The sequence below is a fragment of the Agrococcus sp. ARC_14 genome (assembly GCF_022436485.1).
GTDB lineage: Bacteria > Actinomycetota > Actinomycetes > Actinomycetales > Microbacteriaceae > Agrococcus.
Genome location: NZ_JAKUDO010000001.1, coordinates 2,016,325 through 2,070,358, shown reverse-complemented (window position 1 = coordinate 2,070,358; position 54,034 = coordinate 2,016,325). Strand labels below are relative to the sequence as shown.

Annotated in this window: 61 protein-coding genes, 3 pseudogenes and 1 other annotated feature (2 of these 65 running past the window's edge); of the genes and pseudogenes, 28 read left to right on the top strand and 36 right to left on the bottom strand. The window is 70.2% G+C overall.

Annotation, left to right across the window (positions count from 1 at the left end; all coding sequences use genetic code 11):
• The 5 genes from MKD51_RS10265 to MKD51_RS10245 all read right to left on the bottom strand — a co-directional run.
• Positions 1–399 carry the start of an LLM class flavin-dependent oxidoreductase gene (locus tag MKD51_RS10265; RefSeq protein WP_240240202.1) on the bottom strand. The gene continues 687 nt to the left of window position 1, outside the view, so the window shows 399 of its 1,086 coding nt (coding positions 1–399); the start codon lies at positions 397–399; its stop codon lies beyond the left edge, outside the window.
• A gap of 104 nt (positions 400–503) precedes the next feature.
• A complete protein-coding gene (locus MKD51_RS10260) occupies positions 504–2,093 on the bottom strand; it encodes a ubiquinol-cytochrome c reductase cytochrome b subunit (RefSeq protein ID WP_240240201.1) in 1,590 nt (529 codons plus the stop codon).
• Positions 2,090–3,205, bottom strand: a complete 1,116-nt coding sequence (locus tag MKD51_RS10255) for a Rieske 2Fe-2S domain-containing protein (protein WP_240240200.1) — start codon at positions 3,203–3,205, stop codon at positions 2,090–2,092. The genes MKD51_RS10260 and MKD51_RS10255 overlap by 4 nt, the downstream gene beginning before the upstream one ends.
• A 30-nt stretch (positions 3,206–3,235) precedes the next feature.
• On the bottom strand, positions 3,236–3,994 hold the full coding sequence (locus MKD51_RS10250; RefSeq protein ID WP_240240199.1) for a c-type cytochrome: 759 nt from the start codon (positions 3,992–3,994) through the stop codon (positions 3,236–3,238).
• 69 nt (positions 3,995–4,063) lie between these two features.
• The gene (locus tag MKD51_RS10245; RefSeq protein ID WP_240240198.1) at positions 4,064–4,711 is read right to left on the bottom strand and encodes a heme-copper oxidase subunit III; all 648 of its coding nucleotides are present in this window, start codon (positions 4,709–4,711) and stop codon (positions 4,064–4,066) included.
• A 68-nt stretch (positions 4,712–4,779) separates the two neighbouring features.
• Between MKD51_RS10245 and trpD the strand changes: the two genes are divergently transcribed.
• Together trpD and MKD51_RS10235 are read left to right on the top strand one after the other, a co-directional pair.
• The gene (trpD, locus tag MKD51_RS10240; RefSeq protein ID WP_240240197.1) at positions 4,780–5,832 is read left to right on the top strand and encodes an anthranilate phosphoribosyltransferase; all 1,053 of its coding nucleotides are present in this window, start codon (positions 4,780–4,782) and stop codon (positions 5,830–5,832) included.
• Positions 5,833–5,839: 7 nt separating this feature from the next.
• Positions 5,840–6,784 carry a hypothetical protein gene (locus MKD51_RS10235; RefSeq protein WP_240240196.1) on the top strand — a complete coding sequence of 315 codons (945 nt, stop codon included), beginning with the start codon at positions 5,840–5,842 and terminating at the stop codon, positions 6,782–6,784.
• 42 nt (positions 6,785–6,826) lie between these two features.
• Here the strand turns inward: MKD51_RS10235 and glpK are convergent, their stop codons facing one another.
• Together glpK and MKD51_RS10225 are read right to left on the bottom strand one after the other, a co-directional pair.
• Positions 6,827–8,338 (bottom strand): glycerol kinase GlpK, encoded by a 1,512-nt coding sequence (glpK, locus tag MKD51_RS10230; RefSeq protein ID WP_240240195.1) that lies wholly within the window; start codon positions 8,336–8,338, stop codon positions 6,827–6,829.
• Positions 8,339–8,425: 87 nt separating this feature from the next.
• Positions 8,426–9,208, bottom strand: a complete 783-nt coding sequence (locus MKD51_RS10225; protein ID WP_346986709.1) for an MIP/aquaporin family protein — start codon at positions 9,206–9,208, stop codon at positions 8,426–8,428.
• 213 nt (positions 9,209–9,421) lie between these two features.
• Here MKD51_RS10225 and dhaK point away from each other — a divergent pair, with 213 nt between their 5' ends.
• Genes dhaK through dhaM form a run of 3 tightly spaced genes read left to right on the top strand, consistent with a single transcriptional unit; the run spans position 9,422 to position 11,726 of the window.
• Complete coding sequence (gene dhaK / locus MKD51_RS10220) at positions 9,422–10,426, top strand: dihydroxyacetone kinase subunit DhaK (protein WP_240240194.1); 1,005 nt, start codon at positions 9,422–9,424, stop codon at positions 10,424–10,426.
• On the top strand, positions 10,423–11,046 hold the full coding sequence (gene dhaL, locus MKD51_RS10215) for a dihydroxyacetone kinase subunit DhaL (protein ID WP_240240193.1): 624 nt from the start codon (positions 10,423–10,425) through the stop codon (positions 11,044–11,046). Before dhaK ends, dhaL begins: the two co-directional genes overlap by 4 nt.
• Complete coding sequence (gene dhaM, locus MKD51_RS10210; protein WP_240240192.1) at positions 11,043–11,726, top strand: dihydroxyacetone kinase phosphoryl donor subunit DhaM; 684 nt, start codon at positions 11,043–11,045, stop codon at positions 11,724–11,726. The genes dhaL and dhaM overlap by 4 nt, the downstream gene beginning before the upstream one ends.
• Positions 11,727–11,774: 48 nt before the next feature.
• Here dhaM and MKD51_RS10205 read toward each other — a convergent pair whose 3' ends face one another.
• On the bottom strand, positions 11,775–12,071 hold the full coding sequence (locus tag MKD51_RS10205; RefSeq protein ID WP_240240191.1) for a GNAT family N-acetyltransferase: 297 nt from the start codon (positions 12,069–12,071) through the stop codon (positions 11,775–11,777).
• Positions 12,072–12,102: 31 nt separating this feature from the next.
• On the opposite strand from MKD51_RS10205, the gene MKD51_RS10200 reads away from it, so the two are divergent.
• Together MKD51_RS10200 and MKD51_RS10195 are read left to right on the top strand one after the other, a co-directional pair.
• Positions 12,103–13,026, top strand: a complete 924-nt coding sequence (locus MKD51_RS10200) for a DMT family transporter (protein WP_240240190.1) — start codon at positions 12,103–12,105, stop codon at positions 13,024–13,026.
• A gap of 48 nt (positions 13,027–13,074) precedes the next feature.
• The gene (locus MKD51_RS10195) at positions 13,075–13,971 is read left to right on the top strand and encodes a LysR family transcriptional regulator (RefSeq protein WP_240240188.1); all 897 of its coding nucleotides are present in this window, start codon (positions 13,075–13,077) and stop codon (positions 13,969–13,971) included.
• A 22-nt stretch (positions 13,972–13,993) separates the two neighbouring features.
• On the opposite strand, the gene MKD51_RS10190 is transcribed toward MKD51_RS10195, so the two are convergent.
• Positions 13,994–14,761 carry an amino acid racemase gene (locus MKD51_RS10190; RefSeq protein WP_240240186.1) on the bottom strand — a complete coding sequence of 256 codons (768 nt, stop codon included), beginning with the start codon at positions 14,759–14,761 and terminating at the stop codon, positions 13,994–13,996.
• 56 nt (positions 14,762–14,817) lie between these two features.
• Complete coding sequence (locus MKD51_RS10185) at positions 14,818–15,564, bottom strand: lysoplasmalogenase family protein (protein WP_240240185.1); 747 nt, start codon at positions 15,562–15,564, stop codon at positions 14,818–14,820.
• Between the two features lie 90 nt (positions 15,565–15,654).
• Between MKD51_RS10185 and MKD51_RS10180 the strand changes: the two genes are divergently transcribed.
• The 3 genes from MKD51_RS10180 (at position 15,655) to MKD51_RS10170 (ending at position 19,896) form a co-directional block, all read left to right on the top strand.
• A complete protein-coding gene (locus MKD51_RS10180; protein WP_240240184.1) occupies positions 15,655–16,809 on the top strand; it encodes an ATP-binding protein in 1,155 nt (384 codons plus the stop codon).
• Between the two features lie 209 nt (positions 16,810–17,018).
• A complete protein-coding gene (locus tag MKD51_RS10175; protein ID WP_240240183.1) occupies positions 17,019–18,731 on the top strand; it encodes a thiamine pyrophosphate-binding protein in 1,713 nt (570 codons plus the stop codon).
• Between the two features lie 214 nt (positions 18,732–18,945).
• Positions 18,946–19,896, top strand: a complete 951-nt coding sequence (locus MKD51_RS10170; RefSeq protein ID WP_240240181.1) for a hypothetical protein — start codon at positions 18,946–18,948, stop codon at positions 19,894–19,896.
• A gap of 278 nt (positions 19,897–20,174) precedes the next feature.
• Here the strand turns inward: MKD51_RS10170 and MKD51_RS16360 are convergent, their stop codons facing one another.
• Together MKD51_RS16360 and MKD51_RS10155 are read right to left on the bottom strand one after the other, a co-directional pair.
• Positions 20,175–22,412, bottom strand: a complete 2,238-nt coding sequence (locus MKD51_RS16360) for a protealysin inhibitor emfourin (RefSeq protein ID WP_346986708.1) — start codon at positions 22,410–22,412, stop codon at positions 20,175–20,177.
• A 103-nt stretch (positions 22,413–22,515) separates the two neighbouring features.
• The gene (locus tag MKD51_RS10155; protein ID WP_240240179.1) at positions 22,516–22,803 is read right to left on the bottom strand and encodes a DUF1905 domain-containing protein; all 288 of its coding nucleotides are present in this window, start codon (positions 22,801–22,803) and stop codon (positions 22,516–22,518) included.
• A gap of 106 nt (positions 22,804–22,909) precedes the next feature.
• Between MKD51_RS10155 and MKD51_RS10150 the strand changes: the two genes are divergently transcribed.
• The gene (locus tag MKD51_RS10150; RefSeq protein ID WP_240240178.1) at positions 22,910–23,557 is read left to right on the top strand and encodes a thioredoxin domain-containing protein; all 648 of its coding nucleotides are present in this window, start codon (positions 22,910–22,912) and stop codon (positions 23,555–23,557) included.
• 154 nt (positions 23,558–23,711) lie between these two features.
• Positions 23,712–24,173, top strand: coding sequence for an ASCH domain-containing protein (locus tag MKD51_RS10145; RefSeq protein ID WP_240240930.1), 462 nt, complete (start codon positions 23,712–23,714; stop codon positions 24,171–24,173).
• 9 nt (positions 24,174–24,182) lie between these two features.
• On the opposite strand, the gene MKD51_RS10140 is transcribed toward MKD51_RS10145, so the two are convergent.
• Genes MKD51_RS10140 through MKD51_RS10125 form a run of 4 tightly spaced genes read right to left on the bottom strand, consistent with a single transcriptional unit; the run spans position 24,183 to position 26,347 of the window.
• Positions 24,183–24,983 (bottom strand): thioesterase family protein, encoded by an 801-nt coding sequence (locus MKD51_RS10140; RefSeq protein WP_240240177.1) that lies wholly within the window; start codon positions 24,981–24,983, stop codon positions 24,183–24,185.
• Between the two features lie 43 nt (positions 24,984–25,026).
• Positions 25,027–25,548, bottom strand: coding sequence for a hypothetical protein (locus MKD51_RS10135; protein ID WP_240240176.1), 522 nt, complete (start codon positions 25,546–25,548; stop codon positions 25,027–25,029).
• On the bottom strand, positions 25,535–26,122 hold the full coding sequence (locus MKD51_RS10130; RefSeq protein ID WP_240240175.1) for an RES domain-containing protein: 588 nt from the start codon (positions 26,120–26,122) through the stop codon (positions 25,535–25,537). Before MKD51_RS10130 ends, MKD51_RS10135 begins: the two co-directional genes overlap by 14 nt.
• A 24-nt stretch (positions 26,123–26,146) precedes the next feature.
• The gene (locus MKD51_RS10125) at positions 26,147–26,347 is read right to left on the bottom strand and encodes a hypothetical protein (protein WP_240240174.1); all 201 of its coding nucleotides are present in this window, start codon (positions 26,345–26,347) and stop codon (positions 26,147–26,149) included.
• Between the two features lie 99 nt (positions 26,348–26,446).
• Here MKD51_RS10125 and MKD51_RS10120 point away from each other — a divergent pair, with 99 nt between their 5' ends.
• The 5 genes from MKD51_RS10120 to MKD51_RS10100 all read left to right on the top strand — a co-directional run bounded on the left by MKD51_RS10120 (position 26,447) and on the right by MKD51_RS10100 (position 30,685).
• A complete protein-coding gene (locus MKD51_RS10120; RefSeq protein ID WP_240240173.1) occupies positions 26,447–26,806 on the top strand; it encodes a VOC family protein in 360 nt (119 codons plus the stop codon).
• Between the two features lie 31 nt (positions 26,807–26,837).
• Positions 26,838–28,172, top strand: coding sequence for an alpha-amylase family glycosyl hydrolase (locus MKD51_RS10115; RefSeq protein WP_240240172.1), 1,335 nt, complete (start codon positions 26,838–26,840; stop codon positions 28,170–28,172).
• A gap of 80 nt (positions 28,173–28,252) precedes the next feature.
• A complete protein-coding gene (locus tag MKD51_RS10110; protein WP_240240171.1) occupies positions 28,253–28,597 on the top strand; it encodes a cupin domain-containing protein in 345 nt (114 codons plus the stop codon).
• Positions 28,594–29,391: a DNA/RNA non-specific endonuclease gene (locus MKD51_RS10105; RefSeq protein ID WP_240240169.1), complete on the top strand. Its 798-nt coding sequence runs from the start codon at positions 28,594–28,596 to the stop codon at positions 29,389–29,391. Before MKD51_RS10110 ends, MKD51_RS10105 begins: the two co-directional genes overlap by 4 nt.
• 97 nt (positions 29,392–29,488) lie before the next feature.
• Positions 29,489–30,685: an MFS transporter gene (locus tag MKD51_RS10100; RefSeq protein WP_240240168.1), complete on the top strand. Its 1,197-nt coding sequence runs from the start codon at positions 29,489–29,491 to the stop codon at positions 30,683–30,685.
• 40 nt (positions 30,686–30,725) lie between these two features.
• On the opposite strand, the gene MKD51_RS10095 is transcribed toward MKD51_RS10100, so the two are convergent.
• From MKD51_RS10095 to MKD51_RS10085, 3 genes are read right to left on the bottom strand one after another with little or no spacing between them, the layout of a single operon-like run.
• Positions 30,726–31,400: a cation transporter gene (locus tag MKD51_RS10095; protein WP_240240167.1), complete on the bottom strand. Its 675-nt coding sequence runs from the start codon at positions 31,398–31,400 to the stop codon at positions 30,726–30,728.
• Positions 31,397–31,732 (bottom strand): metalloregulator ArsR/SmtB family transcription factor, encoded by a 336-nt coding sequence (locus tag MKD51_RS10090; protein WP_240240166.1) that lies wholly within the window; start codon positions 31,730–31,732, stop codon positions 31,397–31,399. Before MKD51_RS10090 ends, MKD51_RS10095 begins: the two co-directional genes overlap by 4 nt.
• A 53-nt stretch (positions 31,733–31,785) precedes the next feature.
• Entirely contained in the window at positions 31,786–32,271 is a 486-nt protein-coding gene (locus MKD51_RS10085; RefSeq protein WP_240240165.1) for a plastocyanin/azurin family copper-binding protein, read from the bottom strand.
• A gap of 94 nt (positions 32,272–32,365) precedes the next feature.
• Here MKD51_RS10085 and MKD51_RS10080 point away from each other — a divergent pair, with 94 nt between their 5' ends.
• The gene (locus tag MKD51_RS10080) at positions 32,366–32,965 is read left to right on the top strand and encodes a dihydrofolate reductase family protein (RefSeq protein WP_240240164.1); all 600 of its coding nucleotides are present in this window, start codon (positions 32,366–32,368) and stop codon (positions 32,963–32,965) included.
• Here MKD51_RS10080 and MKD51_RS10075 read toward each other — a convergent pair.
• Positions 32,958–33,431 carry a DUF5946 family protein gene (locus tag MKD51_RS10075; RefSeq protein ID WP_240240163.1) on the bottom strand — a complete coding sequence of 158 codons (474 nt, stop codon included), beginning with the start codon at positions 33,429–33,431 and terminating at the stop codon, positions 32,958–32,960. The two genes, MKD51_RS10080 and MKD51_RS10075, sit on opposite strands and share 8 nt — an antisense overlap.
• Before the next feature lie 91 nt (positions 33,432–33,522).
• On the opposite strand from MKD51_RS10075, the gene MKD51_RS10070 reads away from it, so the two are divergent.
• On the top strand, positions 33,523–34,383 hold the full coding sequence (locus tag MKD51_RS10070) for an SDR family NAD(P)-dependent oxidoreductase (protein WP_240240162.1): 861 nt from the start codon (positions 33,523–33,525) through the stop codon (positions 34,381–34,383).
• Positions 34,384–34,404: 21 nt separating this feature from the next.
• On the opposite strand, the gene MKD51_RS10065 is transcribed toward MKD51_RS10070, so the two are convergent.
• Positions 34,405–35,280 carry an AraC family transcriptional regulator gene (locus MKD51_RS10065; RefSeq protein WP_240240161.1) on the bottom strand — a complete coding sequence of 292 codons (876 nt, stop codon included), beginning with the start codon at positions 35,278–35,280 and terminating at the stop codon, positions 34,405–34,407.
• Between the two features lie 148 nt (positions 35,281–35,428).
• A complete protein-coding gene (locus MKD51_RS10060; protein ID WP_240240160.1) occupies positions 35,429–37,177 on the bottom strand; it encodes an FAD-binding protein in 1,749 nt (582 codons plus the stop codon).
• Positions 37,178–37,247: 70 nt separating this feature from the next.
• Here MKD51_RS10060 and MKD51_RS10055 point away from each other — a divergent pair, with 70 nt between their 5' ends.
• The 5 genes from MKD51_RS10055 to MKD51_RS10035 all read left to right on the top strand — a co-directional run bounded on the left by MKD51_RS10055 (position 37,248) and on the right by MKD51_RS10035 (position 41,051).
• The gene (locus tag MKD51_RS10055) at positions 37,248–38,204 is read left to right on the top strand and encodes a LysR substrate-binding domain-containing protein (protein WP_240240159.1); all 957 of its coding nucleotides are present in this window, start codon (positions 37,248–37,250) and stop codon (positions 38,202–38,204) included.
• A 105-nt stretch (positions 38,205–38,309) separates the two neighbouring features.
• Positions 38,310–38,957 (top strand): hypothetical protein, encoded by a 648-nt coding sequence (locus tag MKD51_RS10050; protein WP_240240158.1) that lies wholly within the window; start codon positions 38,310–38,312, stop codon positions 38,955–38,957.
• Between the two features lie 33 nt (positions 38,958–38,990).
• Complete coding sequence (locus MKD51_RS10045; RefSeq protein ID WP_240240157.1) at positions 38,991–39,605, top strand: GNAT family N-acetyltransferase; 615 nt, start codon at positions 38,991–38,993, stop codon at positions 39,603–39,605.
• Positions 39,606–39,675: 70 nt separating this feature from the next.
• Positions 39,676–40,383, top strand: coding sequence for a 4a-hydroxytetrahydrobiopterin dehydratase (locus MKD51_RS10040; RefSeq protein ID WP_240240156.1), 708 nt, complete (start codon positions 39,676–39,678; stop codon positions 40,381–40,383).
• Between the two features lie 26 nt (positions 40,384–40,409).
• The gene (locus MKD51_RS10035) at positions 40,410–41,051 is read left to right on the top strand and encodes a hypothetical protein (protein WP_240240155.1); all 642 of its coding nucleotides are present in this window, start codon (positions 40,410–40,412) and stop codon (positions 41,049–41,051) included.
• 57 nt (positions 41,052–41,108) lie between these two features.
• Here the strand turns inward: MKD51_RS10035 and MKD51_RS10030 are convergent, their stop codons facing one another.
• Positions 41,109–41,678 carry a dihydrofolate reductase family protein gene (locus MKD51_RS10030; RefSeq protein WP_240240154.1) on the bottom strand — a complete coding sequence of 190 codons (570 nt, stop codon included), beginning with the start codon at positions 41,676–41,678 and terminating at the stop codon, positions 41,109–41,111.
• A 164-nt stretch (positions 41,679–41,842) separates the two neighbouring features.
• Here MKD51_RS10030 and MKD51_RS10025 point away from each other — a divergent pair, with 164 nt between their 5' ends.
• Entirely contained in the window at positions 41,843–42,154 is a 312-nt protein-coding gene (locus MKD51_RS10025; protein WP_240240153.1) for a DUF6506 family protein, read from the top strand.
• 135 nt (positions 42,155–42,289) lie between these two features.
• Here the strand turns inward: MKD51_RS10025 and MKD51_RS10020 are convergent, their stop codons facing one another.
• The 3 genes and pseudogenes from MKD51_RS10020 to MKD51_RS10010 all read right to left on the bottom strand — a co-directional run bounded on the left by MKD51_RS10020 (position 42,290) and on the right by MKD51_RS10010 (position 44,115).
• Positions 42,290–42,736 (bottom strand): AAA family ATPase, encoded by a 447-nt coding sequence (locus MKD51_RS10020; protein ID WP_240240152.1) that lies wholly within the window; start codon positions 42,734–42,736, stop codon positions 42,290–42,292.
• A gap of 76 nt (positions 42,737–42,812) precedes the next feature.
• Positions 42,813–43,289, bottom strand: a pseudogene (locus tag MKD51_RS10015) (aldo/keto reductase); the annotation flags it as partial.
• Positions 43,290–43,296: 7 nt separating this feature from the next.
• A complete protein-coding gene (locus MKD51_RS10010) occupies positions 43,297–44,115 on the bottom strand; it encodes a helix-turn-helix domain-containing protein (RefSeq protein ID WP_240240151.1) in 819 nt (272 codons plus the stop codon).
• A gap of 161 nt (positions 44,116–44,276) precedes the next feature.
• Here MKD51_RS10010 and MKD51_RS10005 point away from each other — a divergent pair, with 161 nt between their 5' ends.
• Entirely contained in the window at positions 44,277–45,092 is an 816-nt protein-coding gene (locus tag MKD51_RS10005; RefSeq protein ID WP_240240150.1) for an alpha/beta fold hydrolase, read from the top strand.
• 255 nt (positions 45,093–45,347) lie between these two features.
• Here the strand turns inward: MKD51_RS10005 and MKD51_RS10000 are convergent, their stop codons facing one another.
• The 8 genes and pseudogenes from MKD51_RS10000 to MKD51_RS09965 all read right to left on the bottom strand — a co-directional run bounded on the left by MKD51_RS10000 (position 45,348) and on the right by MKD51_RS09965 (position 50,296).
• A complete protein-coding gene (locus MKD51_RS10000; protein WP_240240149.1) occupies positions 45,348–45,839 on the bottom strand; it encodes a GNAT family N-acetyltransferase in 492 nt (163 codons plus the stop codon).
• 67 nt (positions 45,840–45,906) lie between these two features.
• Positions 45,907–46,440, bottom strand: a complete 534-nt coding sequence (locus tag MKD51_RS09995; RefSeq protein ID WP_240240148.1) for a hypothetical protein — start codon at positions 46,438–46,440, stop codon at positions 45,907–45,909.
• 191 nt (positions 46,441–46,631) lie between these two features.
• Complete coding sequence (locus MKD51_RS09990) at positions 46,632–47,879, bottom strand: IS256 family transposase (protein WP_240240147.1); 1,248 nt, start codon at positions 47,877–47,879, stop codon at positions 46,632–46,634.
• A 120-nt stretch (positions 47,880–47,999) separates the two neighbouring features.
• Positions 48,000–48,170: pseudogene (locus MKD51_RS16355) on the bottom strand (ISL3 family transposase); the annotation flags it as partial.
• A 655-nt stretch (positions 48,171–48,825) separates the two neighbouring features.
• On the bottom strand, positions 48,826–49,173 hold the full coding sequence (locus MKD51_RS09980; protein ID WP_240240146.1) for a hypothetical protein: 348 nt from the start codon (positions 49,171–49,173) through the stop codon (positions 48,826–48,828).
• A gap of 42 nt (positions 49,174–49,215) precedes the next feature.
• A complete protein-coding gene (locus MKD51_RS09975) occupies positions 49,216–49,617 on the bottom strand; it encodes a heme-binding protein (protein ID WP_240240145.1) in 402 nt (133 codons plus the stop codon).
• Between the two features lie 42 nt (positions 49,618–49,659).
• A pseudogene (locus MKD51_RS09970) lies at positions 49,660–49,818 on the bottom strand (formaldehyde dehydrogenase, glutathione-independent); the annotation flags it as partial.
• A 166-nt stretch (positions 49,819–49,984) separates the two neighbouring features.
• Positions 49,985–50,296: an antibiotic biosynthesis monooxygenase gene (locus tag MKD51_RS09965; protein WP_240240144.1), complete on the bottom strand. Its 312-nt coding sequence runs from the start codon at positions 50,294–50,296 to the stop codon at positions 49,985–49,987.
• Between the two features lie 107 nt (positions 50,297–50,403).
• Between MKD51_RS09965 and MKD51_RS09960 the strand changes: the two genes are divergently transcribed.
• Complete coding sequence (locus MKD51_RS09960; RefSeq protein WP_087136509.1) at positions 50,404–51,345, top strand: helix-turn-helix domain-containing protein; 942 nt, start codon at positions 50,404–50,406, stop codon at positions 51,343–51,345.
• Between the two features lie 396 nt (positions 51,346–51,741).
• Entirely contained in the window at positions 51,742–52,143 is a 402-nt protein-coding gene (locus tag MKD51_RS09955; protein WP_240240143.1) for a transposase, read from the top strand.
• Here the strand turns inward: MKD51_RS09955 and MKD51_RS09950 are convergent.
• Both MKD51_RS09950 and uvrA read right to left on the bottom strand, forming a co-directional pair.
• A protein-coding gene (locus MKD51_RS09950; RefSeq protein ID WP_240240142.1) for an IS3 family transposase occupies positions 52,110–53,380 on the bottom strand; the annotation gives its coding sequence in 2 pieces (ribosomal slippage) (positions 52,110–53,089 and positions 53,089–53,380; 1,272 coding nt in all). The genes MKD51_RS09955 and MKD51_RS09950 overlap by 34 nt on opposite strands.
• Positions 52,962–53,089 (bottom strand) — a sequence feature (AL1L pseudoknot). (Overlaps the previous gene by 128 nt.)
• Before the next feature lie 164 nt (positions 53,381–53,544).
• On the bottom strand, positions 53,545–54,034 hold the final stretch of the coding sequence (gene uvrA, locus MKD51_RS09945) for an excinuclease ABC subunit UvrA (RefSeq protein WP_240240141.1). 1,976 nt of this gene lie beyond the right edge of the window; the window shows 490 of its 2,466 coding nt (coding positions 1,977–2,466); the start codon falls outside the window, past its right edge; its stop codon occupies positions 53,545–53,547.

Sequence of the window (54,034 nt, the reverse complement as noted above, 5' to 3'; positions counted from 1 at the left end):
GAAGAGGTCCTGGTAGTCCTCGAGCCGGTAGCCGAAGAGCGGGAACGACTCGACGAACGAGCCACGCCCCACGATCAGCTCTGCGCGACCGCCTGAGACGCCGTCGAGCGTCGAGAACTGCTCGAACACCCGCACGGGGTCATTCGAGGAGAGCACCGTGACGGCGGTGCCGAGGCGGATGCGCTCGGTCACCGACGCGAGCGCGCCCAGCACGATCTCCGGCGCGCTGGCCGCGAAGTCTGCCCGGTGGTGCTCGCCGATGCCGAAGAACGCCATGCCGGCCCGCTCGGCCGCGACGCCCTCGGCGACGACATCGCGCAGCACCTGCGCGTGGCTCACCGGACGGCCGTCGACGACGGGGACTGCTGCGAAGGTGTGTGCGCCGAACTCGATGCTCATGGGTGGTGTCCTCTCCACCCGGGTCAACGCATCCGGGGTGCGGCTATTCCTTCAGAATCGAACGACGAAGGGGCCCGGGTGAACCGGGCCCCTTCGTCTCCGACTCAGTGGTGGTCGTGGCGAGACGCCTCGATCTCGCCGCGCGTGACCGGCGCGATGCGGTCCTCGAAGAACCAGCGGGTGAGGGCGGCGCGCGCGTGCGTGAACGGCGTGATCTTGCCGTCGGCGTTGGGCCGCACCATCACGGGCTCGTAGCTCTCGAAGGACTTGAGCTTCCAGGACTGGTACTCGTCGAGCTGCTCGTGCACCTCGATGTACTCGCCACCGGGGAGCCTGCGGATGTTGCCCGACTCGTAGCCGTGCAGCAGGATCTCGCGATCCTTCTTCTGCAGGCCGAGCGCGATGCGCTTCGTGAGCCAGTACACCAGCACCGTGCCCAGGATGAGCGCCGCCTGCAGCGCCCAGGTGACCTGGAAGACGTTCAGGTGGAAGTGCGTCGCGATCAGGTCCGACGAGGCCGCGGCCCAGAGGATCGCGTAGAACCAGACGCCTGCAGCGCCGATCGCGGTGCGCGTCGGGTTGTTGCGGGGACGCTCGGCGATGTGGTGCTCGCGCTTGTCGCCCGTGATCCACGCCTCGATGAACGGATAGAACATCACCAGCACGATGAACCCGCCGAGCACGACCAGCGGTATCAGGATGTTCCACGAGAAGGTCAAGCCGAACAGCTCGGATTCGAGTCCTGGCGCCAATCGCAGCGCGCCGTCGGCGAAGCCGATGTACCAGTCTGGCTGGGTGCCCGCCGAGACGGGCGACGGATCGTACGGCCCGTACTCCCAGACCGGCAGGATGGTGAAGGTCGATGCGATCGCCACCAGCACGCCGAAGACGATGAAGAAGAACGAGCCTGCCTTCGCAGCGAACAGCGGCATGATCGGCGCGCCGACGACGACATCGTTGGTCTTGCCGGGGCCGGCGAAGTCGGTGTGCTTGTTGACGATCAGCAGCACCATGTGAATGCCGATGAACGCGATCACGAGCGCAGGCAGCAGCATGATGTGCAGCACGAACAGGCGCGGCACGATGTCGGAGCCGGGGAAGATGCCGCCGAACAGCAGGTACGAGATCCAGGTGCCGACGACGGGGATGCCCTTGACCATGCCGTTGATGATCGCCAGGCCGTTGCCCGAGAGCAGGTCGTCGGGCAGCGAGTAGCCGGTGAAGCCCTCAGCCATCGCGAGGATGAAGAGGATGAAGCCGACGACCCAGTTGATCTCGCGAGGCTTGCGGAAGGCGCCCGTGAAGAACACGCGCAGCATGTGCAGGCCGATGGCGGCGACGAACAGCAGCGCCGACCAGTGGTGCAGCTGCCGCATGAGCAGGCCGCCGCGGATGTCGAAGGAGATGTCGAGCGTCGAGGCGTACGCGGCCGACATCGCGACGCCCTTGAGCGGCACGTAGGAGCCCTCGTAGTGGACCTCGGTCATCGACGGCTCGAAGAAGAACGTCAGGAACGTGCCGGAGAGCAGGATCGCGACGAACGAGTAGAGGATGATCTCGCCGAGCATGAACGACCAGTGGTCGGGGAAGACCTTGCGGCCGAGTGCCGACACCATGCTCGAGATGCTGGTGCGCTCGTCGATGTAGTTCGACGCCTTCGACGTGAGGGAGGGACGCGTGGCGGTGGCGGTCATGCGCGGGTCTCCGTCTCAGCGGCCGAGAGCGGGATGTGCGCCTCTTCGTCGACGTGGTGCAGGCGCTCGAAGAACGAGGCGCCGATGGGCTCGGTGAAGTCGCGCCGTGCGACGAGGTAGCCCTCGTCGTCGACGGTGATCGGCAGCTGCGGCAGCGGGCGCTTCGCGGGGCCGAAGACGACCTTCGCGTGCTCGGTGACGTCGAACGTCGACTGGTGGCAGGGGCACAGCAGGTGGTGCGTCTGCTGCTCGTAGAGCGCGACGGGGCAGCCGACGTGGGTGCAGATCTTGGAGTACGCGACGATGCCGTCGTACGACCAGTCCTCGCGGCCGGGAGCGATCTTCAGCCGGTCGGTCGGCACGCGGACGAGCAGCACGGCGGCGAGCGCCTTCTGGTCGAGATAGCCCTCGTTGTGGCCGATGGAGGCGAGCTCCTCGGGGATGACGTGGAAGGCGGAGCCGATCGTGACGTCCGCTGCCCTGATGGGGGAGCCAGAGGGATCGAGCGCCAGGCGCGAGCCCGGGCGCCACATCGTGTGCGCGATCGCCTCTGCAGCGTCCTGCGCGGGGGCGAGGTCGCGGAACAGCACGACGGCGGGCAGCGGCAGCAGCGCGACGGCCCCGATGAGCGTGTTGCGGATCAGCGAGCGGCGCGAGAAGCCAGACTCCTCGTCGCCGAGCTGGAAGATCTCGACGGCGCGGGCGCGCGTCTGCTCGGAGCCGCGCGAGGGGTGGCGCTCCTCCACGACCTCGTGGCTGCTCATGAGCTGACGAGCCCAGTGCATGCCGCCGAAGCCGATGCCGAGCAGCCCCAGTGCGATGGCGAGGCCGAGGAACAGGTTGTTCAGCCGCACGCTCGCCATGTTGCCGAGCTCGATCGGCACGGCGATGTAGGCGACGATCGCGAGCACGGAGCCGATGATCGATGCGAGGAACCACCCGACGACCTGGCGCTCTGCTCGGCGCTCCTTGTGCGGGTGCAGATCCGTCTGGCGCGGTCGATGCGGGGGAAGGCCCGGGTTCTCGAACGCGTCCGACTGCTCGATGGCTGCACCGCGGTCGTAGGCGACCACCTCGTGCTGTCCAGGAGCCGACTGGTCCTCAGCCGACATGCTGTTCCTCTCTGTGTCCTGCGCCATGGATCAGTTCGGCTTCGACGTGAGCCAGACCGTGATCGCGACGATGCCGCCGAGACCGAAGATCCAGATGAACAGACCCTCCGAGACCGGGCCGAGGCTGCCGAGATCGAAGCCGCCGACCGAGGGGTTCTCGTCCAGGTAGTGCAGGTACGCGATGATCTGGCGCTTCTGATCCGGGGAGATGTTGTTGTCGTTGAACACCGGCATGTTCTGCGGGCCGGTCAGCATCGCCTCGTAGATGTGCGCGGCGTCGATGTCGTGCAGGTTCGGGGCGAACTTGCCCTCTGTGAGGGCGCCGCCCGCGCCGGCGAGGTTGTGGCACATCGCGCAGTTGATGCGGAACAGCTCACCGCCCTCAGCGAGCTCCTCGTCGGAGACCGCGGACGTGTCGAGCTGCTCCTCGGAGGGGCGCTCCGGGCCGGGAGCGAGCGAGCCGATCCAGTCGCCCATCGCATCCGACTGCTCCTGCGTGAACTGCGGAGCGCGCTGCAGCGCCTGCGGGCCCTGGAAGGCCATGGGCATGCGGCCGGTCATGACCTGGAAGTTGACCGATGCCGCGCCGACGCCGATGAGGCTCGTGCCGTGCTCGGTGCCCTCGGCGTTCAGGCCGTGACAGGTCGCGCAGTTCGCCCGGAACAGCTCAGCGCCGTCCTCGGCGGTCAGTGCCTGCGAGTGCGCGGACGAGCCAGCGGGCTCGGCGTTCGCGACCGTGCTGACGGCCGCGGATGCGCCGCCAGCGGCGACCAGCCCGATGAGGAGCATGGCAGCGCTCGCCAGCGGATGCCTGCGACCAGTCTTCTTGCGTGATGCCAACGTGTTCAGCCCCAACCGTTACTTGAGCCAGTAGATGACGAGGTACAGGCCGATCCAGACCACGTCGACGAAGTGCCAGTAGTACGAGATCACGTGCGCGCTCGTCGCTTCCTTGCGAGCGAAGCGCTTCACCGCGTATGCGCGTCCGATGACGAACAGGAACGCGAACAGGCCGCCCGTGACGTGCAGGCCGTGGAAGCCGGTCGTGAGGTAGAAGGCCGAGCCGTAGGAGTTCGACGACAGCGTCACTCCGTGGTGGATCAGCTCGAGGTACTCGAAGACCTGCAGGATCACGAAGATCGAGCCCATCGCGTAGGTCAGGTAGAACCACTCGATCATGCCCCACTTGGCGAACTGGAAGCGCCCGCCCGTCCTGCGCGCCTGGTGGTGCTCCGCCGCGTTGGCGCCCGCCTGGCAGGTGAAGCTCGAGGCCAGCAGGATCATCGTGTTGATCGTGGCGAAGAGCACGTTCAGCTTCTCGGCCTCGGTGGCGAAGAGGTCACCGGACATCGATCGAAGCGTGAAGTAGATCGCGAACAGGCCGGCGAAGAACATGACCTCGCTGCCGAGCCAGACGATCGTGCCGACCGCAACAGTGTTCGGCCGCCTGATCATCGGCGCCGAAGCCGGCGACGTGGGGAGCGCAGTAGTGGACACGAGATCCATCCTAGTGACAGATCTGGCATGGGTCTCGACCCGACAGACAGCGTGCCGCAAAAAGATAGGCTGGGCCCATGGATCGCCTCTTGACCTGGCCAGTCGTGCTCGAGACGCTGCTGGAAGGCGAGGATCTCGCGATCCGTCAGGCCGAGTGGGCGATGGCAGAAGTCGTCGCCGGACACGCCTCTGAAGCGCAGATCGCCGGGTTCCTCATCGCCCTGCGCTCGAAGGGCGTCGTCGCCGAAGAGCTGGTCGGATTCCGCGACGCGATCCTCGAGGCCGCGGTGCCGCTGCCGGGCGAGACGCGAGTGGTCGACATCGTCGGCACGGGCGGCGACCGCCAGCACACGGTGAACATCTCGACGACGGCGAGCATCGTCGTCGCGGCGAGCGGCGTGCCGGTGCTCAAGCACGGCAACCGCGCCGTCTCCTCGTCCTCCGGCGCATCCGACGTGCTGGATGCGCTCGGCCTCGTGCCGGCCGATGACGACCCCGCTCGCGTGCGCCAGATCCTCGACGAGGCCGGCATCTCGTTCGCGTGGGCGACGCGCTTCCACCCCGGCTTCCGGCACGCGGGCCCCGTGCGCGCGCAGCTGGGCGTGCCGACCGTGTTCAACTACCTCGGCCCGCTGGTGAACCCGGCGCGGCCGGAGGTCTCGCTCGTGGGCGTCGCCGACAAGCACATCATCGAGCAGTTCGTCGGCGTGTTCGCGACCCGTGGCGCGACTGCGCTCGTGGTGCGCGGCGAGGACGGCCTCGACGAGGTCACCACCACCGGCCACTCGGAGCTGTGGGAGGTGGCGCGCGGCGACGTCGTCGAGCACGACATCGATCCGCGTGAGTTCGGCATCCCGCGCGCGTCGCTCGACGACCTGCGCGGCGGCTCGCCGGAGCACAACGCCGAGGTGCTGCGACGCACGCTCGACGGCGAGCTCGGGGCGGTGCGCGACATCGTGCTGCTCAACGCAGCAGCGGCGCTGGTCGCCTGGCGGCTCGACAGCGATCCGCGCCAGAAGGATCGCCCGATGAAGGAGCGCATCGCCGAGGAGCTCGCGGTCGCGACCCAGGCGATCGACTCGGGTGCTGCCGCGCGCACGCTCGAGGCGTGGCGCCGAGCCGCGAGCTGATCACCTCGTGACGGCCGTCGAGCAGCCGCGGGCGCAGCGCCAGTCGAGCTGGTCGAGCGAGGAGGTCTGGCACACCTGGCCGCTGCGCTGGGCCGACCGCGCCTCGCGCTCGCTGCTGCTCGTCTCGCTGGCCGTCGGCGGGCTCCTCGCGTGCCTCGGCCTGACCCTGCTGCTCCATCCGCCGCCCGCGCTCTCGCCTTCGGTGACGCTGCGCAGCATCGGCGTGCTGCTGCTGCTGCTCGCCGCGCTCGTCGCACCCGCCTCCCGCGGCTACCGCATCGCCGCCGTGTACTGCATCGTGCTGTTCGCGGTCACCAGCGCGGCCGTCGTGCTGATGCAGTCGACGACGCTGCTGGGAGCGACGAGCTACGGCGCGCTCGACGCCATCGAGTTCGCCGCGGGGGCAGCGCTGCTGGTGGCCTGGATGCTCGTGCGCATGCGGCATCCGCTCACGATCCTGATCGTGGTGCTCGGCTACGCGGCGGCTGGCGCGGCGTTCTTCGCCAGGGCACTGCCCGTGCTGCGCACCCGCATCGCGCAGAACCCGTGGGAGGAGGCGCTCACGAGCGCCGACGAGGCGATCGCCCGCGCCGTGATGCTCGTGCTCCTGCTCGGTCTCGTGCTGCTCGGCTGGTGGCTCGACGGCTGGCTGCGGGCGCTGCTGCCGGTCGCGAACGTCGCCGAGCCGCACGCGTCGGGTCGCGCGTCGCGGACGGGAGAGCAGCAGCGTCGGCGCTACGCCGTCATCGCGATGCTCGCGGGGCTCGACCTCATCGCGATCGCCGTCGCCATCTCTGCGAAGCAGCCGGTGGCCCGCGGCAGGCTCTCCGCCGAGGACGACTGGTGGGCGTCGATCGTGCTCGCTGTCACCACCGCGCGGGCGACGATGGTGATCGTCGCGATCGCCGCTGCCGTCATCTGGCTCAGCAACCCCGAGCAGCGCGCGACATGACGAAAGGGGGCGACCGCAGCCGCCCCCTTTCTCTCTGTCGAATCAGTCGATGTCGTCGTCGACCCAGTCGAGCGTCTTCTGCACAGCCTTCTTCCAGTTGCGGTAGGTGCGGTCGCGCGCCTCCTGCTCCATCTGCGGCTCCCAGCGGCTGTCCTCCTGCCACTGCTGGCGCAGCTCGTCGAGCGAGCCCCAGAAGCCGACCGCGAGGCCGGCAGCGTAGGCAGCGCCGAGCGCAGTGGTCTCGGCCACCACAGGCCGGATGACCGGCACGCGCAGGATGTCGGCCTGGAACTGCATGAGCGTGTCGTTGGCGATCATGCCGCCGTCGACCTTCAGCTCGGTCAGGTCGACGCCCGAGTCTGCGTTCACCGCGTCGACGACCTCCGCCGTCTGGAACGCCGTCGCCTCGAGGGCCGCGCGAGCGATGTGACCCTTGTTGACGTACCGGGTGAGACCGACCAGAGCGCCACGCGCATCCGGTCGCCAGTACGGCGCGAACAGGCCGGAGAACGCGGGCACGAAGTAGGCGCCGCCGTTGTCCTCCACCGTCTTCGCGAGCTCCTCGACCGCGGGCGCGTCCTTGATGAGGCCGAGGTTGTCGCGCAGCCACTGGATGAGCGAGCCCGTCACGGCGATCGATCCCTCCAGCGCGTAGTGCGTCGGCTCGTCGCCGATCTTGTAGCCGACGGTGGTGAGCAGCCCGTTCTTCGAGTGCACGATCTCGGTGCCGGTGTTGAAGATCAGGAAGTTGCCGGTGCCGTAGGTGTTCTTCGCCTCGCCCTGGTCGAACGCCGCCTGGCCGAAGGTCGCGGCCTGCTGGTCGCCGAGGATGCCCGTGATGGGCGTCTCGCGCAGCAGCGAGTCGGTCGAGGCGATGCCGAACTCGCCCGACGACGACTTGATCTCCGGCAGCATCGACTTCGGAACCCCGAAGTCGGCCAGGATCGCGTCGTCCCAGGTGGTGCTCTCGAGATCCATGAAGAGCGTGCGCGAGGCATTCGTGACGTCGGTGGCATGCACGCCACCGTTGACGCCTCCCGTCAGGTTCCACAGCACCCAGGTGTCGGTGGTGCCGAAGATGAGCTCGCCCGCGTCCGCCGCCTCGCGTGCACCCTCGACGTTCTCGAGGATCCAGACGATCTTCGTGCCGGAGAAGTAGGTCGCCAGCGGCAGGCCGACCTTCTGCTTGTAGCGGTCGGTGTCGCCGTCGGCCAGCCGGTCGACGATCTTCTGCGTGCGGGTGTCCTGCCAGACGATCGCGTTGTAGACCGGCTCACCGGTCGTCTTGTTCCAGACCACGGCGGTCTCGCGCTGGTTCGTGATGCCGATGGCCTTCACGTTGTGCCGCGTGACGTTGGCCTTCGAGAGCGCCTGACCGATCACCTCGCGGGTGTTGTTCCAGATCTCCACGGGGTCGTGCTCGACCCAGCCTGCCTGCGGGAAGATCTGCTCGTGCTCGAGCTGGCCCGTCGAGACGATGCTCCCGGCGTGGTCGAAGAGGATGGCGCGAGTCGAGGTCGTGCCCTGGTCGATGGCGATGACGTAGTCGTTCACCGGAACTCCTTCGTTGGGTGATGGATGTGGTGGCTGCTGGTGCGCGAAACTGGAGAGGAGGGGGCCGTGGGGCCCCCTCCTCGTGGATCAGGCTGCGAAGCCCGCGACTCCCGCGATGAGCACCGGAGCGAGCAGGCCGGCGAGCACGCCGCCGATGATCGGGCCCGCCACGGGGACCCACGCGTAGGACCAGTCGCTCGAGCCCTTGCCCTTGATGGGCAGCACGGCATGCGCGATGCGCGGGCCGAGGTCACGGGCGGGGTTGATGGCGTAGCCGGTCGGGCCACCGAGCGAGGCGCCGATGCCGACGACGAGCAGGGCCACCGGCAGGGCGCCGAGCGACGCCAGGCCGACCGGGACCGTCGCGGCGGCGTCGCCGTTCTGGAAGCCGAAGCCGATGACGACGAAGACGAGCACGAAGGTCGCGATGATCTCGGTGACGAGGTTCCAGCCGTTCGAGCGGATGCCTGGGCCGGTCGAGAACGTGCCGAGCTTGGCGCCCGGGTCCTCCTCCAGGTCGAAGTGCTGCTTGTACGCCAGCCAGCAGAGCACGGCGCCCAGGAACGCGCCGAGGAACTCGCCGCCGAGATAGGCGGGCAGCGCTGCCGCGTTGAAGTCGCCGCCGGTCGCGAGCGAGTTCGCCCACAGGCCGAGCGTGACGGCCGGGTTGAGGTGTGCACCGGAGTAGGCCGCCACGATGACACCGGCGAAGACCGCGAGGCCCCAGCCGAAGTTGATCATGAGGAAGCCGCCACCGAAGCCCTTGTTGGCCTTCAGTACGACGTTGGCGACGACGCCACAGCCGAGCAGCACGAGCATCGCTGTGCCCACCAGCTCAGAGAGGAATACCAGACCGAGGTTGAGTTCCACAGGTCCCTGCTTTCTCGTATCCGGGCGACGTCGCCCGTACCGCCCGCTCGGGTGGTACGCACACCCTAACCGGGGTTCGGAACGCTGTGCGGGAACGGCGCAGATTTTTCTGCAGGATGCGTCGAGAATCCAGCGCCCGGGGCGTAGCGTGAGGACACGTCGGACCACCAGTGAGGACCACCGGCGCTGGATCACCGCGAGGAGAGGCCCACCGTGAAGAAGCTCATCAATGACCCCGCCAAGACTGTCGACGAAGGCGTCGCAGGCTTCGCAGCCGCACATCCCGACCTCGTCCGCGTGGTCGTCGACCCGCCGTTCGTCATCGTCCGGGCGGATGCGCCGGTCGCCGGCAAGGTCGGGCTGGTGTCGGGCGGCGGGTCCGGCCACGAGCCGCTGCACGCCGGCTTCGTGGGCTTCGGCATGCTGGACGCGGCCGTGCCGGGCGCCATGTTCACCTCTCCGACGCCCGACCCCATCCTCGAGGCGACGAAGCAGGTCGATGGCGGCGCCGGCGTGCTCCACATCGTGAAGAACTACACCGGCGACGTGCTGAACTTCGAGACGGCCGCCGAGCTCGCCCTGGCCGAGGGCATCGAGGTGGCGTCGGTCATCGTCGACGACGACGTGGCCGTGAAGGACTCGCTCTACACCGCGGGCCGTCGCGGCGTCGCAGGCACGCTGCTGGTCGAGAAGATCGCGGGCGCCGCTGCACAGCGCGGCGACACCCTCGACCAGGTGGCAGAGATCGCGCGCAAGGTCAACAGCAGCGTGCGCTCGATGGGGCTGGCACTCGCGCCCTGCACCGTGCCGCACGCAGGCGAGCCGAGCTTCGACCTGGCGGAGGACGAGGTCGAGATCGGCATCGGCATCCACGGCGAGCCTGGCAGGGTGCGCATCGCCCTCGAGCCGGCAGACAGGCTGGTCGACCGGCTCATCGAACCGATCCTCGAGGATCTCCCGTTCGCCGCAGACGACCGTGTGCTGCTGCTCGTCAACGGCATGGGCGGCACGCCGCTGTCGGAGCTCTACATCGTGTTCCGTCGCGCGGCGGAGGTGCTCGCCGAGCGCGGCATCACGCTCGCCCGCTCGCTGGTCGGCTCGTACGTGACGAGCCTCGAGATGCAGGGCGTCTCGCTGACGCTGCTGAAGGTCGACGACGAGCTGCTCGACCTCTACGACGCGCCGGTGGAGACGGTCGCGCTGCGGTGGGGCCGGTGAGCGGCCTCGACGGCGCCTGGACCCGACGCTGGATCGAGGCGGTCGCCGCGCAGGTGGCGGAGCGCAAGGCCGAGCTCACCGCGCTCGATCGCGCCATCGGCGACGCCGACCACGGCGAGAACCTCGACCGCGGCTTCCAGGCAGTGCTGGGGAAGCTCGAGGCGCTCGATGACGCGCCGACGCCGGGCGCGGTGCTGAAGCTCGTCGCGACGACGCTGATCTCGACGGTCGGCGGTGCTGCCGGCCCGCTCTACGGCACCGCGTTCCTCAAGGCGGCCATGGCGGCCGGCGATCGTCCGGAGCTCGACGCCGCCGGCCTCGTCGAGGTGCTGGCGGCAGCGCGCGACGGCATCGTGGCGCGCGGCAAGGCAGAGCTGCAGGACAAGACGATGGTGGATGCGTGGACGCCGGCCGTCGACGCGGCCGCGGCCGCGGGCGACGACGTGCGCGCTGCGCTCGAGGCTGCGGCGGTCGCTGCGGCAGCGGGCGCCGTCGCGACCGAGCCGCTCGTCGCGCACAAGGGCAGGGCCTCCTACCTTGGGGAGCGCGCCGTCGGGCACCGCGACCCGGGCGCCGAGTCCACATCGCTCATCCTGCGCGCCGCTGCGGACACGCAGTGACCGTCGGCCTCGTCATCGTCTCCCACTCGGCGAAGATCGCCGAGGGTGTCGTTGAGCTCGCGGCACAGATGGCGCCGACCGTCGCGATCATCGCCGCGGGCGGCACCGACGACGGCGGCATCGGCACGAGCTTCGACAGGGTGCAGGCCGCGTTCGCGACCGCCGACTCCGGCGACGGCGTCATCGTGCTGTGCGACCTCGGCTCCGCCGTGCTGACCGCCGAGACGGCCCTCGACTTCGCCGACGCGCCCGAACGCATCCGCATCGCCGATGCACCGATCGTCGAGGGTGCCGTGGCTGCGGCGGTGACCGCGGAGTCGGGAGCGAGCCTCGACGCCGTGCTGGCCGCCGCGCAGGATCAGGCGCCGGCGGCCGCGGAGGCCGCTGCACCGTCGAGCCCCGTTGCTGACCCCGCTGCTGCGGAGGCCGGCTCGGTGCTCGAGATCGAGCTGCAGAACGAGCACGGGCTGCACGCCAGGCCGGCTGCAGAGCTGGTGCGCACCGCGAGCGCCTATGACGCGCAGGTGACGGTCAACGGCGTCGACGCGAAGAGCATGCTGCGGGTGCTGGCGCTGGGACTGGATCGAGGCACGCTGGTGCGCTTCGAGGCGACCGGGCAGCAGGCCGCGGAGGCGATCGCCGCGATCGAGGCGCTGGCAGGGAACGGCTTCGGCGAATAGCGCGGTGGAGCTGGGAGCGACGACCCCCTCGGGCCGTCGCCGCCGGACTCAGTGCACGACGTGCGCGGCGAACTCGTCGGCTGCCGAACGGGCGACGACGAAGGAGCAGATCGGCTTGATGCGCTTGCCCTCCGCGATCGTCGCGCGCATCGCCTCGTCGACGAGGGTCGAGCCGACGCCGCGGCCGCCGAAGGCCGAATCCACCTCGGTGTGGGTGAAGGCGCGCACGCCCTCCGCATCCCGGTAGTCGGCGAAGCCGGCGAGGGCGCCGTCGATGCGCGCCTCGTAGCGGGTGGCCGCTGCATTGTCGACGACCTCGATCTGCTCAGACTGCTGCTCGCTCATGGAGGCAACCGTAGCCGCCTAGGCTGAGCGGGTGGCAGACACGGGCAGCTCGCGGCTGGCGACGGTGCTCCTGGTCGCCCTCACGATCGTGTGGGGATCGACCTTCTTCCTCATCAAGGATCTGGTCGAGCACGTGCCCTCGCTCGACTTCCTCGGCGTCCGCTTCCTCATCGCCGCCGCCGTCATGACCGCGATCGCCTGGAAGCGCATCGTCAGGCTCGGCAGGCCGCTGCTGCTGCGCTCGATCGTGCTCGGCCTCCTCTACACCGCTGCGCAGATCCTGCAGACCATCGGACTCGAGACGACGGCGGCGTCCGTGAGCGGCTTCCTCACCGGCGTCTACGTCGTGCTGACCCCGCTCATCGCCGCCCTGGCGTTCCGACAGCGCATCGAGCGCAGCACCTGGATCGCCGTGGCCGTCGCCGCCGCGGGACTCGTCGTGCTGACGCTCACGGGCATCTCCTTCGGGCTCGGGGAGGCCCTCACGCTCGGCGGCGCCCTGGCCTATGCGCTGCACATCATCGCCACCGCACGGTGGGCCCGCGTGGAGCATGCGCTCGGCATCTCGATCGTGCAGCTGTGGGTGATCGGGGTGATCTGCCTCGTCGGCGGCGCACCCGACGGTATCACGCTGCCCTCGACGGGTGAGCAGTGGGCGTCGATGCTCTACATGGTCGTGTTCGCCTCGATCGGCGCGATGTGGGTGCAGACCTGGGCGCAGGCGCAGATCAGCGCCACCCGCGCCGCCGTCATCATGACTGCGGAGCCCGTCTGGGCGACGGCCTTCGCGGTGGCATTCGGCGGCGAGGGCCTGACCTGGCGCCTGATCGTCGGGGGCGGCATGATCCTGGGCGCGATGTATGCCGTCGAGCTGCTCGCGGCACGACGACCATCGCGGCGCGACGAGCCGCCCACCGGGGCGATCGACGCACCGGTGCGCATGCCGGGCGAGTGAGCGGCACGGCATGAGCATCGTCAGCGGGGAGTGCGGCATGCTGGACGCATGCAGCTCGACCCGCGACGCATCTTGATCTTCCGCACGGTCGCGCGCGAGGGCTCCGTCTCCGGCGGTGCCCGCGCGCTCGGCTGGACGCAGCCTGCCGTGAGCCAGCACATCCGCCTGCTCGAGGAGGAGGTCGGCCAGGCGCTGCTGCTGCGCTCGTCGACCGGCGTGACGCTCACCGAGGCCGGCGAGCGCCTGCTGCGGCACGCCGACGGCATCGCCGGGCTGCTCGGCTCGGCAGAGGCCGAGCTGACCTCGCTCGCGGAGGGTGCTGGCAGCGTGACGATCGCCGCGTTCCCCTCCGCGCTCGCCGACTTCGTGCCGCGCGCCATCGCCGCCGCGAGGCTCGCGGTGCCGCGCCTCACCGCCCGCGTCATCGAGCTCGAGCCTCCGGAGGCGATCGAGGCGGTGCTCTCCGGCGACGCCGACGTGGCGGTCGTCTTCGAGTACGAAGAGCTCCACGACGACGTGCAGCTGGCACGCGTCGAGCTGGGCGAGGACCCCTCGTGCATCGTGCTGCCGATCGGTCACGAGCTCGCCACCGGCGGACCGGTCGACATCGCGGCGCTGGCCGGCGCCGACTGGGTGGGCGGCTGCACCCGCTGCCGCGCACACCTCGAGACGCTCGCGAGCGAGGCGGGCTTCACGCCCAAGATCCAGTTCGAGACCGACGACTTCGTCGCTTCGCAGTCGTTCGTCGCGGCCACCGGCTCGGTGACGCTGCTGTCGGCGATGGCGCTCCGCGTGCTCACCCGCGACGACGTGGTGGTCGCGCCGCTCGCCGACGGCTCGGGCCGCACGGTCTCGCTGCGCTACCGCCACGGTGCCGAGCGCGTCCCGGCGGTCAGCACCGTGCTCGATGCCATGCGCTCACTGTGGAGCGAGAGCAGCCGCTGAGGCACGCCTCGCGCCGCCGGTGCTATGCGACGGGTGCCGACCCGTCTGGCGCGAGCGCGTCGGGGCGCATCGTGCCCAGCGCGATGCGCGCCAGTGCATCCGCGTGCGCCTCGCACGAGTCGATCAGCGGCACGGCGGCGTCGGCCGCATCCACCAGCAGCATGATCTCGGTGCACGCGAGCACGATCGCCTCGGCGCCCGCGGCCGCGAGCGCGGCGAAGGCCGCTCGGTAGACCGCGCGCGACGCATCCGTCACCACCCCCTGCGTGAGCTCGTCGAAGATGATGCGGTCGAGCTCGGCCTGCACGCCGACCGGCGGCACGACGGCGGCGATGCCGTGCGCGGCGAGCCGCTCGGCATAGAACGACTCCGCCATCACCCACTGCGTGCCCACGATGCCGAGGGTGCGCGCCCCGGCGCGACCTGCTGCATCCGCCACCGCATCGCCGATGTGCACGAGCGGCACGCGGATGCGGGCCTCGACGGCGGGCGCGACCTTGTGCATGAGGTTGGTGGCGATCGCGATCGAGGATGCTCCGGCGCGCTCGAGCACCTCGGCCTCGCGGGCGAGGATGTCGCCGGCAGCAGCCCAGTCCTCGCGCAGCTGGCAGTCGCGGATCTCGGCGAAGTCGAGGCTGGAGAGCAGGATGCGGGCGGATGCGTGGCCGCCGCGGGCCGCCGCGACGCGTTCGTTGACGGCGCGGTAGTACTCGATCGTCGAGTGCCAGCTCATGCCGCCGAGGATGCCGATGACGGGGGCGGGTGCTGCGGTGCCGGAATCGTGCTGCATGGCTTCGATCTCAGCAGACGCGTTGGTAGTAGTCCAGCCTGTGTCGCTGATGTTTGCTATTCGGTGCGGTAATAGCCAGACGTGGTGCGTGCCGGGATGCCGGTGGCGGGCGCCGTGGGCATCGCCTCGCCGAGCGCGAGTCGCTGCTGCAGGCTGATGGCGAGCAGCGCCTGCGCACCGACGTAGGGGATGAGCACGCAGAAGGTGCGCAGCGGGTCGGGGATGTCCATCACGAACAGGCCGAGGCCGAGCACGAGGTCGCTCACCAGGAAGAGCAGGCCGCCGAGGAACCCTGCGGTGTCGATCGCGGCGAACGCGGCCATCGCGGCGAGCAGGAGGGAGTACAGGAGCACGGGCACCGCGAGCGCTCCCGCGTTGGCGGCGGTGATGCCGCCGGCGAGCAGCGCCACGAACGCGTAGCCGATCGCGGTCGGGCCCCAGGCGAGCGAGCGCCTGCGGGTCGGCCAGAGCGCTGCGAGGTAGGCGATGTGGCCGAGCAGGAAGGCCGCGAGCAGGACGATCGTGATGCCGGTCGTCGCGCCCAGGCCATCGCCGAGCCAGCACAGCAGCAGACCGATCACGTGCCAGACGCCGACGCGATGCCTGAGCGCGCCGATGCGCACGAGCGCGATCGCGATCGGCGGCAGCATCGCCCACATGAGCACGGTGCGCAGCGCGTCGAGCACGTCGGCGTCGCCGATCTCGAGCCCGATCAGCGCTGCCGCGAGCAGGTTGACGGCCAGCGCGACCGCTGCGACGAACAGCCCCATGCGCAGGGCACGGGGCAGCGGCGACGCGGGCATGGGCCTATCGTTCCACGGCTCGCGCCCGCGAGGGCGCACGGGCACGACGTGTCGGCTGGACGTGTCGGCAGCCGGTGGCAGAGTGGGCGCGTGCACGACAACCCCTTCAGGCCCGGATTCGGCATCTCGCCGCCCATGCTCGCTGGCAGAGATGCGCTGCTCGACGAGTGGCGCGAGGTCTTCGGCCTCGGCGCGTGGTCGCCCTACCGCGCGGCGCTCGTGACCGGCATGCGCGGCGTGGGCAAGACCGTGCTGCTGAACGCCGTCGAGGATGCGGCGCTCGCCCACGACTGGACGGTGGTGCACGGCACGCTGCACGCAGGGCTCATCGACGCGCTCGAGCACGACCGGCTGCCGGCGATGCTGCAGGAGCAGGATCCGGATGCGGTGAGCCGCGAGGTGACGGGGCTGACGGTCTCGCAGCTGGGCGGCGTGCGCACCGACGTGCAGCAGCGCTATGACCGCGAGCCGCGGCTCGAGAGCATGCTTGCGCGGCTCGTCGAGCTCGCCGAGGCCCGCGGCGCCGGGCTGCTCGTCTCGCTCGACGAGGTCTCGAAGGCCTCGCTCGAGCAGCTGCGCCGCATCGCGATCGCCGTGCAGCACCTGATGCGCGAGGATCGCCGCATCGCCATCGTCGCAGCGGGCGTGCCGGCCTCGATCGCCGCGGCGCTCGACGCCGACGGACTCACCTTCTTCCGCCGCGCGCAGCAGGTGCGGCTCGACACGCTCACGCTGCCCGAGACGCGCGCTGCCGTCGCCGAGCCCGTGCGCAGCCGCGGCCGCACGATCGGCGAGGCGGCGCTCGAGCGCGCAGCCAGGGCGAGCGAGGGCTACCCCTACCTGGTGCAGTCGATCGGTGCCCGCGCCTGGGAGTACACCCCCAGCACCTCGGAGATCACGACGGATGCGGTGCAGCACGCCGTCGAGGTCGCCTACGCCGCGATGGGGGAGAGCGTGATCGTGCCGGCGCTGCGCGGACTCTCGAGCCGCGACCGCGACTATCTGCTGGCGATGGCGCAGGACGACGAGCCCGCATCGACGGCGGTCGTGGCGGAGCGCATGGAGACGACGGCAGGCAACGCGGCACGGCAGCGCGCCAGGCTGCTCGACGGGGGCATCATCGTGGCGCCGGCGCGCGGGCTGGTGGGGTTCGCCATCCCGCGCATGCGCGAGCACCTGCGCGAGCATCCGCACGACGCGCAGCTCGGCATGCCGACGAAGGCGCGGGAGAGCTTCCGCGCCTAGTCGCAGCGCGCCGGTCGGCAGCTGCAGCGCATCGCCTTCCGCGGGCGCGCGGCGTTCGCTAGCATGGGCCGGTCAGGCGCCGTGGCGCCGGTCTCGAGAAATGAGGCCACGCGCATCCGCGCGCGACACACATGGACCCCATCGACGAGGTTCCGTGCGTGTCGCAGCAGCGCTGCAGCGCAGAGCCTCCTGCTCTCTCGGAGAACCCCATGTCTGACGCACTCGACATCCCAGCCACGAGCTCCGTCTCTGCCGCCATCGCGGCAGAGCTCGAGCAGCACGCCACCGACGTCTTCGGTCTGATGGGCAACGGCAACGCCTGGTTCCTCGACGCGGTGGTGCGGCGCGGCGCCATGCGCCTGACGACCGTGCGGCACGAGACCGCGACCGTCGCGGCTGCCGACGCCTTCTACCGCGCGAGCGGGAGGCTGGCCGTCGCCACCACGACCTACGGGCCCGGCTTCACGAACGCGATCACCGCGCTCGCCGAGGCCGCCCAGGCGCGCATCCCACTCGTCTGCGTCGTCGGCGACCAGCCGACCACCGGCGCCCGGCCGTGGGACGTCGACCAGCTGGCCGTCGCCTCGGCGATCGGCGCGGCGACGATCGTCGTCGGTCGCGACGACGCCCGAGCCGCCGCTCGGCACGCGGTCGAGACGGCGCTGGTCGAGAGCCGTCCCGTCGTGCTGGCGATCCCGTACGACATCGGCCACGCGCCGCTCGACGGCGACGGCGACGGCGACGGGGAGCGGGCTGCGGCGCTGCCGTCATCGGAAGCCGCGTTCGTCTCGCTCGACGCCGAGCAGCTCGCGGAGGTCGCCGAGCTGCTGACCACCGCCCGCCGTCCGCTGCTGCTGGCCGGCCGTGGCGCGCATCTGGCGGGAGCCGACGACGCGCTGCGCGCGCTCGCCGAGCGCCTGAGTGCACGCACCGCCTCGAGCGCGCTCGGCAGCGGCATCTTCTCGGCGGCCGAGCGCCACCTCGGCATCTGCGGCGGCTTCGCCTCGGAGCGCGCCGCTGCAGCGATCGAGCAGGCCGATGTCGTGCTCGTCGTCGGCGCGAGCCTCAACCAGTTCCAGACCCGCTTCGGCGATGCCTTCGCGCACGACGCGCGCATCCTGCAGGTCGACGTGCTCCCGGCAGCGACGAACGGGCGCGTCGACGAGCTCGTGCGCGGCGATGCGCGGCTGGTCGCCGAGGCGCTGCTCGCGCTGGTCGGCGCCGAGGGTGACGGCGCTCACGCCGATGCCGCGTGGGCGGATGCTGGCGTCGGCGATGTCACGGGCGCGCACCTCGAGCGTGAGGCTGGGGACGCCGCCGCTCCCGACGGCCGCCTCGACCCGCGCAGCCTCTTCCACGCGCTGGAGCGCATCCTGCCCGCCGATCGGGTGATCGTGCAGGACGGCGGCCACTTCATCGGCTGGGGCCCGACGCACCTCTCGGTCGCCGATCCGGAGCGCCTGATCATGGTCGGCACGGCGTTCCAGACCATCGGCCTGGGGTTCCCGAGCGCCGTCGGAGCGGGTGCGGCGCGCCCCGAGTCGACCATCGTGCTGCTCTCGGGCGATGGCGGTGCGCTCATGGGGCTCGCCGATCTCGACAGCGTCGTGCGCACGGTGCGTCACGGCGTCGTCATCGTCGTGAACGACGCCGCATATGGCGCAGAGGTGCACCAGTACGCCGTGCGCGGCGTGGCAGAGGAGCCCATGCTCATCGACCAGGTCGACTTCGCGGCGCTCGGCCGTGGGCTGGGCGCTGCTGGTGCCGTGATCGAGACGCTCGACGACCTGCGGCAGCTCGAGGCGTGGCTCGCGTCCGGTGCCGAGGGCGTCTTCGTCGCAGACTGCCGCGTCAGCCAGCAGGTGGTCGCCCCCTACATCGTCGAGATCCGCGAGGCAGCGATGCGAGCGGCTGCCAAGTAGCCAGCGCCCCGCCGCGCCCCGCAGCGCCCCGCCTCCCCTCGAGGCAGATTGTCGAGTTGGGGCACGTCTGTCGCGACAATCGTGCCCCGACCTGACAATCTGCGCTCGGCGAGCGAGGGCCGGGGCGGGGTGGCGCCGGGAGGCCGATGCCGGGGGCCTGCGGGGCTGTGGAGAGCGTCGGCAGCGGCGTCTTCGACTGTGCGATCTTCGCGGGGTGCAAGACGAGCTGCCCGAGACGCTGCGCCGCGAGGGCTTCGCGCTCCGCGACGCGCTCGACCAGGGATTGACGCGAGGCGTCCTGCGTGGCGCCGACTTCTGCACGCCGTACAGAGGCGTTCGCACGCTCGAGGCACCGACCTCAGTGCTCGAGCGAGCGCAGGCCTTCGCACCGCTGCTCCGACCGTGGCAGTGCTTCGGCGGGCCATCCGCGCTCGCACTCCTCGGACTCCCGGTGCCATGGCGCCTTGCGCAGGACAACGATGTGCACGTCGTCTCGGTGATCGGTCGTGGTCATCCCGAGCGCGACGAGGTGCGGGTCCGACGCATCGCCACATCTCACTTCGACGTGTGGGACGTCGAGGGCGTGCGCGTCGCATCCCCTGCGCTCGCGTGGGCGCTCATGGGTGAGCGGTGCACCGTGCACGAGCTGGTCGTCATCGGAGACGCGCTCATCTCGGCGTTCGAGCGCTATCCAGATCGACGCATCCCCGGCCCGCTCGCGACGCTCGACGACCTGCGGGCCATCACGGAGCGCTGGAATCGCATGGCCGGCGCCGCCACCCTGCGCAGCGCGCTGCCGCGCATCCGGTCCCGCGTCGAATCACCGCGCGAGACCGACATGCGACTGCTCATCGTCGACGCCGGCATGCCCGAGCCCGAGGTGCAGGTGAAGGTGCTCGAACCTGGGACGAACAGGTTCCTCGGGCGCGCCGACCTGATGCACCGGGAATCGGGTGTCGTCGAGGAGTACGAAGGTGAAGGCCATCGCTCCAAGCAGCAGTGGGATCGAGACATCCAGAAGTACCGCGACTTCGATCGGGTCGGGCTGCACGTGGTGCGCGCGACGAATCGTGACTTCGTGCCCAGCGCCGAGCAGTGGCTGGCCGACCTGGCCGACGTGCTGCGCCGCCGGGCGGCGCTGTCGCAGCGAGTCCCTGCCGCCTGACCGCGGTCGCACGCGCGCTGCGCCTGACCGTCGCCTCCCTCTGCGCCCGCCGCTGCACAACCCGCCCCGGCAGATTGTCGAGTTGGAGCACGTGTGTCGCGACAATCGTGCTCCAACTCGACATTCTGCGGGCGAGCACGGCGAGGGAGGCGGCGTGCCAGCGAGGGCGTGGAAGGCGAGGCGCGAGCGGGGCGCGTACGGCGAGGCGCGAGCGGGGCGCGGAAGGCGAGGCGCGAGCGGGGCGCGTACGGCGCGGCGTCCGCGGGGGCGGCCCGGCGCTACGGCGCGGGCGGTTCGTCGCCGAGCTCGAGCAGGCGGCGGAACAGCGCCAGCACCTCCTCCGGCAGCAGCGGTTCGGCGACCGTCACGTCGCACTTCGTCTCGACGGTGACCCGCCACAGCGGCGCATCCGGCAGCGTCTGCGACTCGAGATCCTCCAGCACGCCGGAGGCCACGAGCGTGTCCAGCTGCTCGCGGTCGTCGCCCGGGATGATCTCCAGCTCGAGCACTGCCGCCTGCGTCCTGCCCAGCATGCCGCCCGTGCGCGCGAGCCTGACCTCGTCGTCCACCGACGCATCCGGCACCGCCGACCCGGTCACGCCGACCGCGGCCCAGGCATCGCGCACCGCCTGCGTCTCGGCGGCGTCCTCACCGAACCTGGCGACGGATGCGTCGACAGTGGCGGCCGCGAACGTCGCGAAGTCGGCGGTGGGGGAGAGCCCGCCGGTGAGGGCGTCCATCCAGATGAGCCCTGGCGCCTCCCACGCGCGGCCGCCGATGGTGGTCGCGACGAGGTGGAAGGCCTTGTTCGGGATGCCGGAGTTGATGTGCACGCCACCCAGGTCGTCGCGCGTGACGACGAAGTCATCCATGTGGCCGGGTTGCGGATCCTTGCCGAGCGCAGGGTCGTCGTAGGCCGTCCCGGGAGCAGCCATCGAACGCAGCGCCACGCCCTGCACCGTGTCGGTGAAGACGCCGGAGCCGATGAGCCAGTCGGCCTGCTCTGCGGTCTGGTCGAGCGAGTGCTGCTTGACGAGCGAGCCGAGCACGTCGGCGATCGACTCGTTGAGCGCGCCGGGCTGGTCGCGGTAGACGAGATCGGCTGTGGAGGAGATGACACCGTGGCCGAGCTCGTGGCCGATGACGTCGACCGCGTTGGTGAAGCCCGCGAAGATCTCGCCGTCGCCGTCTCCGAACACCATGCGCGTGCCATCCCAGAACGCGTTCGCGTACTGCTGGCCGTAGTGCACCGTCGCCTGCAGCGGCAGGCCGGCACCGTCGAGCGAGTCGCGCTCGAAGGCCGCCATGAGCAGCTGCCACGAGGCGCCCAGCCCCTCGTAGGCCTGGTCGGCCGCGGTATCGCCGGTCGCGTCTTGGCCCTCGTTGCGCACGACCGTGCCCGGCAGCGTCGTCGAGCCCTTCGCGTCGCTGATGACGCGGTGCGGCGCCGGCGCCTCGCCCGGGACGCGCGCGGGCCGGTCGGGCACGAGGCTCGGGTGGGCGGTGGGATGGGCCTCGCGCTCTGCGCGGATGCCGCGGTCGAGCCCGAGGGTGCGCTCGGCGACGATCGAGGCCGTCGGGAGGTCGGCGGCGGCCAGCTGCTCGAGCAAGTAGGGCGGCACGATGCCTCGACGGACGTGCTGCGCGGCCTGCGCCTCCGACTCGGCGCGCGGGGCCGCCGCTTCCTGCCGCGCTGGCTCCGCGACGGCGCGGCGCTGCAGTGCCTGTGCGAGTCGCGGAGCGACGATGCTCGACCAGAGCCGGTATCCCGCCGCCGAGGGGTGGAAGCCGTCTGCCGCATGCTGCTCGGGCTCGACGATCGCGGGCGTGGGCAGATGGATGACGCGCTCATCGGTGGCGGCGATGCGCTGCTGCACGTCGTCGAGGGTGCGTGCGTGGCCGCCGATGAGCGAGCGGATGGGCTGCGGCAGCCACACGAAGGTGTCGATCTGCGGCGCGCCCGTGAGGCCGATCACGCCGCCGGGAGCGAGGTGCTCGGCGAGCCCGGCGACGAGGCGGCGGATCGACCTCGCGAACGAGGTGCGACCGACGAGCTGCAGGGCGTCGTTGGCACCCACGAGCAGCAGGATCGCATCCCACTCCTGCTCGACCTCGGGCAAGTGGCGCTCGAGCACCTGCGCGGCCGTCAAGCCCTCGAGGCCGATGATGCGCCACTCGACGGGGCGCTGCTCGCTCAGCGCCAGGCGCGCGGCGGTCTGCAGCACCAGTCCGTCGTCGAGCCTGTCGGCGCCCACGCCGGTCGCGGTGGAGTCGCCGATCGCCAGCAGCCGCAGCGGCGGTGCCTCCGCGGTCGCGCTCAGGGGCGCTGCGATCGTGCCGTGGCGCTGGCCCTTGGGCTCCGGCAGCCACACCAGGTTGCGCTGCAGCTGCTTCGCCTGGCGCAGCAGCACGGGCGCGAGCAGGATCGCGGCGGGCTTCGCGAGCCGATGGACGGTGCGCTCGGCGGCCGTCGAAGCGGATGCCGTGATGCGGCCGATCCGTGCTGCGATGTCCATGCGATCCCTTCGTCGAGGTGCCCCGCGGTGCGCGGCACCGGGCGCGGGCGATGCTACTCGTCGGGACTGACTGCCGGGCATGCGCCGACTGTGCCCCGCCTCATCAGCGGCCGAGTCGCATCCGCACCGTCACCTCGTCGCCGATGGCGACGCCCTCTGCCCGTTGCACCGCGACCTTGATGGGCAGCAGGTAGCCGCCATCGCGCGGGAAGAGCGAGGTCGTGAAGGTCGTGCCGCCGATCGTCGCCTCGGCGGGGATGACGCCCCAGCCGTATGTGAGCTCCGACGCGCTGTCGCGGATGATCTCGGCTTCGTCGGATGGCACCGGCGCGAAGACGAAGGGCGCGGGCCCGCGCCATTCGATCGCGACGGCACGGAACTCGAACTCCACCCGGCGAGGCTACTCCGGTCGACCGAGGCTGCGCGGCCCGACTCCAGGCCGAATCCACAGGTGGGATGCGCGAGGTAAGGCCCGTGTCGTCGGTAGCCTGGTACGCATGTCGAAGAACGCTGCAGCCAGCATCGCCGCCGTCGTGGGGGCGTTCGTGCTGATCGTCGCCGTCGCCCTGCTCGTCGTGCGCCCCTGGGAACGTGCCCAGCCCGAGGCCGGCGGTGACGTGCAGCTGGTCGAGGAGAGCACGCACGTGCTGGACGACGCGGGGGAGGGCGCCCCGGTGGTGGTGGAGTTCTTCGACTACGAGTGCCCCGCGTGCGGGCAGTTCCACCCGGTGGTGGAGGATCTGCGCGAGCGCTACGAGGGTCAGGTGACGTTCGCGGTGCGCTACTTCCCGCTGCAGATGCACGCCAACGCCGTGCCCGCCGCCGCAGCAGCGGAGGCCGCCGCGCAGCAGGATCAGTTCGAGGCGATGCACAGCCGCATCTTCGAGACGCAGGCCGAATGGACGGGCACCGATGATGCCGCGGCGACCTTCCGAGGATTCGCCGAGGAGCTCGGGCTCGACATGGCCGCCTACGACGAGGCCGTGACCGCCGAGGCGACCGCCGACCGCATCGCGCTCGACTACACCGCGGGCGTCGAGGCCGGCGTGGAGTCGACGCCGACGTTCTTCGTCGACGGCACGCTGCTCGAGCTGCAGAACTACGACGACCTCGAGACGGCGATCCAGGCAGCGCTCGACGAGTAGCCAGCGCGGGAGCCGCATCGAGTCGCTGCAGGTCTGGGTCGCCAGAGGCGCAGCGCGATGCGCTGCTCGACCGGGTCGTGGCACGATGTCAGACGTGAGCGCCTCGCCGACGACGACGCCCGCGGGCGCCCCCGATCTCGCGGCTGCTGCCGCCATGTGGGAGTCCTACGCGATCGCGCATCCCGCGGCCGTCGCAGCCGGCGCCGAGCACACCGTCGAGCGCTTCGGCGACTCGGAGCAGCTCGCCGATCAGCTGCTCGAGATCGTGCTGAGCGGGCGCAAGCGGGCGACCGCCGAGCTCGTCTCCGAGTTCCTCGCGGGAGGAGAGCAGCTGCCCCGCGTCGGCTCGCACTGGATCGCCTGCGACGGCCGCGGCGTGCCGCGCATCATCATCCGCAGCACCGAGCTGCGTATCGGACCGTTCGACAGCGTCGACCCGGCGTTCGCCGCAGACGAGGGCGAGGACGACGGCTCGATCGCGTCGTGGCGGGCGGAGCATCGCCGCTACTGGCAGCGCACCACCGCGGCGCGCGGCGCGAGCTGGTCGGAGGACGACGAGATCGTCTTCGAGCGCTTCACCGTGGTGTGGCCGCCGGAGCACGCGGACGCGCACTGATCGCAGCGCTCAGCGCTGCGCTGGCCGCACCGTCAGCGTCTGCGACGCCCGGCCGACATGGCCCCGCTGATCGTGCAGCTCGGTGCTCGTGGTGCCCTGGCCGCTGGGCCCGAAGATGACGGTCGTGTCGTAGCCGACCCATGCACCCTCCGGCTGGCGGTGCAGGTGGATCGTCAGGTCGAGGTTCGGGAACATCCACTCGTCGGGCCGCTCGCGCACGGCGATGCCGTTCGCCCCGTCGATCAGCCCGATCCAGCGCGCGATGGGCGCGACCTCCTCGCCCTCGACGAGCGGATGCGCGGTGCGCTGCCACGCGCGGTTGCGGCCAGGCGCACGGTCCCCTCCCTCGCGCAGCTCCACCGAGCGCACGTAGCCGCCGCCCCACTCGACGGCGAACTCGGCGTGCGGCATCGCATCGGGCCCGGGCATCGGCTCGGACGCGCCGCCGGTCACGCTCGTGGTGTCGACCGCGACGCTGTGCCATGCGCGCGCGACGGCCACATCTCGCCCGGCGATGGATGCAGTGGCTTCCGTGAGCTCGATCGTGCGTCCCGGCCGACGGGTCTCGACCCGCACCGTCGTCTCGTCCAGCGCGAGGAAGCCGAGGATGTCGAACGTCATGCGCGCCAGCAGCAGGGGAGCGGCGCCCGCCGCGGCTCTGTGGCGCTCGATCGCATGCGTGAGCAGCCCGCCGAGCGGCGAGAAGTGCATCTCGCCCGGCTGCCATGCCCCGCTCGCGTGCTCGGTCGGCTGATAGCGGCCGTCGCCGAGCGCGATGAAGTACGAGGTGGGCTGGGCGGCGGCAGTCATGCCTCCGATCCTGCCAGCCCCACCCGTGGCGCCGTGCCGATGCCTAGGTTCCGGCGGGCGGATGCACCAGCAGGTCGGCAAGGTCATCGAGATAGCGCGCGAGCGACACCGGTGCGTCGGTGCCCCAGCGCACCCACGCCTCGCCGTCGCGCACGAACAGCGGCCCGTGGCCGCCGATGAGACGCTCGTCGATCGCGATCGGCTCGATGCCGTGGTTGACGGTCTCGCCGACCGGGAAGCCGCCCTGGATCGCGGCGGCCCGGTAGGCGCGGCGGATCTCGACGGATGCGGTGTGGTGCTGAGGTCGCCCGGGCTCGGCCACGCGGGTCGAGACGCCCGTCGCCCACACCGAGCCGTCCCTCGCCAGCAGCACTGCGCCCATCCGCCACGCTCTGCCGATCGGGCGCATCGTCGGCCGGCGAGGGATCATGCCGAGCACCGGCTTCGGCTCCTCGTAGCGAGCCAGGGCCTCGTCGCGGGCACCGGCTGCTGCGAGCACCTCGGCCGTCGCGCGCAGCGTCTCGAGAGCGCGCTCGACCGCCGCGATGTCGTCAGGCGCCGCCATGCGGCTGCAGCTCCGCCCGGGGCATGCCGGGCGAGTTCCATTGGAAGAGAGTCAGGTGCCACAGGCCGGGACGCTTGCGAGAGGGGTCGATCAGGCCGTGTGCGCCGAGCTCGATCAGCCGATCGCGCACCCGCCACGAGGGCGGTTCCGCGCCCGCGGCGAGCGCCTCCTGCCAGGGCGCGGCGGCGTCGGCGGGGTCGATGCCGATGGCCGCGAGCGCATCGTGATCGCGGAGGTCGACGATGCCGTGCGCATCCACCTCGACATCGACGATCTCGAGCTGCGGCGTGCGCGCCGAGGCGTGGGCGATCATCGCAGCGGCCACGCCTTCGGGAGTGGAGCTGAGATAGAGGGTGGCGGTGTCGGCGCGCGAGTAGCGCCCCGGGGCGCGCGAGCCGGAGAGCGCCGCGTCTCGGTGGGCCGGGTCAACCGCCCGGAAGCATCGCCCGACGACACGCGAGGTGAGCGCATCGACGCGCGTCACGCTCACCTGCGCCTCGATGGGGCTGTGCTGCGGGTCGCCGCGCTCGACGTCGTGCAGGAGCTTCGCGGTTCCGCCGGGAGTGCCTGCCATGCCGTTCAGCATGCCAGGTGCACCTCACTCGTCGCGCTTGCGGGTGCGGTTCCTGAACCAGCTCGCGATGCCGGCTGACGTGCCCACGTCGCCTCCGGATGCGGTCATGCCAGTCGCGAGGCCCAGGATGCCGCGGTCGCAGTCGGGGCAGATGCGCCGCCCGATCACCGTCACGACCGGCTCGCCGGGCTTCCGCTTGCTGCAGGACTCGCAGGTGTACGACATGCGCGGAGTCTGCACGCCGAGCCTGGGAGTCGACCGCCGCAGCGGATGTTCCTCGCGGGTGCGGTGGCGGCTGTCGGTGGTCGTCGCTACGGTGCGTCCATGACCTCCACACACCATGCGCTCGACTACGTCGAGCTGACCGTCACCGATCTCGCGGCCGCGAAGGCCTTCTACTCCGGCGCCTTCGGCTGGAGCTTCGTCGACTACGGCCCCGAGTACGCCGGCATCGCCTCGCCGACGGGCGATGGTGAGGTGGGCGGCCTCGCCGCTGCCACGGAGGCGCGACCCGCCGGCGGCCCCCTCGTGCTGCTCTACTCCGACGACCTCGACGCGACCGCGGAGGCGATCGTGGCGGCCGGCGGCGAGATCCTGCAGCAGCCCTACGACTTCCCGGGCGGGCGTCGCCTGCACTTCGCCGACCCCAGCGGCAACGAGCTCGGGGTGTGGGCCGCGCAGTAGCCCACCGCGTCGACAGGGCAGGATGGCTGCCATGGGTGATGACACGAACGGTGGCGAGCACTGGTCCGCGAGTGCGATGTGGTGGCACGTCTACCCGCTGGGCTTCACGGGGGCGCCGATCCGCGACCGGGCCGAATCCGGAGACAGCGCCGTCGTGCATCGACTGCCGCACATCGAGGCATGGCTCGACCACGTGATCGAGCTCGGCCTCAACGGCATCGCGCTCGGCCCGGTGTTCGCCAGCAGCACGCACGGCTACGACACCATCGACCACCTGGCGCTCGACCCGCGGCTCGGCGACGACGCCGACTTCGGCCGCCTCATCACCGCGGCGCACGAGCGCGGCATCCGCGTGCTGCTCGACGGCGTCTTCAACCACGTCGGCAGCGAGCATCCCGCCTTCCTCGCTGCCCAGGCAGACCCGTCGGCTCCCGAGGCCGCGCTCTTCCGCCTGGGCGAAGGTGGCGAGGCCGAGGTCTTCGAGGGCCACGGCGGCCTGGTGGAGCTCGATCACGACTCGCCAGCGGTCGAGCAGCTCGTGGTCGACGTGATGGGCCATTGGCTCGCCCGCGGCGCCGACGGCTGGCGGCTCGACGCCGCATACGCCGTGCCGAGCGCCTTCTGGGCGAAGGTGCTGCCGCGCGTGCGCGAGCAGCATCCGGACGCCTGGTTCCTCGGCGAGGTGATCCACGGCGACTACGCCGAGATCGTGCGCGAGTCGACCATGGACGCCGTGACGCAGTACGAGCTCTGGCAGGGCATCTGGCACAGCATCGCCGAGCGCAACCTGTTCGAGCTCGAGCACGCCATCGGGCGCGGCAACGAGCTGCTGCGCGACTTCGTGCCCTACACCTTCGTCGGCAACCACGACGTGACGCGCATCGCCTCCGCCGTCGGCACCGACTTCGTGCCCCACGCGCTCGCAGTGCTCTGCACGGTCGCCGGCACTCCCGCGATCTTCGCCGGCGACGAGTTCGGCTGGCAGGCACTCAAGGAGGAGCGCGAGGGTGGCGACGACGCGATCCGGCCCGAGTTCCCTGCCGACCCGCCCGCGCCCGACACCCTCGACCCATCCGCTCGTCACGTCCTCGACGTGCATCGCGAGCTGCTGGCGCTGCGCAGGCGCAACCCGTGGCTGACGCGCGCGCACACCGATGCCGTGCACGTCGCGAACGGTGCCCTGGTGCTGCGCACGGCGATCGGCGATGCCGGGCTGGTCACCGCGCTCAACCTCGACGACGAGCCGGTCACGGTGCCGGCGGCGGATGCGTCCGCGGTCGTCGCGGGGGCGTGCGAACTGGGCGATGGCGAGCTCACGCTGCCGCCGCGCGGCTGGGCGGTGCTCGAGGTCGTGCTGCACGACTGAGCTCGACCTCACCCGACGCTGCTCCCGGGGAGCCTGCCACGCCCACCGGGGCGTCACCGGCGGCCACTAGTCTCGGCGCCATGCTGGGCTACATCCTCGAACGAGACGACGGGCGCGACGACGGCGACGACTGGGCGCAGAACTACGAGCGGCTGCCGGGTGCGGCGGGCGTCTCGGTCATCCTCGAGTCGACCACCGAGCCGGGCGTCGGCCCACGGCTGCATCGCCACCCCTACGCAGAGACGTTCTTCATCCGGCGTGGCTGGGCCACGTTCACGATCGGCGAAGTGACGACGGATGCGCACGCGGGCCAGGTGCTGATCGTGCCGGCCGGGGTCGCGCACACCTTCCGCACCGGGCCGGCGGGCTACGAGGCCGTGCACATCCACGCGGCCGAGGCGTTCGAGACGGAGTGGCTCGAATGAGCGCGGCGCGGGCGCGCGGTGCGCTCGGCTACGACCCCGCCTTCCTCGGCGAGCAGGTGGCAGCGCCGACCCCGGTGCGCGACGCCGATGCGCCCGTGCTCGACTCCATGCACTTCACCGTGACGATGCACACCGAGCGCCGACTCGCCTGGTCGGTCGCCTGGAACGTCGACGGCCTGCGTTTCTTCCCCAACATCCCGCGCGCCCGCCGCTTCTTCGCCGACGACCGACTGCCGCTCGACGAGCAGACGACCGAGGCGGTCTACGCCGACAACGACCTCGACCGCGGTCACCTGGCGCGCCGCGCCGATCTGCTCTGGGGCACGCTCGCCGACGCGAAGCAGGCCAACCTCGACTCCTTCTGCTTCACGAACATCTCGCCGCAGATGGCCGGCTTCAACCAGTCGAGCCGCGGCGGCGTGTGGGGCGAGCTCGAAGACGGCGTGCTCGACATGGAGGAGCTCGTCGACCGCCGGATCAGCGTCTTCGGCGGCCCTGTGCTTGCCGACGACGATCCGCACTACCGAGACCTCGTGCAGGTGCCGCGCGATCACTGGAAGGCGGTCGTCTACCGGGTGGGGGATGCGCTGCGGTCGAAGGCGTTCCTGCTCACGCAGGATCTCGACGGGCTCCGCACGGCCTACCTCGACGCGTTCGACACGTTCGAGCTCAGCCTCGACGACCTCGCCGCACGCACGGGGCTCGACTTCGCAGGGCTCCCGGGCGCGGCCGAGGCTTCGGCGCGCGAGCAGGCGCCCCGCAGGATCGAGAGGCTCGCGGCGATCCGGTGGTGAGCGGGCTCGCGCACGCGCTCGCCCCGCAGCCGACCATGTCTGACATCCTGCGACCAGTGGGCGAGACTGGGGGCATGCACCCCCGACGGCCCCGCTCGTGACCCGCGCTCGACGCAGGTACGCGTTCGTCGTCGCGACCGTCGCGCTGCTGCTCGTCTTCGTGTCCTCGGGCAGCCCCATCCCGCAGTTGAACGGCTATCGCGACACGGGCATGGCCGACTCGACGATCGCGGCGGCCGCCGTCGTCTACCTGCTCGCCGCCGCGGTCGCGCTGCTGGTGCTCGGGCGGCTCGCCGACCATCTCGGCCGCAAGCCCGTGGCGATCACCGCGCTGCTGCTGTCGGCCGCTGGCGTGCTCGTGCTCATGACCGTCGGCGAGGAGTGGCAGCTGCTCACCGGCCGTCTGCTGCAGGGCATCGCGTGCGGCATCGCGACCGGCAGCCTCGGCGCGATCATCGTCGACGCCGCGCCCGCGCAGCCGCGCTGGCTCGCGCCGCTCGTGACGGGCAACGTGCCTGCGCTCGGTGGCCCGGTCGGTGCGCTCGCCGCGAGCGTGCTGGTCGACTTCGGGCCGGCGCCGCAGGTGCTGCCCTACGCGATCATCGCGGCGCTGCTCGCCAGCGCTGCCGTGCTCGTCGGGCTCGCGCACGAGACGGGGGAGCGCAGGCCGGGCGCGCTCAGCTCGCTCGTGCCGAAGCTGGTGGTCCCGCAGGACGCAGGCCTGATCGTGCTCGCCGCCGGTGCAGCGATCGGCTCGACCTGGTCGATGGGCTCGTTCTTCCAGGCCTTCGGCCCCTCGGTCGCCGTCGAGCAGTTCGGCACGAACAGCGCCGTGGTCGTCGGGCTGGTCTTCGCCGCCGGCATCCTGCCCGCTGCGCTCGGAGGCCCGATCGCGGGTCGGGGGCGGGTCGCCCCGACGCTCGTCATCGGCCTGGCGATCTTCACTGCCGCCATCGCCGGCATCGTGGCGTCGGTCGGGCTCGGCTCCGTGCCGGGCTACTTCGTCGCCGCCCTCATCTCCGGCGTCGCCGCCGGGGCGATCGCGACTGCGGCCAACCGACTGGTGCTGCCGACCGCGGCCCCGCATCAGCGAGCGGGCCTGCTCTCGACGATGTACCTGATCTCGTACGCCTCTGCCGCGATCCCCGGCCTCGCGGCGAGCGCCGTCGCCGACATCTTCACCGTCACGCAGGTCGCCGTCGGCCACGGCATCGTCGTCGTCGGGGCAGCGGCGCTCTCGCTGATCGCACTCGCCTTCCTCATGCGGCGAGGCCTGCACGGCCTCAGTCGGTGACGAGAGTCAGCACCGTTCGCAGCTCAGCACCGTTCGCCGGTCAGCAGCAGTCGCAGGCGTCGTCGTTCTCGCTCGTGAGCGACGAGATCGGCTGCTTGCAGGCATCGCCGCGCCACGCCTCCAACCCCTCTCGCACCGCGAAGCCCGCGATCACCAGGGCGGCCACCGCATCCGCCCATGCCCACCCGAACGTGCTGTGCAGCACGAGGCCCACGAGCACGGCGGCCGACAGCATGGCGCAGAGGAGGGTCTGCTTCGAGTCGGCGATCGCCGATGCCGAGCCGAGCTCCGTGCCCGTGCGGCGCTCAAACCAGGAGAAGGCCGGCATGATGGCCACGCTGACGGCGGCGAGCACGATGCCGACGGGCGAGTGGTCGGGCGCGGTGACGCCGAGCAGCGCGCGCCCGGCCTCGATCGTGACGACGAGCGCGAGACCGAAGAACGAGAGCGCGATGACGCGCAGCGCGATGCGTTCTCGTCGCTGGGGATCGGGCGCCGCGAACTGCCACGCGACGGCCGCGGCGGAGAGCACCTCGACGATCGAGTCGAGCCCGAAGCCGATCAGCGCAGCGGATGACGCCGCGGCGCCGGCCGAGAGCGCGATGATCGCCTCGATGACGTTGTAGCCGATGGTGGCGCCGACGATCCAGCGGATTCGGCGCTGCAGCACCCTTCTGCGCTCGGGCGTGACGGTGGAGGTGCTCGTGCTGCTCATGCGCAGGTGCAGTCATCGCGCGAGCAGCACGCGGGATCGACGGTGAGCACGAGCTGCATGAGGTCGTTGAGCGCAGGTGCGAGGCTCGGATCGGCGAGGCGGTAGCTCGTGGTGCGGCCAGCGCGCTCAGTCTCCACGAGTCCGCAGCCCCGCAGGCATGCGAGGTGGTTGGACATCACCTGGCGGCTGACGCCGAGCTCATCGGCGAGGTGCGACGGCTGCGCGCTGTCGTCGCGCAGGGCCAGCAGGATGCGCGCGCGAGTCGGGTCGGAGAGCGCGAAGCCGAGACGTGCGAGCGCATCGGTGTGCGTGAGCGTCGTGGGGGAGGCCATCCTGCGATAGTACATAGATGCCTGTACTGTCGCGAGAGCGACGCCCGGGTGGGTTAGCCGGTGACCTCGAGCTGGCCGCTCATGGTGCTCACGTGCGGGTCGCAGACGAATTCGTACGTGCCGGCCACGAGCGTGATCTCGACCGTCGTCTCATCCGTGCCCGCAACATCCGTCGCCTCGTCGACGCCTTCGCCGGTGAGGCGGAAGTTGTGCATCTGCGACTGATCGGCGAACGTGAGCGTGTAGTCGCCCGCGGGGAGCGAGGTGACCGGATTCCCGTCACCGTCGAGCAGCGCGATCTCGTAGGCCTCGGGGTCGTCGGCGGTGCCGACCATGCCGATGAGCTCGCCGGCCGCCGTTGCAGGGTCGTCGGACTCGTCGGACTCGCCGGAGTCTTCGCCGGCATCGGTGGTGTCGGCGGGCGCCTCGTCGACCGGCTGCGTGTCGGCTGGTGCCTCGGGCTCGGCGCCCGCGCATCCCGTGAGGACGAGGCCTGCGATGAGGAGGGCGGCGGCGATGGCCGGTCGGGTGCGTGACATGCGGCTGAGTGTAGCCCCGCGCCTCCGGCTGCAGATGCTCCATTGCCTATGGACTTGCCCCAGCCGATACTGACGTCGACGAAGGGATGATGCGATGGGTGAGCTGCACGTCAACATGATCATCACGCTCGACGGCGTGATCCAGGCCAACGGCGGTGCGAACGAGCATGACGGCGACTACCCCTATGCCGGCTGGGAGGTGCCGTACTGGGATGACGAGGCGGGCGCGCAGATGGACGCCGACGTGCAGGAGAACGACGCCATGCTGCTCGGCCACACGACGTACGAGATCTTCCGCGGCTTCTGGCCCGGCAACACGACGGTGATCGGGCGCAACTTCGACCGGGTGCCGAAGTATGTGGCCTCGCGCGGCACGCCCGCACTCACCTGGGAGCACAGCGAGCAGGTCAGGGATGCGGCGGCCGAGGTGCCGGCGCTGCGCGAGCGGCATCGCCTGATCCATACCTGGGGGAGCGGCGCGCTGCTGCAGACCCTGTTCGCGGAGCGGCTGGTCGACCGGCTGAACCTGTGGGTGTGCCCCATCGTGCTCGGCACCGGCAAGCGCATCTGGCCGGAGGGCACGCCGCCCGCCCGCTTCGAGCTCATCGAACCCCCGACGCCCTACCCGGCGGGTGTCACGCGGATGCTGTACCGACGACTCGAGGGCGAGCCGCAGACGGCGTCGTTCAGCTGAGCGTCGCGGCGTCGACGTCGGCGAGGGCCGCGGCCGCCCAGCGCTCGACAGCTTCGGGGTAGGCCGAGTCGGGCTGCGAGGCCACGTCGCGGGCGGTGATCGACCACGCGGTCGGCCACCGCGGGTCGATGTGCGAGCGATCGCCCTCCGGGGCAGCGCTGGAGACCCGCCGCGATCCCTTGGCGAAGTCTCCGGCGCGGCGTCGCAGTCGATCGGTCGTCGTGCCCGTGGGCTCGAGCATCTCGCGGACACCCGTGCGCAGCCAGTCCACCGACTCGCGCGTCAGCCGCGACGGATGCTGCAGCTGGTAGGTCGCCACGGCGAAGAAGTGCGCGCGCTTGCCCACCGCTGGCCCGAGCCCCGGCAGCACGCGGCTCTCGATCTCGAGCAGCTCGTGGAGGCGGCTCCAGCACTCGCTGCTCGCGGGCAGCGTGGTGCCGCACTCAGGACAGGGTTCGACGGTCACGTTCCTCCGCACGCACGGTGATCGATCGCGAGCGCGACGCCGATCGGCGCGCTCAGCCGCCCAGGATAGCGAGCGCGCTAGGTTGCCGGTGATGAGCGATCCGATCGCGGCGCAGCCGCACGAGCGAGCACGCACCGTCGTGATCACCGGCGCCAGCGACGGCATCGGCGCCGCGGCGAGCGAACAGCTCGCGAGCGCGGGGGATCGGATCGTCGTCATCGGCCGGTCGCCCGAGAAGACCAGAGCGGTCGCGCGGCGGATCGGCGCGGAGCATCATGTCGCGGACTTCGCGCGGCTCAGTGAGGTGCGCGAGCTCGCGAGCACGCTGCTGGCCGAGTGCGAGCACATCGACGTGCTCGCGAACAACGCCGGCGGCCTCTTCTCGGGCCCGATCCGCACCGACGACGGCTTCGAACGAACCTTCCAGGTCAATCACCTCGCGCCAGTGCTGCTGACCAACCTGCTGCTCGACCGACTCATCGCGAGCAGGGCATCCGTCGTCAACACGAGCAGCGCAGCAGCACGGCTGTTCGGGCACGTCGACCTCGACGACCTCGACGGCTGGAAGGGGTTCTCGCCCAATCGTGCCTACGGCAACGCGAAGCTGGCCAACGTGCTCTTCGCGAAGGGCCTGCACGAGCGGTTCCACGCCCAGGGTCTGTCTGCGGTGGCGTTCCACCCCGGCGTGGTCGCCACGAGCTTCGCGTCCGACACGACGAGCCCGCTCCGACGCCTGTACTTCGGCGCGCTCAGACGGTTCCTGACCTCGCCCGAGGGTGGGGGAGCGGCGCTGTCGTACTTCATCGCGGGAGCGCCCGGCGAAGCCTGGCAGTCGGGAGAGTACTACCGCTCGCCGGGCCGCATCGGGCGCACCAACCCGCAGGCCTCCGACCCCGAGCTGGTGCGCAGCCACTGGGAGCAGAGCGCGCGCATGCTCGGCATCACCTGGTGACGGGCCCGGTGTCGAGCAACGTCAGCTCGCCTCACGCTCCACCGGCAGCCACAGCTCGCACGTCGCCGTGCTGAAGTCTGCGGCCCGGTCGAGCACGGCCACGATCGAGGGACCGGGTCGCAGCCGCCACGGGTTCGAGGGGAACCAGTCGGTGGCGGTCGCCGCCCACGTCGTCTGCAGCGCGGCGGGGTAGGCACCCTGGATGCGGAACACCGCCCAGGTGCCCGCGGGCACCTCGATCGCATCGAGATCCGAAGGAGCAGGCGTCCCCTCGGTGATCGCGACGCCGTGCAGGTAGGTGAGCTCGCTGCCCTCGGTGCTGTCGGGATCGACATCATCGCTGACCTGGAGCAGGCCCGCCGGCTCGGTGTCGCTCAACGCCTTGAGGCGGTCGTGCTCCGACACCGGCAATGCCGCGATGTGTGCCTGGATGTGGGGGTTGGCGCCTTCGTAGATGAGCGGCACGCGAGCGGCGTGGCCGATGAGGCGGAAGGTCGGTCGATCTGCGATGCGGGTGTCCATCGGGGAGTTCCCTTCTACGGTCAGGCGGAACCTGAGCTGCGGTTGTGTGCGAAGGGGGCCGCCGGCTCGGCGCGCGTCGCCGGGGCTGACGCCGTGCACCGCCCGGAACGCTCGTCCGAACGCCTCGGTGGAGCCGTAGCCGTAGCGCACCGCGATGCCGAGCAGCTCGGCATCGCCCGTGAGCACCTCGGCCGCCGCGACGGTCATGCGGCGGCGACGGATGTACTCCGACAGCGGCATGCCCGACAGCGACGAGAACATCCGACGGAGGTGGTACTCCGTCGTGCCGAGCTCGCTCGTCAGTGCCGCGACGTCGATCTCCTCGGTGAGGTGATCGTCGATGAAGCCGACGACCCGATTGAGCGCTGCGATCACGGTGCTCCCTTCCACATCCACTGTGTCCGTCGGCCCAGCCTTGCACCCGACGATCGCGGTTCGATGCGATCGGATGCATGGACGATCACGGATGCGCGGGAGCCGGCAGCTGGGTGCAGGAACGGCAGGAGCCGGCCCGCCCGCCCGCCTACTCGACGAGCTTGCCGGCCACGGCGTCGTCGGCGTGGGCCGATGCGAGCTCGCGGAAGCTCTCGGGCGCGGGGGCGAGCGGCTCGAAGCTGATGCCCTCGCCCGGCGACCAGACGAAGTTGCCCTGCATGGCGGGATCCGTCTCGGGGAAGTCAGCGCGGTTGTGGCAGCCACGGCTCTCGCGTCGCGCCAGCGCGCTCTCGAGCGTGGCCCTGGCCGCCAGCAGCGATCCGAGCAGGTCGTAGGCATGGGCCAGGTCGTCGAACCCGGCGATGTCCGGATGCGCGGTGACGCGCTCGGCGCGTGCCTCAAGCTCGGCCAGCGAGCGCAGCCCTTCCTCGAGGCCCTCCGCGGTGCGGACGACGCCGGCGTGCTCGCTCATCACGTTGCGAACCTCGCGCTGCAGGCGACGGGCCGACTCGGTGCCGCGCTCTTGCAGCAGCGACTGCATCTCGTCGCGGGCGGCAGCGACTGCGGCTGGGTCGCGGCGCACCTCGGTGCGGGAGCTCGCGTAGGCGGCGGCGTGCTCGCCGGTGATGCGCCCGTAGACCAGCAGCTCGATGAGCGAGTTGCCGCCCAGGCGGTTCGCGCCGTGCAGACCGGAGGAGGCCTCGCCGATCGCGTAGAGCCCATCGACGCCCGTGCCGTGGTCGTCGGGGGAGACCCAGATGCCGCCCATGGAGTAGTGGGCGGTCGGCGCGATCTCCATCTTGGTGGTGGTGATGTCGAGCATCTGCAGGTCGATGAGCGTGCGGTAGACCCGCGGCAGCTGCTGCAGGATCTGCTCGCGCGGCAGGTGCGAGACATCGAGGAAGACCCCGCCCTTCTCCGTGCCGCGCCCCTCGGCGATCTCGGTGAAGCCTGCGAGCGCCACCCGGTCGCGGGTGGAGAGCTCCATGCGCTCGGGGTCGTAGCGCTCCATGTAGCGCTCGCCGAGCGCGTTCGTGAGGATCCCGCCTTCACCGCGTGCGGCCTCCGACACCAGCGTGCCGGCGGCGTCGTCGGGCTCCAGCAGTCCGGAGGGGTGGAACTGCACGAGCTCGGCGTCGCGGATCCGCGCGCCCGCCAGCGCGGCCAGCCGGAAGGCGTCGCCGGTGTTCTCGTCGCGACGGGAGGACGTGTGCCGCCAGATGCGGGTGTGGCCGCCGGCCGCGAGGATGACGGCGTCGGCGTGGATCTGCAAGGGCGTGCCGTCGACGATGTCGAAGCCGTATGCGCCGAAGACGGTGCCGTCGGCGACGAGCAGGCGGGTGATGTAGATCGTGTCGACGATCTCCACGTGCAGTGCCGCCGCACGGCGCATGAGCGTGCGCTGCAGCTCGAGCCCGGTGTAGTCGCCCGCGTAGGCGGTGCGCCGGTAGGTATGGGCGCCGAAGAAGCGCTGCGAGATGCGGCCGTCGTCCTCGCGGGCGAACGGCATGCCCCACTCCTCGAGCTCCTCGATGCCGCGGGCGGCGCCCTTCGCCACCGTCTCGACGATGGCGGGTTCGGCCAGGAAGTACGACTCTCGCAGGGTGTCGGCCGCGTGCTGCTGCCAGGTGTCTTCGGGGTCCATGGTCGCGAGCGCAGCGTTGATGCCGCCTGCCGCCAGTGTCGTGTGGGCGTCGTGCTTGCGGCGCTTGCCCACCGCGAGCACCTGCACGCCGCGCTGCGCCAGCTCGATCGAGGCGCGCAGCCCGGCGCCGCCGGTGCCGATGACGAGGACGGAGGTGGACAGGAGACGCTCGGATGCGTGCGGTGCGGTCATGGTGCCAACGTACGGACGCGCTCACCATGCGTCCAATGCATTGTCTGACTGAACGCGATGTCGATACTGTATGGCCATGAAGCTCGACCAGCTGCGCTCCTTCGAGGCCGTCGCCCGCATCGGCAACTTCACCCGCGCCGCCGACGAGCTCTTCGTCGCGCAGCCGTCGCTGAGCCGCCAGATCGGTGCGCTCGAGACCGAGCTCGGCACCGAGCTGTTCCGCCGCGCGCCGGCCGGGGTGACGCTGACAGCAGCGGGGGAGGTGCTGCTGCCGATCGCGCGGCGCATGCTCGGTGACGCGCGCACCGCTCGCGAGCAGCTCGACGAGCTCGCCGGCCTCCGCCGCGGACGGGTGCGCCTGGGCGCCCCGCCGACGCTGTGCGTGTCGCTGGTGGCCGACGTGGTCGCGGCCTACCGTGCCGCGCATCCGGGTGTCGAGCTGCACATCACCGAGGGCGGCTCCCGCTTCCTGGTGGATGCGCTGAACGAGGGGGCGCTGGACCTTGCGCTCGTGGTGGCGCGCGGGGCCCAGCCGACCGCACCGGCGACCGAGCTCATCCCACTCCTGTCTGAGGAGCTCGTGGTGGTCTCGGCCTCCGGCGCGGAGGCGCGGGGCGACTCCCTGCAGCACCAGTGCACGCTGGCGCAGCTGGCGCGCATGCCGCAGGTGGCGTTCAGCCGCAGCTATGACCTGCGCGTCGCGACGGATGCCGCGTTCGCCGCCGCCGGGCTGACGCCGACGATCGCGGTCGAGGGCGCCGAGATGGATGCGGTGCTGCGCTTCGTCGAGCGCGGGATCGGCGTCGCGGTGGTGCCGGCGATGGTCGTCATCGACCGGCCGCGGCTGCGGAGCACCAGGCTCGTGCGTCCGCAGCTGAGGCGCACGGTCAACCTGGCGCGACGCACCGACGTCGGGCCCTCTGCGGCAGCGGCCGCCATGCAGCAGATCGTCTTCGAGACGGTCGACCGGCTCGCGGCGCCCGGCACCGACCTGGCGCAGCGCGTCACGGTGGCGTCGCATCCGTAGGTCGATGCCGCTCGCCTGAGCCAACTGGATCGCCGCGCAACAGATTCTCCACAGCAGGGGGAGTGCCCGGCGACGCGTGCGGGGATGCTGGCCCACACTCGCCGCATGACAATCGCCAACGAGACCGCACGCGACGACGAACGGCCGGAGGGCACTCCCTTCCGGCATCGACAGCTCTGGACGGAGGAGGACTTCGTCGGCATCATGCAGGGGTGCCGAGACGGCTGCGCTGCCGAGCAGATCGCTGCTCGCATCGGACGCACCGTGGCGGGGATGCGGAGTCAGCTGCGTCGTCTCCTCCCTCTGGATGAGCGCCACCTGCCAGCAGAGCTGGTGCTCCCGCGACTCCGACAGCTCGATGTCGACGGCGACTACGACTGGCTCGCCGCGATGGCGCAGCGCACCATCTCGCCGTGGGAGCGGCAGGCGCAGGCGAGGGAAGAGCAGGATGCTCGAGGGTTCGGCGCGTTGACCGACGAAGAGGTGCTCGAGATCGCCCTGGCGATCGTGCACAGCGCGGTCACGGCGCCCGCAGTCGTCACGCGGCCGATCTCCGGCGAGGTCCGCAGCCGGGGGCTCTCGTCGCTGCTCACTCGCCGCGCCACGATCGCAGCCGACTCGGCCGCAGACCGGCTGCTGGGTCGCACGCCATCGCACTGGTCGGATGAGGCCGCCTACGCGTGGGCATCGCAGACACCGGAGCGCGACGGCCGGTGGGACGAGAGCGACGCGGTGGCGGACTGGAGGGGCTGAGCCGGGCTCGATGGGCGGTGTACCGTCCTTGGCATGACGACCGAGGACCCCGGCGCGACGGAGATCAAGCCGCTCACCGAGGAGACCTGGGGGCTGTTCGAAGCCCTCGTCGAGCGACACAACGGCATCTTCGGCGGATGCTGGTGCACGTACTTCCATCCCGTCTGCGAGGAGCGTGACCGCAGCTACGAGGGCAACCGGGCGTTCAAGCGGCGGCTGATGGCAGACGGCGTCGCGCACGCCGCGCTCGTCGTCCGCGTCGGCGACGACGGCGAGGAGGCGATCGCCTGGGCGGAGTACGGCACGCCGGAGGACCTGCCCAACCTCCACCACCGGAAGCAGTACCTGGCCGAACTGGCGGCGTCGGAGGAGGCCGAGCCGCACTTTCGCATCACCTGCATCTTCGTCGACAAGCGCTTCCGCCAGCACGGACTGGTGACCGTCGCGCTGCACGGCGCGCTCAGCCTGATCGCACAGGCAGGCGGTGGCGTGGTGGAGGGCTACCCGCACATCCCGGGGGAGAAGCGGCTCTCGTCGTCGTTCCTCTACAACGGCACCCGGGCCGTGTACGAGCGCGCCGGCTTCGACTTCATCCGACCGAAGGGCCTGAAGAACACGGTGATGCGCCGCATCGTCGAACCGGCTTGACCCGGCGGCGGTGATGCTGGCAGTGGCGATGCTGGCGGTGCGCGCCGTATCGCGGATAGGTTCCCGTTCCATGGACATGCTGAGTGGCGATCGGATCGCCGCGGCCAACCTGACGGACTGGCGCAAGCTGGCGCAGGGACTGCACGCCCGCTACCTGGTCGACGACTTCGCCGCTGGCGCGCGGTTCGTCGTTGCGGTGGGTGAGGCGGGCGACGCGCTCGACCATCACCCTCGCGTCTCGCTCGGCAGGGGGTGCGTCGACCTCAAGCTGGTCAGCGACGATGCCATCTACCGCGACAACGAAGGCACCGAGCACGTCGTCGAATGGGTGACCCAGCAGGACCTCGACCTCGCGCGGCAGATCACGGAGATCGCCGCCGACCACACCCTCGTCGCCGATGCGGCTTCGGTGAGCGAGATCGAGCTCGGGCTCGACACGACGCGCTCCGCGACCATCGCCCCCGTGTGGGCCGCCCTGTTGACCGGAAGCCCCGAGTCGCAGGGCCGAGGGTCGCCCAGCGACGAGATCCGCGACGCCACGGGCCGGGTTCCGAATCTCTGGTTCGGGGACGCCGACGAGCACGACGCCCCGCGTCAGCGGTTCCATGTCGAGGTCTACCTCGCACCCGAGGCGCTCGGGGAACGTATCGCCGCTGCGCTTGCCGCGGGCGGGACCATCGTCGACGACAGCGGCGTGCCTGGGCTCACGGTCATCGCCGACCAGGACGGCAACAGGGGAGTGGTCTGCGTCGACGTGTCGGCTGCGAGCCAGGCATGAGCCGGCCGCCCCAGGTGACTGGGCGGATGACGAAGGGTGAAGCCATGCGGCGATCAGGCGTCCTCATCCTCGGGTTCGTGCTGGCCGCCGCACTCACCGGCTGCGCCACGGGAGGCGCGGGCGCGTCGGTCTCAGCTCCTCCGGCGCCGACGGTCGATGAGGTCGGTGCCGATGCAACAGCATCGGAGCCCAACCCGGTGGCTCCCGCCGCGATGCCCCCTGCGGATGCGGCGGGGCAGGCGCGTGCTGACGCTTGGCTCCAAGCCGTCCAGCTGCCGCCGGGCGCCGTGCGCGAGGAGGGGCTACCCACCGGACCGACGGCGCTCGTGGGTTCGCACTCCGCCTGGTGGTGCGAACCGATGGGGTTGGCGACCGGCTACTGGGCGATCCCCGACACGACGGTCGCCGAGGCTGCCAACTGGCTGATGCTGCATCCGGTCGACGGTCTCCTCGTTCCGGTCGCCGTCCCGATCGAGGAGAGTGCTCTGATCGACGCGACCACGATTGGGAACGTGCCGGATCTGGATGCGCTGGAGGGCATCGCGATCACGGTCGCGCGCGCAGACGAGGGTGTCGTGGTCCGCGCTGAGGTGGGAGCATTCGGTGACACGACTGTCTGCCCGACGCCGCCGCCCGGCGTCGCATTCGGCGGGCCTGGACAGGGCTGAACATGCCGCTCGCGGGCCGCGTCGATCCATGTGGCGCGGAGGGCCAAGGCAATCAGATCAAGCCGCAGCTCGCGTGGGCCGGAATCGCATGGCGACCGCTCCCGACCGGAACTCACGGCGGTCCACGAGCTCGAGCTGGATGCGCTCGCGCAGACCGGCGAGCAACGTCGGCCCGTGTCCGGCGATCACCGGCTGCACAAGGAACTCGTACTCGTCGATCAGTCCCAGATCTGCCAACGCCAGGGGGAGCGTCACGCCGCCCACCCACAGTCCTTCGCCCGACTCCTGCTTGAGCCGCTGAACCGCTGCCCCCAAGTCGCCCTGCACCTGCTCGGCATTCCAATCGACGCCGCTCAGCGTGCTCGACACGACGTGCTTCTTCGCCCGGTCCATGGCCTCAGCGAAGGCGATCTCGGACGCACCCATCCAGTCGGGCCACGTGCCCGCCGCCGGCTTCCGCCACGCCGACTCCATCATCTCGTAGGTCACCCGGCCGAAGAGCAGGGCATCGGCTCGCTCCATCTCGGCGGTCCAGTAGCGCATCGACTCCTCGTCCGGGGGGAGCCCCGCCTCGTGATGGCAGCAGCCGTCGAGCGTGACGTTGATCGAGTATCGAAGTGGTCTCATCTCGTGGCTCTCCTCTGACGCGCGCCGAGCGCACCGGAACGGTACGGCGCCGACCGTCAGCGCCATGCCTTCTCGTGCCTCGATCGCACCAACAGTAGGACGATCTGCTGACGTGCGGGGAGGCGAATGCAGAGGCGTGGGATGGCGGCGAGTCGGGGCCGATCGTGGCATTCCATCAGTGGGGATTCATCTACCTTGGCTCCGGCACCGAGGACCCGTCGCGGCAATGTGCTGTGATCGAGCACGGCGGTCTCCGGACCACGTTCGTCGCGGTACCTGATCGGGCGGCAGCCGTCACGGTCGCGGTCGACCTGGTCGCTGACGGCGCGCAGTCCTTGGAGCTGTGCGGCGCGTTCGGGCCGGCCGACGCGTCAGCGATTCTGGCAGCCACGGGTGGGCGGGTGCCGGTCGGAGTGGCTATGTATGGCATGGAGTCGGTGCCGAAGCTGGCGGCGCTCTTCGCCGATGAGCAGTAGGCGGGCCCCGCAGCGACTTCAAGGCGACCTGCTTGGAGACGCCGAGCGGTTCAAGGTCGAGCTCGTCGCCTCAGACCCAGTCCGGCAGTCGATCGCCGTTCGGAACCGCATCGTTCCGCCCGCGCTCGCCGCCTATCAGGGCTGCAGTGCGAGGCGCTGAACCGCGTCTGCCAGCTCCGACACCGAGCGCCGACCATCCAGTTCGACCGTCGCGCCCCGGCGCAGCAACGGCTCGACCGTATCGACGTAGCTCGCTACCTCCACCGCTTCTTCTTCCGACTTGCCATAGGGGTTGTTCACACGGGTCTTCAGTCGCTGCAGCAGCACCTCGAGCGGCGCGCTGAGCAACACCACGTGGTCGAAGCGGTCATAGAACCGGCCTTGGTTCTCTACGGTGCCGGACACGACGACATCGCGACGATCGGCCAGGAGCCGGGCCATCCGCGGTTCATCCCACATGCCGTTCGGGAGCGTCCAACCGTCGTGGTCGGTGTCGACCACGACGTGGCCGCGCCGCTGGAGTTCGTCGAGGACGGTCGACTTCCCTGCACCTGACATGCCGGTCACAAGAACTCGCGTCACGACCGCGACTGTAGTCCGAAGCCCTCGCTAACACGCCGGTCGCGGCCCAGCCAGCCGATCACCGATTGCCGATCCCTCACCGGGCGCACGGTGGGTGCTGCCGATGCACGCACCATGCGAGATGCGAGACTACCCGGCGATTTCGTTTGAGCTGTGCGAGGTCGTCGTCGGCAAGTGTGAGCGCAGCTCCAGCGATGTTCTCGTGCAGGTGCGCCACGGATGACGTGCCGGGGATCAGCAGGATGTTCGGTGACCGCTGTATCAGCCACGCGAGCGCACCCGACATCGAGGACGCGCCGAGGCGGGCGGCCACAGCGGAGAGCGCGTCGGCCTGCAGCGGGGTGAACCCGCCGAGAGGGAAGAACGGGATGTAGGCGACGCCTTCGCCGGAGAGACGATCGATGAGCGTGTCGTCCCACCGGTTCGCCAGGTTGTACATGTTCTGCACCGACACGATCGGTGCGATCGACTGCGCCTGGGCCACCTGCTCAGCAGTGGCGTTGCTCACGCCGAGGTGTCGGATCAACCCTTGCTGCTGCAGGCGCACGAGCGTCCGGACGTCACGATCCATCCAGCACGTTGCCTGCGTCAGGCGCTCGCACAGCTGCCGTTATCGGTGCGTCCCGCTCACCCCCGACGACTCCCGCGCTGACAGCGGGATCCGGGAGTTCGGCGTTCGGTGACCCGGGGCCCGGCGACGCGGGGTCCTGTGGCGCCGGATACCGCACGGCTGCGGGAAAGCAATGCAGCAGTCGGGCGAGCCGCGAGGTATCGCCCGCCGCCTCGGTGTCTGCCCGCTCGACGACGTCATGCAGCGCCGCACCAGCGAACACCAGATCGCGCAACGTCGCCGCCTCCGGCACGGTCAGCCACGCATCTGGTGCGGCGTGCTCACCGCGGTCCAACTCGAGGCGCCCGCCCGCAACGGTGATACGGAACCGATCGCCCGCGACGTCCAGCTGGCAGCGCAGCGACAACTCACCCGCCAGTGCCGGATCGAAGGTGGCGCGCAGGGCGAACAGGAGCGCGTCGACGCTCAGTTCCGCCGCGCCGTCCTCGGGCAGCGGTGCGCGGCTGCCCCACTGGGCGAGCGCGCGGAGCACGGGCTCCAGTTCCTCCCCGCGCTCGGTCAGTTCGTACACGGCGGCGGGCGCAGGCGGTCCCAGGCGCTTTCGCCGCACAAGGCCGTCGGCTTCGAGCTCGCGCAACCGCTGCGCGAGGACGTTCTGGCTCATCTGCGGCAGCCCGCGATGCAGGTCGGAGTAGCGCTTCGGGCCGAAGACCAGCTCCCGCACGACGAGCAACGCCCACCGCTCGCCGACCGCGTTCAGCGCTCGCGCGATGCCGCATGGGTCGTCGAACAGCCGCTTCTTGCTCATGCACCCAGCGTACTGTTGACAACAGGAGTGCATGCTCCTAATTTGGGAGTATCGGCAATGTGACCTCCGCCGCCGGCACCTCGGCTAGACGCGGCACATCGACAATCCTGGTCGACTTGCTCCGACGGTGACGATCACGCATCGAGAAACGGAGAGAAGCAATGAACGAGATGACACTTCGTGTGACGTCCGCCGACGGTACGAGGATCGCCTACGACCGGAAAGGCGCTGGCCCGGCGGTGATCCTCGTCGGCGGCACCCTAGACGATGGCGCTGAGAACGCGCCGCTGGCCCGGCTCCTTGCCAACCACTTCACGGTCTACAATTACGCACGACGCGGCCGGGGTGCCAGCGGCAATACGCCGCCGTACGCCTTGGCGCGGGAGTTGGAAGACCTTGACGCGCTGATTGCGACAGCCGGCGGCTCAGCTCACGTCTACGGTGCCTCATCTGGCGGCGCGCTCGCGCTAGAGGCAGCAGCGGCAGGTTCGGCGATCGACAAGATCGCGGTGTGGGATACGCCGTACGCGATCGGGGAGGACCTGCGGCCGAGGTTCAACCAGTATCTCGCGGACACCCACGAGGCATACAAAGCCGGCCGGGACGAGGAGCTCCTGGAACTGTTCATGAGGCTTACCGGCGGACCCGACGCGGACATCACGGCTGACAAACAGCACCCGCTCTGGGCCTCGTCCGTCGCGCTCGCCCACACGCTCGTCAAGGACGCCATGGTCCTCAATGACTACAAGATCCCCACGAACCGACTTGCCCGCATCACTCAGTCGGTCCTGGTGATCACCGAGGGTCAGATCACCGACCCCCAGTTGGCAGGCATGCCGACCGACTTCTTCGACCGCGCCGCGAAAGCGATAGCCGCTGCCATCCCTCAGACCGAACGACACGCGCTCGACGGGCAGGGACACGTCGTCGGCCACGAAGTCATGGCCCGTGTACTGAAGACGTTCTTCAACCAGTAACCCGTCGACGGATCGGGCGGCGACCGTGGGTCGCTTCGGAACGCAGGCACATCGACCACGGGCGGGGAGTGAAACCAGCCGTACGACTGGGGGTACTACTCACCTGACTGGATATCGGGGATACCAACTCGCGTCGTGTGCTGGCGCCGCTGGGGGAACGGTGGTCGGATTGTCGGTCGGCTTGATGGCGCGCCAACAGGCTGACGGTACGGCTCTCGGTCGCGGATTCGGGGCGGTCCCAACTGCGCGATCGCTCTACTCGTTCGACAGGTCCTTGAAGTAGCGGGCGACCGGCCACCGCTCGAAGCCGTCCGCTTCGTACGCCCGGCGCGCCGGTTCGTGACCGGGATCGTCACCGGTCTCGACCATCACCATGCTCATCCCCGCGGCCCTCGACCGCTCGATCGAGTGATCGAGGAGAGCCCGGCCGACGCCGCGCCGTTGCAGGTCCGGTTCGACGGCGAGCACGTAGACCTCGCCCATGCTGTCCTCCGGATGCGTCCGCGTACACACCCAACCCGCCACTCGGGAGTTGAGGAAGCCGACGTCGACGTTCCCCGGCTCCTCATCGAGGACCGCTGCAAGGTCGGCGTACTGCCGCACGCGCCAGCCATTCGGGTAGAAAGCCCGATAGACGAACGGCGACACCGCTTCCTCGGTCAGTGGGAGGACCGGCTCCCACGCCCGCAGCGCCAGAGCGAGCAGATCCTCTCGGTCGTCCGATGAGAAAGGAGAAATGCGCAGCATGACTCCACGCTATGCCCGGCTCGGCGTGCCGGCGGAGGCGGCGGGCGGCGTCTCGTGAGGGGATCCGTCAGCGTGCCACATCGAGGAGGGCAATCGCGGGCCCGTAGCGCGCTTGGGCGACAGTGTGGTCGCGCAGGAGGTCGGTGGCAGCTCGAAAGAGGATCGCGCGAAGCAGCAGCTGGTGCGCGTCTTCGTCGGTGACCAGCCTTGCCGTATGCGGTGACGCCTTTTCGAAGCACACCGCGTCCACGACCAAGATCGCGGTGGCGTACTCGACGGGTCGGAAATAGGGACTCAGGTCGATGATCGCTGGCGGCTGGCATGGTTCAAGAAGGACGTTTCCGGTGAGGTCGCCATGTATCAGCGTTCTTGTCCCGTCCGGTCGCGCGCGCCGCCCGGCTAACGCCTGCAACCAGCGGGGCGCGCCCCTCGGCAACCCGTCTTCCTCCCATGCGATCCGATCCGCCGCCGCCCAGGGATCGACTCTCGCCTGCACCCACGCGGGCTCAGTGACCCGTTCGAGTTCATGGCGGAGGGACCGTCCGGCCGCCGCGATGTCGGCCCATCGTCCGTGGCGGTGGGTTCCGGCCAGAAACGGCATCGCCGACCACCCGTCAACGAGGATGCGACCGTCTGCTGCTCGGATAGGGCGAGCGGTGCGCACGGACGTCGTAACCGGTAGCGACTCCAGCCATTCCAACTCGACGGCAGAGCGGTGAGGCTTCAGCACGAGGTCTCCCGCGAGGGTCAAGTCCCCGGTAGTGGTGTAGCGGTGTCCTTCGTTCTGGCTGGTTAGGCGGAGAGCTGGAGGGCGGGTTCGGTAGTCACCTCGCTACCGGTGTCGGCCACGAGTGTGAGGCGGCTCTTGGCGAGCATCTCGAGGCCGAGGTAGCGGCGCCCTTCGGCCCATTCGTCGGTCTGCTCCGCCAGGACCGCGCCGACCAGGCGGGTGATGGCGTCGCGGTTTGGGAAGATGCCGACGGAGTCGGTGCGGCGACGGATCTCGCGGTTCAGGCGCTCGTTCGGGTTGTTCGACCAGATCTGCTGCCAGAGGCCTTCGGGGAACTGCGCGAAGGCGAGGATGTCGGCGCGCGCCGCGTCGAGGTGCTCGAACGCGTCGGGCAGCTTCCCGTCGAGGTAGTCGAGCAGTCGATCGAACTGAGCGTGGACGGCGTCTCGGTCTGGCTGATCGTAGACGGAGTGCAGCATCGCCTTCACGGCTGGCCAGAGGTTCTTGGGCGTGACGGACATGAGGTTCACCGCGTAGTGCGTTCTGCAGCGCCGCCAGCTGGCCCCTGGGAGGTTCGCGGCGATCGCCTCCACCAGGCCCTGGTGGGCGTCGGAGGTGACCAGTCGCACGCCGGTCAGCCCGCGGGCGACAAGGTCGGCGAAGAAGCTGTTCCAGGCCGGCCCGGTCTCGCTGGTGGCCACGCGCATGCCGAGCACATCGCGGCGCCCGTCGGCGTTGACGCCGGTAGTGACCAGCACGACGGCATTGATCACGCGCCCGCCTTCGCGGACCTTCATCGTGAGCGCGTCGGCGGCGACGAACGTGAATGGTCCCGCCTCATCCAGCGGCCGGTGCCGGAACTGCTCGACGTGCTCGTCGAGATCGGCCGCCATGCGCGAGACCTGCGACTTCGACAGCGAGTGGATGCCGAGCGTCTTCACCAGCTTGTCCATCCGCCGGGTGGAGACGCCGGCGAGGTAGCAGTCGGCGACGACGGTGATCAGCGCGGTCTCGGCACGCTTGCGCCGCTCGAGCAGCCAGTCAGGGAAGTAGGTGCCCTGCCGCAGCTTCGGGATCGCGACATCGACGGTGCCGACGCGCGTGTCGAGCGGGCGGTGCCGGTAGCCGTTGCCATGCGTCGCGCGGTCGGGGCTGGGCTGGCCCCATTCGGCGCCGACGACCGCGTCGGCGTCGGCGGACAGCAGCGCGTTGATCATCGTCTGCAGCAGCGAGCGCATCAGATCCGGCGACGCGTCGGTTAGGGCTTCTGCCAGCACGCCGGCAGGGTCGACAATATGAGGAGCGGTCATCGTGTTGATGCCTTTCGAGTGGGTTGTAGGAGATTCCTCGAAGGATCACACGGTGACCGCGCTCACGTCGGTAGCGACGAGCCCGGTCACCGAGCGTTACACCACTATGCGGGACTTAACTTCGCTGCCGCACCGTCGGCACCACTGATCTGGTTCCACCACGCGGCACGCGAGGACCGCACGATCCGGTTCAAGTCGTTGCCCGGTCACGCTCAGACCGAGGCCGTCGAGTCGAGCGAAGGCGGTCAGGTCAGGGCGGCCGAAGCCGGCCGGCGGGGTAGCGTCGGACACGTCGAGGTCTTTCCGATGGATGGCGTAGGAACCTCCGTCGTCGGGAGACCTCGACGTCTATCTGCGGACCGACGCGCCCGGCCGACCTACACCGTCATCTGGGAAGACCCCCCAAAGGCGCAGGAACTTGCGGTGTGCGTGTTGCGGGTCGGTGAGGCCGTCGATGCGGAACGCATGGCCCACTACCTGCACTAGGACGAAGTCCTCGTTGCAGTTCAGCAGGACCGAGTCCACGGTCAGCGGCCACGTAGACCCGTAGTCACCGGCGCTGACTTCCTTCGACTCTCCGAACCCCTTCTCCGGGGAGCAAGAGCACAGGAGGGAGACGACCACGAGGGACACAAGCAGGCAACGCACGCCGGAACCCTACGCAGTGATCTGGACAGGTTGCGGACCGAGGGGCGTCCGCTCATCGGCTATGTCCGGACGTCCCCACTTGCCGATCCCTATCCGGGGCGCTCTGGCCGATACCTTGACCCTGTCGCTCCTTAAGCCCGAAGTGTCATTGGCGAGTTCGAGAACGGTGACCGCATGGTCACTGTGGCCAAGTGGCGCGACGGCGCGATCGCCGAGGAGTACATCTGGGCCTGACGGGCCCCTTGCGCTGTCGCTCCATGGCGTGGCGACGTGACCCAGAACTCGCCAGGGTCGCGCCTCAGGCCGCCCTGAGGACGTCGACCAGCGTTGTGGTGGGCCGGCCGATGAGCTGGCCCAGAATCGGGTCGACCAGGTCGAGCGGGCCTTCGGCGATACTGGTGTCGATCGCCGCGACGAAGCCCGCGGTCTCCTCGTCGAGGCCGGCTTGCACCATCGCGGCAACCACGTCGGCCGCCGCAACCGGCTGGTAGACGACCTCGCTGCCAGTGACCTGCCCGAACGCGTCGGCGATGTCGGCGTAGGACAACGCCGTGTCGCCGGTGAACTCGTAGACCTTGCCCTCGTGGCCGTCGGTGGTGAGGACCTTGGCGGTGCCATCGGCGAAGTAGTGACCGGGCGCGACCACTCTCCAGAGGGTCGCGCCCGGTGACGTGTTGTGCGCGCTGGACTACAGAGCGGCCTGGGCCGCAAGGGCGACGCTCTGGTCTTGTTCACCGGAGCCACCGCTGACTCCCACGCCGCCTACGACAACGCCATCGCGCGACAGTGGGACACCGCCAGCGAAGATCGCAACGCGTCCTTCGTTGGTGGCGTGAATCCGGAAGAACTGCTGGGTGGGCTGCGAGTTGTCGCCCAGGTCCTTGGTCTGGATGTCAAAAGCCTTGGAGGTCCACGCCTTGTTGATCGAGATGTCAATGCTCCCGATCCAGGCACCGTCCTGACGTACGTGGGCGATTAGGTTCCCGCCGGCGTCGACAACGGCGATGTTCATCGGCTGACCGAGTTCATCCGCCTTTTTCTCGGCTGCGGTGATGATCGTGCGCGCATCGGCGAGGGTGAGTGCTGACATGTTGATGGCTCCTAGTTGGTTGCTGTTGAGTAGGCAGGCGTCTCATGCCGAGACGTAGCCGTGAGGATTAAGGACGTACTTGGTCGCTGCTCCAGCGTCGAACTCCGCATACCCAAGGGGGGCGTCCTCCAAGGTGATGGGGGTGGCGTCGACGGCGTCGGCAATATTTACCTTGTCGTGCAAGATCGCCATCATGCGCTGGCTCTCTCGATGACCACCGGTGAACCAGTGCCGCTCCAGGCTTGCGCCTGGTGTTGCCTGGCCCCCCCTCGTGATCGGCCCGTCGGGGATCGTCAACGTGGTGCGGGCGTCGAGGCGGTCGGGTCCGACGGCTCGGCGGGGCGCGATCGTCTCGTGCGTTGGCGGACTACGGGAGCTTGGACGCGAGGACGTCGGCCGCCAGGATCTCGGGTGCTGCGCCGAGGAGGTGCTGGTTGGCCATCAGGGCTGCGACGATGGCGCCGTTGGCGTGGGCGTCGCGAGCGGCCTCGTCGGGGAATGCATCGAAGATCCAGAAGGTGTCGGCGTGGGTCCTGACCGCGAACCAGACAATCGTTCCTACTTCTTCGTTGGCGAGTGCGACAGCGCCGGCGAGCAGATCGGCGACCGCGGCGTGCTGTCCATCGGCCGCGACGATCTTGGCGACGAAGGCATACGGAAGTGATGCGGGTGTGGACATGAGGGGTTCTCCTAGGTGTCGGGGTTCTTCGTGGGGCGAGTTCAGCGTATGACGAGCGAGGGCCGATGGGGAGTGGCGTATACGGCAGTATTGCTATTGTTTACGTCATGCGTATCGGACTGATCGCGATCGACGGCTGCTTCGGTTCGGCTATCGCGTCGATCATCGACATCGTGCGGGTGGCCGACGGAGCCCGCGGCGATGTCGACCCGCGGATCGACCCGATCGAACTCGCCATCCTCGGACCGAAACGGCGAGTGACCACGACGGCATCGATGACCCTGTCGGTGGACCACCCGCTGCCGGAGTCCGGAGAGTTCGACGTGGTCGTCGTCCCTGCGCTTGGAACCCTCACGGCCGCCGCGACCCACGACGCCCTCCAGAGTCGAGATGCTCGTTCGGTCATCGCCTCACTCGGGCGCCTCGACGACGCGACCACCCGGATCGCCGCGGCGTGCACCGGCGTGTTCGCCGTCGCCGAGACCGGACGGATGCATCATCGGCGGGCGACGACCAGCTGGTTCCTGGGGCCGGAGTTCCGGAAGCGCTATCCGACCGTCGCCCTCGATCTCGACACCATGGTCGTGGTCGACGGGAACCTCGTCACCGCCGGCGCCGCCTTCGCCCACATCGACCTCGCGCTCTCACTCGTGCGATCGATCAGCCCCGACCTGGCCCAACATGTCGCCAAGCTCCTCATCATCGACGAGCGCCCGTCGCAGGCGGCTTTCGTCGCCTACGAACATCTCCGGCACGAGGACCCGATCGTCGTCGAGTTCGAACGCTTCGTGCGCGCCCGCCTGGACGAACCGTTCAACGTCGCCTTCGTCGCGCAGTCGCTCGGCACCAGCCGGCGCACCCTCGAACGACGAGTCCGTGCGGCGCTCAACCTCACTCCGCTCGGCTTCGTCCAACGGCTTCGCACCGAACGAGCTCGACACCTCTCAGCAACCACGGACCTCACCTCCGCCGAGATCGCGCTACGGGTCGGCTACGCAAACGCCGAGACTCTGCGCTCCCTCCTGCGCAGGGAGCGACGCCGTTCCTGACCTATCGCATGCCTGTAGCTTGTGTCCTAGCGCTCGGTTGGAACCACCTCTCAGCACGTCGCGTCGACGCTCCTGCGTCGCCCCTGGACTACCCACTCGACACGCCCGCAGCACAGCCCATGTGACGTGCCCCGGCTTCCCGGACGGTCGGGGTTGGGTGGCTGTGATGTCGCTGCGTTCTCGTCGAGAGGGTCAGCAGACCCGATCAGAGCCGATTGGGATGAGCCGCGAAGGCGGTTAGGTCAGGGCGGCCGAAGCCGGCCGGCGGGGTAGCGACGGGCACGTCGAGGTCTTTCGGATGGATGGCGTAGGAACCTCCATCGTCGGGAGACCTCGACGTCTATCTGCGGACCGACGCGCCCGGCCGACCTACACCCTCATCTGGGAAACGCGCACGTGGAGCAGAAGAACGCCGACATCGTGCGCCGATTCGCGTTCCACTACCGCTACGACACCGCGATGGAGCTGCGGCTGCTGAACGAGCTCTACGACCTGGTGCGGATCCGCTTCAACATGTTCACCGCCACCACCAAGGCGATCGGCTGGCGCGTCAACCGCAACGGCAAGGCCACCCGCGTCTACGACGCGCCCCGCACCCCGTTCCAGCGCGTGATCGAAAGCGGCATCCTCAGCGACCAGAAGCGGGCCGAGCTCGAGGCGATCTTCGAAGCCACCAACCCGGCCGAGTTGACCCGCCGGATCGTCGACATCCAGACCCGCCTCATCCACCTCGCCGCAGCCAAGACCGGTGAATCGCCCCGGGTTCAGTGGAGGGCGAGTTCTCCCAGCATCGGCTGACGCTGGTAGTTGATCTCACGGTAGTACGCGTTCTCCATCTCGATCGGCGTGAGGTATCCGATCGATGAGTGGAGCCGGTTCTCGTTGAACCAGTGGACCCAGGAGAGCGTCGCGAGCTCGAGCTCGTCGACGGTCCGGAACGGGCCGTCGAGCTTCACGCACTCGGTCTTGTAGAGCCCTACGACCGACTCGGCCAGGGCGTTATCGTACGAGTCGCCTACCGTGCCGATCGAGGCGATCGCACCGGCATCGGCGAGCCGCTCGGCGTAGCGAATCGCTGTGTATTGCGACCCGGCGTCCGAGTGCTGCACGACGCCCTCGACGACTTCGCCGGCGCGGTCGCGCACCCAGAGCGCCATCTCCAGCGCGTCCAGCGGCAGTTCGGTGGGCATGCGGCCCATCGTCCGCCAGCCGACGATGCGGCGGGAGAACACGTCGGTGACGAACGCGGTGAACGCCATGCCGCACCAGGTCGGCACGTACGTGAAGTCCACCACCCAGAGCGCGTTCGGCCGCTCGGCGTGGAAGACGCGCTGCACGTGATCCGGCGGCCGCACGGCCGCCTCGTCGGGGCGGGTGGTGACGAACCGCTTACCGCGTCGCACGCCCTGCAGGCCCGCCTGCCGCATGAGCCGCTCGACCGTGCAGCGCGCGACGACGTGGCCCTCGCGGACCAACAGGCGCCAGATCTTCCTGGCGCCGGAGATGCCGCGGCCGAGCGTGCGATCCCAGAAGACCCGCTCGATCGCGACCAGCAGTTCCGCATCGCGCAGCGCCCGCTGCGAGGGCGGTCGCTGTTTGAAGGCGTAGTTGCCGGACGGCGCGATCGGCACGCCGTGCTCGGTGAGCACGCGGCAGATCGGCGCGACGCCGAACCGGTCTCGGTGGTCGTCCACGAACGCGACTACCAGGGCAAACGCGGGTCGAGCTCCCGCGCGAAGAAACTCGAGGCCGCCAACAGGATCTCGTTCGCACGCTTGAGCTCGCGCACCTCAGCCTCAAGATCCTTGATGCGCTTCGCATCCGTGGCGGTCACGCCGGGGCGCTCGCCCGAATCGATCGCGGCCTGCTTCATCCAACCGCGGAGCGTGTCGGGGTTCACGCCCGTGCGCTGTCCGATCCGCACCACCGCCGCGTTCAGCGACAGCTCCGGATCCTCCTTGCGCGCCTCCTGCACGAGCCGCATGGCCCGCTCCCGCAACTCCTGCGGGTACTTCTTCGGTGCTGGCATGGCCATCATCCTCTCGGGGAATCAGACCCTCCACCAGAACCGGGGCGATTCAGGCGCTGCTGGCAAGACCACCTCGCCTACGACCCCGACCGCCACAACGCCCTCCAACGCATCCTCAACGAACACACCCCCAAGGCCGCCTGACGCTACAGGGGTTGACACAGGGCAACTCATGAGTCTGCTCGTGGTCGATGAGTCAGCCGGCGCGCAAGGTACGGCGCCGTGGCACTGCCCTCGGCCGAGGCGACGTCGGTCGGGGTGCCGGTAGCGACCACCCTTCCACCCGCGTCGCCGCCGCCGGGGCCGAGGTCGATGACCCAGTCTGCGGTGGCGATCGTGTCGAGGTCGTGCTCGACGAGGACGACGGTGTTGCCGGCCTCGACGAGCAGGTGCAGCTGTCGCAGCAGCAGGGCGATGTCGGCAGGGTGGAGGCCCGCCGTCGGTTCGTCGAGCAGGTACAGCGCGTGGCCGCGGCGAGCGCGCTGCAGCTCGGTGGCCAGCTTGATGCGCTGCGCCTCACCGCCGCTGAGCTCCGTCGCGGGTTGGCCCAGCCGCAAGTACCCCAGCCCCACCTCGCGCAGCGTCTCGAGGCTCCGGGAGGCCGCGGGGACGTCCGCAAGGAACCTCGCCGCGTCGTCGACCGTCATCGCCAGCACGTCG

Coding starts and splice junctions, on each gene's coding strand:
- MKD51_RS10260 (WP_240240201.1), bottom strand. CDS start 2,093: ATGACCGCCACCGCCACGCGTCCCTCCCTCACGTCGAAGGCGTCGAAC.
- MKD51_RS10255 (WP_240240200.1), bottom strand. CDS start 3,205: ATGTCGGCTGAGGACCAGTCGGCTCCTGGACAGCACGAGGTGGTCGCC.
- MKD51_RS10250 (WP_240240199.1), bottom strand. CDS start 3,994: ATGCTCCTCATCGGGCTGGTCGCCGCTGGCGGCGCATCCGCGGCCGTC.
- MKD51_RS10245 (WP_240240198.1), bottom strand. CDS start 4,711: ATGGATCTCGTGTCCACTACTGCGCTCCCCACGTCGCCGGCTTCGGCG.
- trpD (WP_240240197.1), top strand. CDS start 4,780: ATGGATCGCCTCTTGACCTGGCCAGTCGTGCTCGAGACGCTGCTGGAA.
- MKD51_RS10205 (WP_240240191.1), bottom strand. CDS start 12,071: ATGAGCGAGCAGCAGTCTGAGCAGATCGAGGTCGTCGACAATGCAGCG.
- MKD51_RS10195 (WP_240240188.1), top strand. CDS start 13,075: ATGCAGCTCGACCCGCGACGCATCTTGATCTTCCGCACGGTCGCGCGC.
- MKD51_RS10190 (WP_240240186.1), bottom strand. CDS start 14,761: ATGCAGCACGATTCCGGCACCGCAGCACCCGCCCCCGTCATCGGCATC.
- MKD51_RS10185 (WP_240240185.1), bottom strand. CDS start 15,564: ATGCCCGCGTCGCCGCTGCCCCGTGCCCTGCGCATGGGGCTGTTCGTC.
- MKD51_RS10175 (WP_240240183.1), top strand. CDS start 17,019: ATGTCTGACGCACTCGACATCCCAGCCACGAGCTCCGTCTCTGCCGCC.
- MKD51_RS16360 (WP_346986708.1), bottom strand. CDS start 22,412: ATGGACATCGCAGCACGGATCGGCCGCATCACGGCATCCGCTTCGACG.
- MKD51_RS10150 (WP_240240178.1), top strand. CDS start 22,910: ATGTCGAAGAACGCTGCAGCCAGCATCGCCGCCGTCGTGGGGGCGTTC.
- MKD51_RS10145 (WP_240240930.1), top strand. CDS start 23,712: ATGTGGGAGTCCTACGCGATCGCGCATCCCGCGGCCGTCGCAGCCGGC.
- MKD51_RS10140 (WP_240240177.1), bottom strand. CDS start 24,983: ATGACTGCCGCCGCCCAGCCCACCTCGTACTTCATCGCGCTCGGCGAC.
- MKD51_RS10135 (WP_240240176.1), bottom strand. CDS start 25,548: ATGGCGGCGCCTGACGACATCGCGGCGGTCGAGCGCGCTCTCGAGACG.
- MKD51_RS10130 (WP_240240175.1), bottom strand. CDS start 26,122: ATGGCAGGCACTCCCGGCGGAACCGCGAAGCTCCTGCACGACGTCGAG.
- MKD51_RS10125 (WP_240240174.1), bottom strand. CDS start 26,347: ATGTCGTACACCTGCGAGTCCTGCAGCAAGCGGAAGCCCGGCGAGCCG.
- MKD51_RS10120 (WP_240240173.1), top strand. CDS start 26,447: ATGACCTCCACACACCATGCGCTCGACTACGTCGAGCTGACCGTCACC.
- MKD51_RS10115 (WP_240240172.1), top strand. CDS start 26,838: ATGGGTGATGACACGAACGGTGGCGAGCACTGGTCCGCGAGTGCGATG.
- MKD51_RS10110 (WP_240240171.1), top strand. CDS start 28,253: ATGCTGGGCTACATCCTCGAACGAGACGACGGGCGCGACGACGGCGAC.
- MKD51_RS10105 (WP_240240169.1), top strand. CDS start 28,594: ATGAGCGCGGCGCGGGCGCGCGGTGCGCTCGGCTACGACCCCGCCTTC.
- MKD51_RS10095 (WP_240240167.1), bottom strand. CDS start 31,400: ATGAGCAGCACGAGCACCTCCACCGTCACGCCCGAGCGCAGAAGGGTG.
- MKD51_RS10090 (WP_240240166.1), bottom strand. CDS start 31,732: ATGGCCTCCCCCACGACGCTCACGCACACCGATGCGCTCGCACGTCTC.
- MKD51_RS10085 (WP_240240165.1), bottom strand. CDS start 32,271: ATGTCACGCACCCGACCGGCCATCGCCGCCGCCCTCCTCATCGCAGGC.
- MKD51_RS10080 (WP_240240164.1), top strand. CDS start 32,366: ATGGGTGAGCTGCACGTCAACATGATCATCACGCTCGACGGCGTGATC.
- MKD51_RS10070 (WP_240240162.1), top strand. CDS start 33,523: ATGAGCGATCCGATCGCGGCGCAGCCGCACGAGCGAGCACGCACCGTC.
- MKD51_RS10060 (WP_240240160.1), bottom strand. CDS start 37,177: ATGACCGCACCGCACGCATCCGAGCGTCTCCTGTCCACCTCCGTCCTC.
- MKD51_RS10055 (WP_240240159.1), top strand. CDS start 37,248: ATGGCCATGAAGCTCGACCAGCTGCGCTCCTTCGAGGCCGTCGCCCGC.
- MKD51_RS10050 (WP_240240158.1), top strand. CDS start 38,310: ATGACAATCGCCAACGAGACCGCACGCGACGACGAACGGCCGGAGGGC.
- MKD51_RS10045 (WP_240240157.1), top strand. CDS start 38,991: ATGACGACCGAGGACCCCGGCGCGACGGAGATCAAGCCGCTCACCGAG.
- MKD51_RS10040 (WP_240240156.1), top strand. CDS start 39,676: ATGGACATGCTGAGTGGCGATCGGATCGCCGCGGCCAACCTGACGGAC.
- MKD51_RS10035 (WP_240240155.1), top strand. CDS start 40,410: ATGACGAAGGGTGAAGCCATGCGGCGATCAGGCGTCCTCATCCTCGGG.
- MKD51_RS10030 (WP_240240154.1), bottom strand. CDS start 41,678: ATGAGACCACTTCGATACTCGATCAACGTCACGCTCGACGGCTGCTGC.
- MKD51_RS10010 (WP_240240151.1), bottom strand. CDS start 44,115: ATGAGCAAGAAGCGGCTGTTCGACGACCCATGCGGCATCGCGCGAGCG.
- MKD51_RS10005 (WP_240240150.1), top strand. CDS start 44,277: ATGAACGAGATGACACTTCGTGTGACGTCCGCCGACGGTACGAGGATC.
- MKD51_RS10000 (WP_240240149.1), bottom strand. CDS start 45,839: ATGCTGCGCATTTCTCCTTTCTCATCGGACGACCGAGAGGATCTGCTC.
- MKD51_RS09995 (WP_240240148.1), bottom strand. CDS start 46,440: ATGCCGTTTCTGGCCGGAACCCACCGCCACGGACGATGGGCCGACATC.
- MKD51_RS09990 (WP_240240147.1), bottom strand. CDS start 47,879: ATGACCGCTCCTCATATTGTCGACCCTGCCGGCGTGCTGGCAGAAGCC.
- MKD51_RS09975 (WP_240240145.1), bottom strand. CDS start 49,617: ATGTCAGCACTCACCCTCGCCGATGCGCGCACGATCATCACCGCAGCC.
- MKD51_RS09965 (WP_240240144.1), bottom strand. CDS start 50,296: ATGTCCACACCCGCATCACTTCCGTATGCCTTCGTCGCCAAGATCGTC.
- MKD51_RS09960 (WP_087136509.1), top strand. CDS start 50,404: ATGCGTATCGGACTGATCGCGATCGACGGCTGCTTCGGTTCGGCTATC.